The sequence below is a fragment of the Bacillus sp. 22-7 genome, assembly GCF_010628845.1.
GTDB lineage: Bacteria > Bacillota > Bacilli > Bacillales > Cytobacillaceae > Cytobacillus > Cytobacillus firmus_B.
In genome coordinates, this window is sequence record NZ_NJQY01000015.1 from 57,451 (window position 1) to 102,367 (window position 44,917).

The 44,917-nt window shown below is 41.1% G+C and carries 47 protein-coding genes, 1 pseudogene and 2 riboswitches (1 of these 50 cut by a window edge); of the genes and pseudogenes, 25 read left to right on the forward strand and 23 right to left on the reverse strand.

What is annotated here, in order from left to right; translation table 11 throughout:
• Positions 1-64: riboswitch (TPP riboswitch) on the forward strand (it extends 38 nt beyond the left edge of the window).
• 381 nt (positions 65-445) lie between these two features.
• The 5 genes from CE058_RS13395 to CE058_RS13415 all read left to right on the forward strand — a co-directional run bounded on the left by CE058_RS13395 (position 446) and on the right by CE058_RS13415 (position 4,549).
• Positions 446-1,051 carry a YkoF family thiamine/hydroxymethylpyrimidine-binding protein gene (locus CE058_RS13395; RefSeq protein ID WP_048010730.1) on the forward strand — a complete coding sequence of 202 codons (606 nt, stop codon included), beginning with the start codon at positions 446-448 and terminating at the stop codon, positions 1,049-1,051.
• A 1-nt stretch (position 1,052) separates the two neighbouring features.
• Positions 1,053-1,649, forward strand: coding sequence for an ECF transporter S component (locus tag CE058_RS13400; protein ID WP_048010731.1), 597 nt, complete (start codon positions 1,053-1,055; stop codon positions 1,647-1,649).
• Positions 1,633-3,333, forward strand: coding sequence for an ABC transporter ATP-binding protein (locus CE058_RS13405; protein WP_163143294.1), 1,701 nt, complete (start codon positions 1,633-1,635; stop codon positions 3,331-3,333). Before CE058_RS13400 ends, CE058_RS13405 begins: the two co-directional genes overlap by 17 nt.
• Positions 3,320-4,099, forward strand: a complete 780-nt coding sequence (locus CE058_RS13410; RefSeq protein WP_163143297.1) for an energy-coupling factor transporter transmembrane component T family protein — start codon at positions 3,320-3,322, stop codon at positions 4,097-4,099. The genes CE058_RS13405 and CE058_RS13410 overlap by 14 nt, the downstream gene beginning before the upstream one ends.
• 249 nt (positions 4,100-4,348) lie before the next feature.
• Positions 4,349-4,549 (forward strand): alpha/beta-type small acid-soluble spore protein, encoded by a 201-nt coding sequence (locus CE058_RS13415; protein WP_009331452.1) that lies wholly within the window; start codon positions 4,349-4,351, stop codon positions 4,547-4,549.
• Between the two features lie 66 nt (positions 4,550-4,615).
• On the opposite strand, the gene CE058_RS13420 is transcribed toward CE058_RS13415, so the two are convergent.
• From CE058_RS13420 to CE058_RS13430, 3 genes are all read right to left on the reverse strand, one after another.
• Positions 4,616-5,140, reverse strand: coding sequence for a D-glycero-alpha-D-manno-heptose-1,7-bisphosphate 7-phosphatase (locus CE058_RS13420; protein ID WP_048010734.1), 525 nt, complete (start codon positions 5,138-5,140; stop codon positions 4,616-4,618).
• 128 nt (positions 5,141-5,268) lie between these two features.
• Complete coding sequence (locus tag CE058_RS13425) at positions 5,269-5,619, reverse strand: YlbF/YmcA family competence regulator (RefSeq protein ID WP_048010735.1); 351 nt, start codon at positions 5,617-5,619, stop codon at positions 5,269-5,271.
• Between the two features lie 106 nt (positions 5,620-5,725).
• The gene (locus tag CE058_RS13430) at positions 5,726-6,865 is read right to left on the reverse strand and encodes a DUF445 domain-containing protein (protein ID WP_048010736.1); all 1,140 of its coding nucleotides are present in this window, start codon (positions 6,863-6,865) and stop codon (positions 5,726-5,728) included.
• A 225-nt stretch (positions 6,866-7,090) separates the two neighbouring features.
• On the opposite strand from CE058_RS13430, the gene CE058_RS13435 reads away from it, so the two are divergent.
• The 4 genes from CE058_RS13435 to CE058_RS13450 are packed head-to-tail and all read left to right on the forward strand — an operon-like array spanning position 7,091 to position 12,077.
• A complete protein-coding gene (locus CE058_RS13435; RefSeq protein ID WP_163143300.1) occupies positions 7,091-8,506 on the forward strand; it encodes a YheC/YheD family endospore coat-associated protein in 1,416 nt (471 codons plus the stop codon).
• A complete protein-coding gene (locus CE058_RS13440; protein WP_163143303.1) occupies positions 8,466-9,569 on the forward strand; it encodes a YheC/YheD family endospore coat-associated protein in 1,104 nt (367 codons plus the stop codon). Before CE058_RS13435 ends, CE058_RS13440 begins: the two co-directional genes overlap by 41 nt.
• Positions 9,547-10,911: a YheC/YheD family endospore coat-associated protein gene (locus CE058_RS13445; RefSeq protein ID WP_048010739.1), complete on the forward strand. Its 1,365-nt coding sequence runs from the start codon at positions 9,547-9,549 to the stop codon at positions 10,909-10,911. The genes CE058_RS13440 and CE058_RS13445 overlap by 23 nt, the downstream gene beginning before the upstream one ends.
• Entirely contained in the window at positions 10,908-12,077 is a 1,170-nt protein-coding gene (locus tag CE058_RS13450; RefSeq protein WP_163143306.1) for a YheC/YheD family endospore coat-associated protein, read from the forward strand. Before CE058_RS13445 ends, CE058_RS13450 begins: the two co-directional genes overlap by 4 nt.
• Positions 12,078-12,159: 82 nt before the next feature.
• Here CE058_RS13450 and CE058_RS24775 read toward each other — a convergent pair whose 3' ends face one another.
• Positions 12,160-12,330 carry a hypothetical protein gene (locus CE058_RS24775; protein WP_197087733.1) on the reverse strand — a complete coding sequence of 57 codons (171 nt, stop codon included), beginning with the start codon at positions 12,328-12,330 and terminating at the stop codon, positions 12,160-12,162.
• Positions 12,331-12,429: 99 nt separating this feature from the next.
• Here CE058_RS24775 and CE058_RS13455 point away from each other — a divergent pair, with 99 nt between their 5' ends.
• Together CE058_RS13455 and CE058_RS13460 are read left to right on the forward strand one after the other, a co-directional pair.
• Positions 12,430-12,636, forward strand: coding sequence for a YheE family protein (locus CE058_RS13455; protein WP_048010741.1), 207 nt, complete (start codon positions 12,430-12,432; stop codon positions 12,634-12,636).
• A gap of 376 nt (positions 12,637-13,012) precedes the next feature.
• Positions 13,013-13,198, forward strand: a complete 186-nt coding sequence (locus CE058_RS13460; protein ID WP_048012083.1) for a hypothetical protein — start codon at positions 13,013-13,015, stop codon at positions 13,196-13,198.
• A 116-nt stretch (positions 13,199-13,314) separates the two neighbouring features.
• Here the strand turns inward: CE058_RS13460 and CE058_RS13465 are convergent, their stop codons facing one another.
• Positions 13,315-13,575: a metal-sensitive transcriptional regulator gene (locus tag CE058_RS13465; protein WP_035326844.1), complete on the reverse strand. Its 261-nt coding sequence runs from the start codon at positions 13,573-13,575 to the stop codon at positions 13,315-13,317.
• 128 nt (positions 13,576-13,703) lie between these two features.
• On the opposite strand from CE058_RS13465, the gene CE058_RS13470 reads away from it, so the two are divergent.
• Both CE058_RS13470 and CE058_RS13475 read left to right on the forward strand, forming a co-directional pair.
• Positions 13,704-14,597, forward strand: a complete 894-nt coding sequence (locus tag CE058_RS13470; protein ID WP_048012070.1) for a PucR family transcriptional regulator — start codon at positions 13,704-13,706, stop codon at positions 14,595-14,597.
• A 114-nt stretch (positions 14,598-14,711) separates the two neighbouring features.
• Entirely contained in the window at positions 14,712-15,821 is a 1,110-nt protein-coding gene (locus CE058_RS13475) for an ABC transporter ATP-binding protein (RefSeq protein WP_076262477.1), read from the forward strand.
• A gap of 90 nt (positions 15,822-15,911) precedes the next feature.
• Here CE058_RS13475 and CE058_RS13480 read toward each other — a convergent pair whose 3' ends face one another.
• Positions 15,912-16,154: a hypothetical protein gene (locus tag CE058_RS13480; protein WP_048012079.1), complete on the reverse strand. Its 243-nt coding sequence runs from the start codon at positions 16,152-16,154 to the stop codon at positions 15,912-15,914.
• 296 nt (positions 16,155-16,450) lie between these two features.
• Here CE058_RS13480 and CE058_RS13485 point away from each other — a divergent pair, with 296 nt between their 5' ends.
• Complete coding sequence (locus CE058_RS13485; RefSeq protein WP_035326833.1) at positions 16,451-16,669, forward strand: alpha/beta-type small acid-soluble spore protein; 219 nt, start codon at positions 16,451-16,453, stop codon at positions 16,667-16,669.
• Between the two features lie 66 nt (positions 16,670-16,735).
• Here CE058_RS13485 and fumC read toward each other — a convergent pair whose 3' ends face one another.
• From fumC to CE058_RS13535, 10 genes are all read right to left on the reverse strand, one after another.
• Entirely contained in the window at positions 16,736-18,118 is a 1,383-nt protein-coding gene (gene fumC, locus CE058_RS13490; RefSeq protein ID WP_048012014.1) for a class II fumarate hydratase, read from the reverse strand.
• Positions 18,119-18,663: 545 nt separating this feature from the next.
• Complete coding sequence (locus CE058_RS13495) at positions 18,664-20,676, reverse strand: ABC transporter ATP-binding protein (RefSeq protein WP_163143309.1); 2,013 nt, start codon at positions 20,674-20,676, stop codon at positions 18,664-18,666.
• On the reverse strand, positions 20,673-22,430 hold the full coding sequence (locus tag CE058_RS13500) for an ABC transporter ATP-binding protein (protein ID WP_048009506.1): 1,758 nt from the start codon (positions 22,428-22,430) through the stop codon (positions 20,673-20,675). Before CE058_RS13500 ends, CE058_RS13495 begins: the two co-directional genes overlap by 4 nt.
• A 692-nt stretch (positions 22,431-23,122) precedes the next feature.
• Complete coding sequence (locus CE058_RS13505) at positions 23,123-23,911, reverse strand: alpha/beta fold hydrolase (RefSeq protein WP_163143312.1); 789 nt, start codon at positions 23,909-23,911, stop codon at positions 23,123-23,125.
• A 208-nt stretch (positions 23,912-24,119) separates the two neighbouring features.
• Positions 24,120-24,437 carry a YbjQ family protein gene (locus CE058_RS13510; RefSeq protein ID WP_048011864.1) on the reverse strand — a complete coding sequence of 106 codons (318 nt, stop codon included), beginning with the start codon at positions 24,435-24,437 and terminating at the stop codon, positions 24,120-24,122.
• Positions 24,418-24,621 (reverse strand): hypothetical protein, encoded by a 204-nt coding sequence (locus CE058_RS13515; RefSeq protein ID WP_163143315.1) that lies wholly within the window; start codon positions 24,619-24,621, stop codon positions 24,418-24,420. Before CE058_RS13515 ends, CE058_RS13510 begins: the two co-directional genes overlap by 20 nt.
• Positions 24,622-24,636: 15 nt before the next feature.
• On the reverse strand, positions 24,637-24,837 hold the full coding sequence (locus CE058_RS13520) for a sigma-Y antisigma factor component (RefSeq protein WP_163143318.1): 201 nt from the start codon (positions 24,835-24,837) through the stop codon (positions 24,637-24,639).
• Positions 24,834-25,184 carry a YxlC family protein gene (locus CE058_RS13525; protein WP_048011861.1) on the reverse strand — a complete coding sequence of 117 codons (351 nt, stop codon included), beginning with the start codon at positions 25,182-25,184 and terminating at the stop codon, positions 24,834-24,836. Before CE058_RS13525 ends, CE058_RS13520 begins: the two co-directional genes overlap by 4 nt.
• Positions 25,138-25,701 (reverse strand): RNA polymerase sigma factor SigY, encoded by a 564-nt coding sequence (sigY, locus tag CE058_RS13530; protein ID WP_048011860.1) that lies wholly within the window; start codon positions 25,699-25,701, stop codon positions 25,138-25,140. Before sigY ends, CE058_RS13525 begins: the two co-directional genes overlap by 47 nt.
• A gap of 149 nt (positions 25,702-25,850) precedes the next feature.
• The gene (locus tag CE058_RS13535; protein ID WP_163143321.1) at positions 25,851-27,137 is read right to left on the reverse strand and encodes an MFS transporter; all 1,287 of its coding nucleotides are present in this window, start codon (positions 27,135-27,137) and stop codon (positions 25,851-25,853) included.
• 259 nt (positions 27,138-27,396) lie between these two features.
• Between CE058_RS13535 and CE058_RS13540 the strand changes: the two genes are divergently transcribed.
• Entirely contained in the window at positions 27,397-27,720 is a 324-nt protein-coding gene (locus CE058_RS13540; protein ID WP_048012071.1) for a hypothetical protein, read from the forward strand.
• A gap of 429 nt (positions 27,721-28,149) precedes the next feature.
• Here the strand turns inward: CE058_RS13540 and CE058_RS13545 are convergent, their stop codons facing one another.
• Complete coding sequence (locus CE058_RS13545) at positions 28,150-28,896, reverse strand: class I SAM-dependent methyltransferase (protein WP_163143324.1); 747 nt, start codon at positions 28,894-28,896, stop codon at positions 28,150-28,152.
• 57 nt (positions 28,897-28,953) lie between these two features.
• Entirely contained in the window at positions 28,954-31,044 is a 2,091-nt protein-coding gene (locus CE058_RS13550; protein WP_163143327.1) for a transglycosylase domain-containing protein, read from the reverse strand.
• Positions 31,045-31,361: 317 nt separating this feature from the next.
• Here CE058_RS13550 and CE058_RS13555 point away from each other — a divergent pair, with 317 nt between their 5' ends.
• Complete coding sequence (locus tag CE058_RS13555; protein ID WP_048009312.1) at positions 31,362-31,898, forward strand: universal stress protein; 537 nt, start codon at positions 31,362-31,364, stop codon at positions 31,896-31,898.
• Positions 31,899-31,944: 46 nt separating this feature from the next.
• Here CE058_RS13555 and CE058_RS13560 read toward each other — a convergent pair whose 3' ends face one another.
• On the reverse strand, positions 31,945-32,415 hold the full coding sequence (locus CE058_RS13560; protein WP_048009313.1) for a helix-turn-helix transcriptional regulator: 471 nt from the start codon (positions 32,413-32,415) through the stop codon (positions 31,945-31,947).
• Positions 32,416-32,685: 270 nt separating this feature from the next.
• Here CE058_RS13560 and CE058_RS13565 point away from each other — a divergent pair, with 270 nt between their 5' ends.
• The 6 genes and pseudogenes from CE058_RS13565 (at position 32,686) to CE058_RS13585 (ending at position 38,089) form a co-directional block, all read left to right on the forward strand.
• Positions 32,686-33,825, forward strand: coding sequence for a histidine kinase N-terminal domain-containing protein (locus CE058_RS13565; protein ID WP_048009314.1), 1,140 nt, complete (start codon positions 32,686-32,688; stop codon positions 33,823-33,825).
• A gap of 103 nt (positions 33,826-33,928) precedes the next feature.
• Positions 33,929-34,471, forward strand: coding sequence for a GNAT family N-acetyltransferase (locus tag CE058_RS13570; RefSeq protein WP_048009315.1), 543 nt, complete (start codon positions 33,929-33,931; stop codon positions 34,469-34,471).
• Positions 34,472-34,676: 205 nt separating this feature from the next.
• Entirely contained in the window at positions 34,677-35,969 is a 1,293-nt protein-coding gene (locus CE058_RS13575) for a hemolysin family protein (RefSeq protein WP_163143330.1), read from the forward strand.
• Between the two features lie 298 nt (positions 35,970-36,267).
• A pseudogene (locus CE058_RS25100) lies at positions 36,268-36,453 on the forward strand (MerR family transcriptional regulator); the annotation flags it as partial.
• A gap of 9 nt (positions 36,454-36,462) precedes the next feature.
• Complete coding sequence (locus CE058_RS25105; protein ID WP_227886438.1) at positions 36,463-36,669, forward strand: MerR family transcriptional regulator; 207 nt, start codon at positions 36,463-36,465, stop codon at positions 36,667-36,669.
• A gap of 64 nt (positions 36,670-36,733) precedes the next feature.
• Positions 36,734-38,089, forward strand: a complete 1,356-nt coding sequence (locus CE058_RS13585; RefSeq protein ID WP_163143333.1) for a hemolysin family protein — start codon at positions 36,734-36,736, stop codon at positions 38,087-38,089.
• Positions 38,090-38,136: 47 nt separating this feature from the next.
• Here CE058_RS13585 and CE058_RS13590 read toward each other — a convergent pair whose 3' ends face one another.
• Positions 38,137-39,546 (reverse strand): sensor histidine kinase, encoded by a 1,410-nt coding sequence (locus CE058_RS13590; protein ID WP_163143342.1) that lies wholly within the window; start codon positions 39,544-39,546, stop codon positions 38,137-38,139.
• Positions 39,536-40,234, reverse strand: coding sequence for a response regulator transcription factor (locus tag CE058_RS13595; RefSeq protein WP_163143345.1), 699 nt, complete (start codon positions 40,232-40,234; stop codon positions 39,536-39,538). Before CE058_RS13595 ends, CE058_RS13590 begins: the two co-directional genes overlap by 11 nt.
• Positions 40,235-40,706: 472 nt before the next feature.
• On the opposite strand from CE058_RS13595, the gene CE058_RS13600 reads away from it, so the two are divergent.
• Entirely contained in the window at positions 40,707-41,345 is a 639-nt protein-coding gene (locus CE058_RS13600; RefSeq protein WP_163143336.1) for a hypothetical protein, read from the forward strand.
• A gap of 81 nt (positions 41,346-41,426) precedes the next feature.
• On the forward strand, positions 41,427-41,744 hold the full coding sequence (locus CE058_RS13605; protein ID WP_035326772.1) for an ArsR/SmtB family transcription factor: 318 nt from the start codon (positions 41,427-41,429) through the stop codon (positions 41,742-41,744).
• A 22-nt stretch (positions 41,745-41,766) separates the two neighbouring features.
• On the opposite strand, the gene CE058_RS13610 is transcribed toward CE058_RS13605, so the two are convergent.
• Entirely contained in the window at positions 41,767-42,690 is a 924-nt protein-coding gene (locus CE058_RS13610; protein WP_048009320.1) for a cation diffusion facilitator family transporter, read from the reverse strand.
• Between the two features lie 221 nt (positions 42,691-42,911).
• Positions 42,912-44,207, reverse strand: a complete 1,296-nt coding sequence (locus tag CE058_RS13615; protein ID WP_163143339.1) for an NCS2 family permease — start codon at positions 44,205-44,207, stop codon at positions 42,912-42,914.
• A gap of 89 nt (positions 44,208-44,296) precedes the next feature.
• A riboswitch (purine riboswitch) is annotated at positions 44,297-44,398 on the reverse strand.
• A 197-nt stretch (positions 44,399-44,595) separates the two neighbouring features.
• Between CE058_RS13615 and CE058_RS13620 the strand changes: the two genes are divergently transcribed.
• The gene (locus CE058_RS13620; protein WP_048009322.1) at positions 44,596-44,910 is read left to right on the forward strand and encodes a DUF948 domain-containing protein; all 315 of its coding nucleotides are present in this window, start codon (positions 44,596-44,598) and stop codon (positions 44,908-44,910) included.
• Positions 44,911-44,917: the final 7 nt, after the last annotated feature.

Consider the following 44,917-nt stretch of genomic DNA (forward strand, 5'->3'; position numbering starts at 1 on the left):
TCCGTTCTGACTCTTATCACCCGATCTGGATAATACCAGCGTGGGGAAGTGCAGGTGAACGGCTATCATTTCTAGTGTATTGATATCATTCAACTGCATTTCCTTATGGGAATGCAGTTTTTTATTTTCATTAGGCTCTTTTCGTATAAATTGTTGTTTTTGGCCTATTAATGCTGTCCGTTGATTTCCGCTCCAGGCTGCTCGCTTTCCGCGGGGCGAGCGGTGAGCCTCCTCGACGCTTCGCGTCTGCGGGGTCTCACCTGTCCAGCTACTCCCGCAGGACGTTGAATAAGCTTCCCTGAAAAAGCACCGCACGAAGAAAATGCGAGAGCATTTTCGAGGATCTCGCACCTTCCGCTCCAATCAACTCAGTAAATAAGATACAAAAAGCAACAAACTTTGCGAAAATAGCCTTTCATTAAAACTAAAATAGGAGGATGGCAAAATGCAGGAAAATTTTTTATGTGGAACTAGTGAAATTACAGGGTGCAGGTTTTCAATTTACCCAATGACTGACAGGTTTGCGGAGGTTATTTTGTCAGCTCTAAAAGAAGTGGACACGAGCAAGGTATGGATGGAAACAGATGATGTGAGCACCTGTGTGCGAGGCAGGTCCATTCATGTTTTCGATGTGGTTAAAGCTATTTATCTTGAAACAGTTAAGCATGGAGACCATGTAGTGTTTAACGGGACTTTTTCAAATGGATGTCCCGGTGATACTGCGGGCGATGCTTATCTTGCTGAAAATGAGGAACGGGCGAATGAAGAATCAGCAGCAGGAATCAGCCAGGAAGTCGCTGTCCAGTTCGCCCTTTATCCGATGGGTATTCCTGATTACATGAACGTCATTATGGACCAGGTCGAGCTCGCAAAGAATCGGGAAACTTTTACTAAAGGAGTGCATTATGCTTCAAGACTGGATGGAGATGCACACGCTGTGTTTAAAACACTTGAGGATGCTTTTGAAAACTGCAAGAAAAGCGATTCTACGCATATTGTTATGACGGTGAATATGTCAGCCAATAGTCCTTCCAAAAAGGGGGCTGAGTAATATGCTCGACAAGTGGAAGCTTCGTGAGGTCATTGTCCTGTCTGTACTCGCAGTTGTGTTTGCAGTTGTTTACCTGGTGTTCATGCACTTTGGCAACGTGCTGTATGGAATGTTCGGCTTAATTGGCTATGATTTGATTTTTGGTATTTGGTTTATTGTTTCAATCATCGCAGCGTACATAATCAGAAAGCCCGGAGCAGCCTTTTTATCGGAAACCATCGCTGCAGCCATTGAAGTCATGATCGGCAACGCAGTTGGTCCCCGCCTGATTCTGTCAGGCATGATTCAGGGGATTGGAGCGGAAGCTGTTTTTGCTGCCACGAAATGGAAGAATTACCGGACATGGGTGTTAATTGCTGCAGGCATGGGCTCTTCTGTTACTAGTTTTATTTGGGGCTATTTCATTTCCGGCTATGCGGCCCTCTCACCCGGTTATGTAACGGCAATGTTTTTTGTGAGGCTGATCAGCGGTGCTTTGCTAGCCGGATTGCTAGGGAAATGGCTGAGCGAGAGCCTTGCGAAAACCGGGGCATTGAACAGCTTTCCAATTGGAAAAGAGCTGAAAAGGGGAAAACCGGAAAATGGAATTACAGGATAACCGGCATATATTAATAACTGAACAGCTTTCCTTCAGGTATGAAGATGTGAAAAAACCTATTTTAAAAGATATGCAATTCAGCCTTTATCCAGGCGAAGCAGTTCTATTGCTGGGCCCAAGCGGCTCGGGAAAAAGCACACTTGCTTTCTGCTTAAATAAATTGTATCCGGAGGCCGTTGATGGCAAATTGGACGGGACCATTTCATTCAAGGGAAAGACGCTGGAGGAATTCGGTCCTGGTGAAATTAATCAGCACATTGGCATTGTTTTTCAGGACCCTGAAAGCCAATTTTGCATGACCACAGTCGAGGATGAGCTGGCATTTGGGCTTGAGAATTTGAAAACACCTCCTGAAGAAATAGAGAGTAAGATTGATGAAGCATTGGAGCTTGTTCATCTTTTGCCATATAAACATTCCTTAATCCACACCCTTTCCGGGGGCCAAAAGCAAAAGCTTGCACTGGCATGTGTTTTATCATTAAAACCGGATATCCTGATTTTGGACGAACCGACAGCAAATCTGGACCCTGCTTCAAGCTATGAACTTACCCGCATCATCAAAGAGCTTAAAGAGAACCAGGCATTTTCCCTTCTAATAATTGAGCACAGGCTGGATGATTGGATTGATTTGACCGACCGCTGTGTGGTGCTAAACCGGGATGGCGAAATTTTATTTAATGGAAGCACCGCAGAATGCTTTAATCAATATGCAGAAGAACTTCTGCATGAGGGCATCTGGCTGCCAAGCACGGTTAAAGCCGGACTATCAGGAAAAAAAGCTGGTATTTACAAAGGGGAAAAACTCCCATTAACTGATCGGGAATTAATCGCCGGATTTGCAAATCCCTTTAGCGCACTTCAGAATTTAGACAATCGGAAGAACAAACACCAAGCTGTTGAAGAGCAGATCATCCTATCAGCAGAGAACCTATCTTTTAATAAAGCTGGTAAGGACTTGCTAAGAAATATTAGTTTTTCAGTAAAAAAAGGCGAATTTGTGGCAATTGCCGGTTCAAACGGATCAGGAAAAACAACGCTTTCCAGACTGCTGGCTGGTCTATATACCCCTTCCAAAGGCAACATTCTTTTTTATGACCGCCCTCTTTCCCAATGGAAGGAGCAGGAGTTAAGACAGAAATCAGGTTACGTTTTTCAAAATCCCGAACACCAATTTATTGCTGATTCTGTCTTTGATGAAATTGCTTTTAGTCTAAAGATACAGCAGATTCCTGATGCCGATATTCAAAAAACAGTTCAGGCTGCTCTTCTTCAAGTGGACTTGCTCCAGTACGCTGACATGCATCCTTTTTCCTTAAGCCAGGGGCAAAAGCGGCGGCTTAGTGTCGCATCAATGCTTGTGAATGACCAGGAACTGCTCCTCCTTGATGAGCCAACCTTTGGACAGGATGCCAGGACGTCCGGGGAGCTTATGAAGCTATTGGAAACAAAAATTCAATGCGGAGGTTCCGTGGTGATGATCACCCATGACATGGAAATCCTCCATTCCTATGCGAACAAAGTGATTGTTCTTTCAGAAGGAGAGAAGATTTACGAGGGTTTGCCTGATGCATTATGGAAGAAAGATGAGATTATGAAGATTGCTTCGCTAAAGGTTCCTTACATAGAAAAACTCAGGAACGATATAGGGTCCATGGCAGGGAGGAAAAAGCTTGTTCTTACATGAATTTAACCCAAGCATTAAAGCATTCACTGTGATAGTCTGTGTGTTAATTCTATCGGTTTTCTTTGATCCCGTTACACCTTTTCTGACCTTAGTGATGACTGCAGCAGCCACCTTTATTTTTGGAAGAGTTTCATTCAAAAGATGGATTCTGCTTTTCTCGCCATTTATCTTCATGGCTGCAATATCTATTTGGTCAGCTTTAATTTTTTCTAAAACGATTGAAGGAGAAACCATATTATGGACATGGGGGATCTTCACATTGACTGAGGAGGGCTTTTTGCGCGCCCTCTCCCTTGGAATGAGGGTATTAAGCTTTACCTCTCTGTCCCTTCTGTTCATTTTAACTACAAAGCCGACAGAATTTCTGCTCAGTTTAATGCAGCAATGCCGGCTCCCTCCAAAGCTTGCATATGGAATTATGGCAGGCTACCGGTTTCTGCCATTAATGAAAGAAGAATTTGAGATTATACGAAGCGCCCACCGGATTAGGGGAGTACCCAAAGCCGGGACATTTCCGGAAAAAATGACTGAGCTTAAGAGATATACAGTTCCTCTCCTTGCCGGAGCGATCCGTAAAGCTGAGAGAACGGCCATGGCAATGGAATCAAAAGGGTTTACCGGAGATAAAAATCGGGATTTTTATCATAAAATCTCGGTTTCCTGGAAAGATTGGGCTTATTTTACCTTCTTTATAGGGGCAGTACTGGCTAGTGCCTATATTTCATGGCTTTTCGGGTTTTTAAAGCTTTATAATGGCGTACTTTAACAGGCTATTCTTGGTTTCTGTACGGATAGCACCTTTTTATGTCGGATGGAGCAATTTTATGTACGCATAAAATTTTTTCTGTAAGTACAGCTCCAATTCATGTGCGGAAAGCGGCTAAGAGCCATACCCGCCTTTTTCACACACGAAAAATACCATAAAATACCACAAGTAACTATGAATAAATCTTAATTACTCTCCTAAAGCTATAATTGTAACAATCAAGAAAACTACACCAAGGAGATGATTTACATGGCAAGAAACAGCAATTCTAATCAGCTTTTAGTATCAGGAGTCAGTCAGGCAATTGATCAAATGAAGTATGAAATTGCAACAGAATTCGGTGTGAACCTTGGCCCGGAAACATCTTCAAGAGCAAATGGATCAGTAGGCGGGGAAATTACGAAGCGCCTTGTGCAAATGGCTGAGCAGCAGCTTGGCGGAGCACGCTAGTCCAAAAACGAAATCATAGTAAAATAAAATGCCGCTTCCAGCTAATCCCGGAAGCGGTTTTTCACCCTATTTAAGCATATTCAATATATCATCCACTGCCTCAAAAAGAGATAACGCCTGAATATCTGCACTTGTTGGATCAGAGCCGATAAAAACAGTTTTACAGCCTGCCTTCTTACCCGCCTCAATGTCCCGTTCATGATCGCCTACCATAATGCTTTTAGTTAGATCAAGATTGTGCCTTCCAGCCAAATCCACCAGCATGCCTGCATTTGGCTTGCGGCATTCACAGCCTGCTTTCGGCTTATGAGGGCAATAGGCGACCTCTTTAATATGTCCCCCTTTTACTGAGACAAGCTCCTGCAGCCTTTCATGAATTCTCTTTAGCTCCCTTTCTTTCAAAAAACCGAGTCCCACGCCACCCTGATTGGTCACAACGAAAATTTCATAACCGGCTTTGGTCAGTTCTGCCACAGCTTCTGCTGCCCCTTCCAGTAAATATAACTGCTCAGGCTTGTTAACGAATTTTACCCTGTCTGATAGAACCTCGTTCAAAACGCCGTCCCGGTCCAAAAAAATGGCTTTTTTCAATGTGCTGCCCCTTTCATTAAATCGATATCTATCATAAAGGTACCCAAACCTTGTTCAGTTTAATATCGGAAGATGCTTTTTTCGTATAAAAAACTCCCGGATCAATTTCCGAGAGTTTTCTCATGGTATTATTCAGCTGCACCATAAAGGTCTTCAAGAGGCTTCATGATGATTTTGTTCATTTCTGCAATCATCATGCTCATGCGCTGTTCTGCTTCCATAAGCTTTGAAATCTGGGCGTGCTGCTGTACAAGCGCGACTGTCTTTTGAGCCTGTTCTACTTCTTCCTGTGTAATATCCTGGCCCATCATTTGTTTTTGCTGAAGTTCCATCTGGATTTTGCGGAAGTTATCAAACATTGCTTTTGAAGACGGATCTGCATTCACATCATCATATGCCTGCTTTAGAGCCTTATATTCATCGCTTTCCCGCACTGCTTTTTCTAATTCATAGGCTGAGTCATATAAATTTACTGCCATTAAAAACACTCCTTCCGATTCTTGTTCAAAATGGACAATTCACTCTCCGTTTCGAACATCCACTACACTATAACAAACTATGACAGTAAACGCGAGGCGATACCCTTTAATTAATCAATATAGCAATGATTCCCTGTACGAGACCAATAATACCCCCAAGCAGAAAACCTAAATTTGTAATCATGGCTAACTCGCTTTTGATGATGGAAAAGACCATATCTTCTAATCTTTCAACCGAAAAATTGCTGACCTGTTCACGAACAATTTCTGCCAGACGAAGCCGTTCCATAACCATTTCTGTCTTTCCTGAAAGCCAATCAGAAAGCATCTGAACACTTTTAGGAGCAAGCTCTTCTATCAGTACTGTTCTATAAGGGTTCATAAAAGATGAGATAGGCTTTTTAAATACATTTTCCAGATTAATGACTCTGTGTGCAATATTCTTTAATACTGAAAGAATCTGTTCCTTTTCGAGCTGCTCTTCAATAACTGCAGCTTCCATCTCAAGGATTTTACGCCACTCTTTTTGTAAAAGGGTTGTAATCAGGTCGGCCGTACCCTCATTACTTAAAAACCTAACAATTTCCGGCTGAATTTTATCCGCAAGATTAATGTTGCCCATGAACATCTGCAGCATATTGCTGAGCACGCCGCTGCGTTCACGAACAAAATCATCAGCCATTCTTTGTATCCTCATTTTGCCTTCAGTGCTGGAGAAATAATCAACCCCCTTTTGAAGGATCATTGAACTGATAGCCGGAATTTTTTCATCTGCTTTATCCAACAGGCCCTGAGGAATAACATTTTTAAGAGGCAGGCCTCGATATTCACTTATAATCTTTTCATATTTCTGCTCAATTAATAAGTTTATGCGGTACTCCGTTTTCGATTGGCCATCCGTGATTCCAAACGCTGCAAGAATGTCCTCTGCTGATTTTTCTGATTGCAGGATAGTTTCCATCTCTTTCTGAACAATCCCGGTCATATCATGCAAAAATTGATCATTGATGAACTTTTTCTTAATGCTTTCCGGTGTCAGAAGATGATTAACAACCAGCTTTCCCATCTGATCAGCCATTTCATCTCTTCGTTTAGGAATCAGCCCAGGGGTAAATGGAACCTTCCATTTACCTATGTACACGGCATTATAAGGTTTAAAGAGCATTTTAATAGCCAGGTAGTTAGTAAACCCGCCAATGAGAGCCCCAATTATCATCATTAATATTATTGTCATTGCAATTTCCATAGATATCTCTACCTTCCTTAAGTTACAGGCGCCTCTTGACGCACCATTTAATTGCCCAGAACATACGATATGGTATCAGCTTTTGCCTATTTTTTCATTATACAGTGAAAACTTCATCAATGGGAGTTTTGCACATTCTGCGGAATAAATTCAGCATTCAATTTGCAAACTGCATGAGGTTGTTCAAAATAGGCTCAAATAAAGATAAGCAAATGAGGAATGATCATGACAGTTTCTTTATTGCCTATTACGATTGTTCCGGTAAAAATGTTTCAGGAAAATCAATTTCGCATTCAACTTAGCCATTCTCTCGTACATTACTGGAATATTGATTTGCAAAAGCCCCATTTGCTGCGGATCGGCATGCATGCCATTCAGGTAACCATCGAAGGAGCAAACATTACAAAAGATGAAATTATGTTCTGTGAAGGGCTTTTTCAGGAATGCTGCCTGCCAATGGAAGATCTCCATTTTGTCGCCAGTTACTCCAGAAAGGACTTTACTATTACTGCCGGGCCGGTTATTGGACTGATGACGGATTTTAATGAAAGTGGCGAAGAGCCTGATTTCCGATCAATTCATTCTTTTTGCGAAGAATTGCATGAAGTTGTTTCCGGCCTGCGCGGATATTTCTATGTATTTCATTTTCGCGACTGCATTGAAGGAAAGCTGCAGGGTTATTGCCTGCGTGAGGGAAAATGGATAAAACGTCCCGTTCCTTTGCCTGGTGTGATTTATAACCGGATCCACTCCCGGATGCTTGAAGCAAGTTCTGCTTTTCAATCATTTAAAAATAACTTGATAAACTTTAACATCCCAATGTTTAATGACCGTTTCTTATCGAAAAAGGAAGTTCATAACCTCCTCTTTTCTGAGGACCATATGCATCCCTATCTGCCTGATACAGCCATTGCAGATGAACAAACCATCAAGGAAATGCTGGCCAGACACAGGTTAATATTCCTTAAGCCCATACATGGCAGCCAAGGACGGAATATTATCAGACTTAGTATACAGGACGAAGAAATCATGACAGAAGTATCGACCGGAAACGGCAGGGAAAATACGCTCACATTCAAAAATTATGACCGTTTTGCACAATGGTTCAAGCAGTACCAAAAGAAAACAATTTTTCTGGCACAGCAGGCCATACCTCTGCAAACTTATAAGAACAGGCAGCTTGATTTCCGCGTGCTCTGCCATAAAAACTTTCAGGATATCTGGAGGGCCACTTCTGCAGTGGCAAGGATTTCTGCCGAGCAGCAATTTGTTTCCAATATTGCAAGAGGCGGGGAAATTATGAAGCCCCTAAGAATCTTCACGATGCACTCTGATCAGAAAACAGCGGTTCAGCAGCTGGCGTTATTGAAGGAGCTTGCAGTTGAAACAGCAACCATCATCAGTCAGAAATGCGAAGGCCTTGTTGGAGAACTCGGAATTGATATTGGATTGGACTCTAATGGAAAACTCTGGATCATTGAAGTGAATTCTAAACCCTCCAAGAACTTTGAAGACAAAGAAAAAAGAATAAGACCCTCTGCCAAGGCACTGATCGAATATGCAACGGCTTTATCATTTATCCAAAAAGGAGGACTACAAAATGCTTTCATTCGGAATCATGACTTTAAACAAACGGAGTGAACAGCCATACTTTACGGAATTGGCGAAGAGAGCTAATGAATATAACATTAATTGCTTCAGGTTTGTGCCTACAGATATCAATCCTGTTTCAGAAAGGATTGCAGGTGATTCCTATAACCCTTCTTCAGGGGAGTGGGAGCCGGCAGAATTTCCAGTGCCGGAGATTCTTTATGATCGCTGTTTTTACAGAAATGACTCCCGCTCGAAACAATGTATATCCATCGTGAATTGGCTAAAGGCAAGAAATGACATCCAATTCCTTGGCTACGGATTGCCTAATAAGCTTGAATTATATGAAATTCTCTCCTGTTCAAACATATCACCTTATTTGCTGAAGACGGCTCCATTTACCGGAGCTGACAGTTTCATAAACAGCCTCATTACTAATCAGCCCTGCATTTTAAAACCGGCAAGCGGGTCACAGGGACATGGAATCTATTATATTGAGAAAACGGGCAAAGATATTCTGGTTAAAACAGATAAAAGGAATGCCCAGGTTTCACGCAGCTTTGAAACTGAAGAAAAGGCAGCTGGATGGCTGAATAAATTGACCGCAAAACAGCAATACCTCATCCAGCCATATGTGAATCTATCAAACAAGGACGGTCAGCCCTTTGATATAAGAATATTGCTTCAAAAGGACAGGAATGGTGCCTGGAAGGAGCTGGGCCGGGGCATTCGCACAGGCAGAAAAGGAGGCATCGTCTCCAACTTAAGCGCTGGCGGCAGCAATATTTCTTTTAAGGAGTGGGTCACTCAATACCCACCTTCATTAAAGAGTTTTCTTTCCGATGAGCTTTATGACATTATCGATACACTTCCTGCTGCACTTGAACGAAAGCTTCCCCCGCTATTTGAGATGGGAATCGATATCGGAGTGGAAACTAACGGCTCTATTTGGATTCTGGATATTAACTCAAAGCCAGGAAGGAAAACCATCCTGAACAGCCAGCCTGAGAAGGAGGAAGAGTTATATACCGCTCCCCTTCTCTATGCCAAATTCCTGGCAGCCAATAAGGAAATGGAAAGGAGAACGAATCATGAGAAAACAATATCAAATTGAAATTTCCGATTCCGCCTCCAAAACAGTTTATATTCCAAATGAGCTGAACCTTCATACTCATTTGACGAAACTGGCATTTGGCACTCATTCGGCAGATTCTTCTTTCTTACTCCAGAAGACAAAGAAGAACTCCATCATCATAAGTAAAGATGTTGCCGAAGCACTGTATTTCCCTGATCTCAAGATTCCTCTGCATGCATTTGCCAATAAGGGTACTCTGTACCTCGGCCCGCTCGTAGGTATCTTCACATCAGGATTCACCTCTTTTCCTTTAAGGCCGGTTGGGGATCGAACCCTATTTTTTGCCAAACTGCTTTCGGTCAAAAAAACGGTAGGTGCCATTCCGTTTTTATTCGGTGACCAGCAAATTAACTGGGAAAAAGAAACCATCCATGGGCTTTTTTATCATGAGGAAGGCTGGGAAACCTTTGAAGTCCCTTTTCCGAATGTTGTTTATGATCGGCTTCCCAACCGAAGAAGTGAAAGAAGGAATGAGCTGAAGGAAGTTCGCGCCCGCCTTCAGAAAGACTATTTAATTCCCTGGTATAATCCTGGATTCTTTAATAAATTAGATGTTTATGAAAGACTGCAGAACGATGATAATATTAGTCATTACCTGCCTGAAACCCACCCTTTTTCTTCTTTTTCTGTAATTGAAAGAATGCTGGCTGATTATGGCCATGTTTTCCTGAAGCCTATTAATGGAAGCCTTGGGCTTGGGATTCATCAAATTATTTATGATAAAAGGGATGGGAATTATTATTGCCGATATAGAGTTCGGGACGAAAATCGGCTGAGAAGGTTTAACACTTTGGAAAATTTAATGCGGAATGTTTTTGCAGGACGAAGTTTAAGCCGGATGCTTGTTCAGCAGGGAATTCATTTGCTCCGTCATGAACAGAGAGCGATTGATTTCAGGGTTCATACCAATAAAGATGAGAATGGGGAATGGAAAGTTACCGCCGCAGCGGCAAAAATGGCGGGACCCGGCAGTGTTACAACTCATGTGAAAAGCGGAGGTGAAATCAAAGTCCTTGAAGAAGTATTTGAATCGGATGCAGAAAAAAAAGAGGCAATGTCGAAGTTAAGTGAGGCGGCACTTAATATCAGCAAGGCACTGGAACGGAACATGGAAGGTATCATCGGTGAAATCGGCTTTGACTTTGGATTGGACCGAAATGGCCAGGTATGGCTGTTTGAAGCAAATTCAAAGCCCGGAAGATCCATATTCAAACACCCTCAGCTCAGGGAGTTCGACTTTCTTACCCGCAAGCTATCACTTTCATTCGCCGTTTTCCTTGCCGAAGCATCTATTATGAAGCCTCAGGAAATTGTGAGATGAAGGTTTATTATGACTGGGCCAGCAGGACCTGGTTCGGCAGCAGCAGTTGTACCCTTGGAAGCAGCCAACACCCTTTAAACATTATTAGCCCGCAGGCGGCACGAGATTCGCTTTCCTTTTCATTATCCTTGCGGAACGGTAATGCCGGACCGGTGATTGGCATTCTTGCCGGAAAAGGAAAGGATCAGGCTATTGCCGGCAATGGTCCTTTATTTAAGGCCCTCCAGAATAGCATATTGCAAAAGAGCGGGGTTTCCTATGTATTTACCCCAGAGAACCTGAAGGATAATTCCGTGAACGGCTATATTTATATTCCCAGTCAGGATAAGTGGATTGAAGCCATGTGTCCTCTTCCGCATCTTGTCTACAACAGGGTGCCATTCCGGAAACTTGAAAAAACAGAAGCCTTTCATAAAGCAAGCCGTTTTTTTAACGAGCAGGCTATTCCACTTTTCAATCCTGGCTTTCTTGATAAATTCGACATTTACCAGCTATTAAAAGACCATCCGCCATTAAAGGATTATATTCCTGAAACCATTCTTGTCACCGGACCAAAGCCTCTAAAGGAATTTATCCACAGATATAATAATATCTACTTAAAGCTGGCAAACGGTTCCAAAGGCAAAGGAATATACCAATTAATCCGGCTGGAAAAAAGCATCACATTAAACGGTCTGCACGATTCATTCAGTTACGCTGATTTTGAACATTTCTGGTGCCAATGGGAAACTCACCTGATGGATAAACCTTATTTAGCACAGAAAGCGATCAGCCCTGCCAAATTAGAAGGCAAGCGGTTTGATTTTAGAATCTTAGCCCATTTCAGCCGAGGCAGCTATTCGGTTACAGGGATTGGCATTAGGCAGTCTCAGGACCAGGACATTACAACCCACATCCCGAATGGCGGGGTGATGATTCCATATGAAAGTCTCCGCACAAAAGAACATGATGCGTTTATTCATACTGCAGCATCGGAGGCAGGAAAAATTCTTGAGAAAACGAAAGGTTTTCATGGAGAATACTCTATTGATGCTGGATTAACTGATCAGGGCAACTATGTGATTTATGAAATAAATTCAAAGCCGATGAGTTTTGATGAAACCTGGATAGAAGAAAAAAGAATTGAAGAACTGACCCGCTTATTTCTCTCATTGTCCGGGTTCTAGAATGCTACTAAAAATAGCCGTGCACCCACAGCGTGCACGGCTATTTTTATGCGATTTTTTTACAAGTGTCCCTGACAAAGAATTAATAAGTCGTTACAGGGCTTTTCGCTGTCTTAACCCGATTTTTTTTAGAGGCACTTCCGGCAAAAGATTTAAACTGGTCTTTAAGCTTTTGGCGTGAATCCGGGTTTCTCATTAAATAAGCTGCTCCAAGGGCCATGGCTGACATCATAAATTTATTGTTTCTTTTCATCCTTTTTGCCTCCTTTTAATGTTAAAATGTTTCTACATCTGTTCCATTCCCTTTTTCAGGAACGTTAAACGGGATATTACAACATCTGGAGGAATCCTAATGCTGACACACTTTCAATTCAAACCTTTATATGAAAACAAACAATTGCCGGGATGGACATTTTCTTTTTACTTCAAAAAGCAAAAAGTTACCGGCATCTATCATCCAGACGGAAAAATTGAATGGACATCCGGAGATCGTGCCGGACAGGAGGAGGACCTGAAATCCCAAATTCATGAATTGATGTTATTTCATGTGTATGAATAAGCATTTTTCACAAAGTTTGTTGCTTTTTGCAGATATAATGAGTTGATTGTAGCGGAAGGTGCGAGATCCTCGAAAATGCTCTCGCATTTTCTTCGTGCGGTGCTTTTTCAGGGAAGCTTATTCAACGTCCTGTGGGAGTAGCGGGACAGGTGAGACCCCGCAGACGCGCAGCGCCGAGGAGGCTCACCGCACGCCCCGCGGTTCGCTGAGCAGCCTGGAGCGGAAATCATCGGGCAGCATTAATAGGTCAAAAACAGCAATTTATACGAAAAAAAGCCAGGAATAAGAAAAAAATTAGAGAAATCATGCATGACGATAAAGCTCTTTTGGAAAAATAATCCCGCCAAGATATTACATCTAAAGGAGCGATTTACACATGGATAAAAAACGCAGGGGTTCAGAGGACGTCCATTATGAAGGCAGGGACAAAGCTTATATGGATATAGACAGGATCATAAACGAGGGTCTTTCCGGAGGCTCCGTCCATGGGCGCGGCGGTGATGTTAATATCGAACAAGCCAGGGAACTGCATGAGGAAGAACCTCCATATGAGGCTGAGTAAAAATAAGAGGCACCTGAATTCAGGTGCCTTTTATAGAGATTAAATTGAATTTATTGTGCTGTTAGATAACTATCTAGCTCCAGGCGCCGAAAAGTGGGCGCCTGGAGCTTTTCTGGTTATCTGCTTTTTACAATCATATTCACAGCTTCCTGGATTGCATCCTCCGCATTTTTGCCTTCATTGTTTGCTTCACGGATGCATGTCTCCAGGTTTTTAGCTACAATATATCCCATTGCACGGTCAACAGCAGAACGGACAGCAGATAATTGTGTAACAACATCCTTGCAGTGTTTTTCTTCTTCCATCATTCGGATCACACCCCGAACCTGGCCTTCCAGCCTTTTCAAGCGGTTTTTCATTTCAGGTGTATATTCCATGAGTCTCACTCCTCACACTCTCAATTCCCTTTATAGAAACATTCACAGATTAAGTTAATTTTTTCAATTAAATTATAACTGCTATAATATAAGAAACACAAAAAATTATCAAACCAAAGGGTAAAGATATGTTAAACAAATTACATGACCGGTATCCGGGCTCTCAACTTCAATTTAAAAAACCTGATTTTAGCTTTAATTCTGATTTGTACTGGTTTCATCATGAAGAGTCAGGCCAATGGCTTGGCATTCCAGTTCAAGAGGTATCTGCAGATAGTCTGATGGTATTGAAAACTTTGTTTGAATTCCATGACAGTTCCATTCACCTTGCCCCTGCTGCGCAAGCCTGGTTCCAATACTTATTTTTAAATGGGGATCACCCATCATACGCAAAAGATGTTCCATACAGGCTGGTTCAGTTCAAAATGTCTGAGGGCGAATGGATACGTGAGGATATGGAAGCTGCTTTTAGAGGTTTTTTCGAAAAGGACATAACGATTTTATGGAACGGGGAAGCCACAGGGGTCATCATTGAAGAGGGTAAAGACTCTCTTGCCGAAGAAGAATTCCTTGCTGTTTCCAATGCTTTAGAAAGTGATTTTTTTGTAAAAACAGCCTTTTACATTGGCATTCCGAATAAGGCGGGGACACAATTACACAAGCTTTTTAAAGAAGAACAGCTTCTATTCGCGCAGGCTTCCTCATTGCTTCCAGCTGAAAGAGTGCTGAATTTTGAAAAGCTCTTCCCCTCCCTTATCACTGGGCATCTGGATGTATTTTTAAAAAAGAGCCTGCTTTCACGCCTTTCTTTACTGGAAGAAGACCCTGAACTCCTGCACACCATAAAAGTGTTTTTACAGAACAGCTCCAACGTTTCATTAACGGCGAAAAAATTGTACATCCACCGGAATACTCTGCAGTACAGGCTTGATAAGTTCACAGAGAAGACCGGCATTCAGTTGAAGGACTTTAACAGCGCGCTGACTGTTTATTTAGCCTGTTTGCTGATTGAGCAAACCTGACTTGAGCACATTGCATAAAAACGCTTTCAGTTTTTTGTGCAGTTTGGCCATATGGGAAAACACTCGTATCCATTAAACTGTAATTAAGAAAAAGATTATTGGGAGGTTACCCTGATGGCAGAATTAAAACTCGATAATATTTATAAAATTTATGATAATAAAGTAACAGCTGTAGAAGATTTTAACCTTCATATTAAAGATAAGGAATTTATTGTTTTTGTCGGCCCTTCCGGCTGCGGTAAATCCACAACTCTCCGTATGATTGCAGGTCTTGAGGAAATTTCAAAAGGCGACTTCTATATCGATGAGAAGCGTGTCAACGATGTTCCTCCAAAAGATCGTGATATTGCAATGGTTTTCCAGAACTATGCACTTTATCCGCATATGTCCGTGTACGATAATATGGCTTTCGGCCTTAAGCTTCGCAAGTTTCCAAAAGATGAAATCGACCGCAGAGTAAAAGAAGCAGCAAAAATTCTGGGGCTGGAGCCTTACCTTGACCGCAAGCCAAAAGCATTGTCTGGCGGACAGCGCCAGCGTGTAGCTTTAGGCCGTGCGATTGTCCGTGATGCAAAGGTATTCCTCATGGACGAGCCTCTATCAAACCTTGATGCAAAGCTTCGTGTTCAAATGCGTGCAGAAATTGCCAAGCTTCACCAGCGTCTTCAAACAACTACTATCTATGTAACACATGACCAGACAGAGGCCATGACAATGGCTACCCGCCTTGTTGTTATGAAGGATGGAGTAATTCAGCAGGTTGGCGCACCAAAAGAAGTTTATGAAAAGCCTGAAAACGTTTTTGTAGGCGGATTTATCGGCTCACCTGCCATGAACTTCTTTAACGGTACGCTTGAAGACGGCAAATTTATTATTGGCAAAACTCAGATTGCAGTCCCTGAAGGTAAAATGAAGGTTCTTCGGGAACAGGGATATACAGGCAAAAACATTATCCTTGGCATTCGTCCGGAAGACATTCACGATGAGCCGGTATTTATTGATGCATCTGCCGGTTCAAAAATCAATACCCGCATTGACGTTTCCGAACTGACTGGTGCTGAAACAATGATTTACTCAAGCATAGAAGGCCAGGATTTCGTAGCACGCGTGGATTCCCGCACAGATATTAAGCCGGGCCAAAACCTTGAGCTTGCTTTCGATATGAACAAAGCGCACTTCTTTGATGCAGACCATGAAAGAAGAATCCGTTCTGAAAAAGAATAACATTGAAGCCCCGTCAAAGCTGACGGGGTTTTTTAATACTGTCAGCATCCGCCAAGCCGTCACCAGGTGCTGCCGCCATCTATTTTCTTTCTACTCTTTGATAAATTTCACCGAATCATGGCCGCATGATGGACACTTCAGCAAGTGGGGACATTCCTCCTGCTGATAATCCCGGGGATAGCCATCTTCCATTTTCATCTGGTCAATTGGCATATAGGCACTATAATCATCGTAAAAGTCCATTACTCTTCCACTGTCCTCCATCCTGCTTCCGCAGGAGCTGCAGGCTGATTCGATTTTCTCAAAGCCGTTGCAGACTGGGCAAATAGCCATTCCAATCCTCTCACTTTCGTTTTCTTTGCTGATATTTATTATGATTTGTCTGTTTAATCTTCGTTATGTAAAACTCTTAATCAGTGAATTTTATCAGGAAAAAATTCCCGATTTCTTGAAAGAATAAACTTTTATAAATCAAACATAATAGAGAGTAAACACAGCGGCATCAAGCATCCGCAGTAAAAACCGATGGGTTACGCCAGGCAGTGGAGCAGGATAAAATCCTTGCGCTGGTGCAATTCCAGCTAACCCAGCCAAAAACCAATACACTTATATTTCGAGGAGGAAATCACATGAACAACCAATCATCTAGCAGAAGCAATTCCTCAAACCAGTTACTAGTACCTGGAGTAGCTCAAGCACTTGATCAAATGAAGTACGAAATCGCTACTGAATTTGGTGTAAACCTTGGTGCAGAAACAACTTCCCGCGCTAACGGATCTGTTGGGGGAGAAATCACAAAACGCCTTGTTCAAATGGCTGAACAACAGCTTGGCGGCGGTTCTTTCTAATAAAGCAAGATAACAATTGAATAAATATGGCTTTGGCCCTCCTTCTTGAAAGGGGGGCCATTTTATTTAGACCATCTTTTCGGGCACAACCCAATTCTCATATTGTTCTTCCGTGATATACCCTGTTTTTAAGGCTGCTTCTTTCAAGGTTGTATTCTCTCTGAATGCGAGTTTGGCAATTTCCGCTGCCTTTTCATAACCTATATGCGGATTGAGTGCCGTTACAAGCATTAGTGATCTCTCAACATGGCCATTAATCACTTCTTTATTAGCCTCCAGTCCCATCATGCATTTTTCATTAAAAGAGGCCATTCCATCTGCAAGAATACTGATGCTTTGAAGAAGATTATAGATAATAACAGGCTTGAACACATTCAATTCAAAGTTCCCCTGACTTGCTGCGAATCCAATGGATGCATCATTTCCAAATACCTGGCAAACCACCATTGTAAGGGCTTCGCTTTGCGTCGGATTTACTTTGCCAGGCATGATTGAACTGCCTGGTTCATTTGCCGGGATCGATAATTCCCCAATTCCGCTGCGCGGCCCGCTTGCCAGCCAGCGGACATCGTTGGCTATTTTCATCAAATCTGCTGCCAGCCCCTTCAATGTCCCATGAACATGGACAATTTCATTATGGCTGGTCAAGGCCTGGAATTTATTGTCAGACGAACGGAATGAATAGCCTGTAAGTCTGGATATTTCGTTTGCCATTTCAGGTCCAAATGACTTCTCTGCATTAATGCCCGTTCCGACTGCTGTACCTCCAATGGCTAAGTCAAGCAGATACTGCATTGCGTCCATCAGCATCTTTTCATTCTTTTCAAGCATGGCACGCCAGCCGCTGATTTCCTGACCCAATGTAAGAGGTGTTGCATCCTGCAAATGAGTCCTGCCTATTTTGACGATTGATTTGAAGGCCTCTTCTTTCGATTTAACTGTCCTTATTAATTCCTTTAATGATGGAAGCAGCTTTTGCTCCGCCTCCGTATAAGCTGCGATATGCATGGCAGTCGGAAATGTATCATTAGAGCTTTGAGACATATTGACATCATCATTTGGATGCACTTTACTATCCCGTACCCCTTTCTCGTCCAGCAGTTCATTCGCCCTTTTGGCGACAACCTCGTTTACATTCATATTTGATTGTGTGCCGCTCCCTGTCTGCCATACAGCCAGAGGAAAGTGGCTGTCAAACTTATGGTTTAGAACTTCATCACAAGCTGCTGTAATAGCTTCCATCTTGTCATGGGAGAGCTTCCCAAGCCTGTTGTTGACTACTGCTGCAGAACGCTTTACCTTGGCAAAAGCATAAATTACTTCCATCGGCATCTTTTCAATGCCGATTTTAAAGTTATCCTTGCTCCGCTGTGTCTGGGCTCCCCAATATTTATCAGCTGGCACCTTCACTTCGCCTAGAGTATCTTTCTCAATTCTAAAATCAGCCAATTTCATACCTCCTTAAATGATTATTATGATTCCTTTATATTCTTTTCCCTTATTTTCAAAATTTAATGATAAAAATGAGCAAAACAAAAGCGGAAGCTCCTTGCTCACCCCCGACATGCACAAGACGAGCCGCTCGGGAAGGTGTTCTTTACCTTTCTGCGCGGCTCGTCTTGTGGCCTCGAGGGGGTAGGCGCTGGAGCTAGATGCAAACACTCTTCCACAGAGTTATTCTCACCGTTCAATCTTATAGTTTCCTCTACAATAAAAAAACTGCCTGGCTGGATCAGCCGGCAGCTATGCTTTTACAATTGTATACCCAATAAAGTATCCAAGCACCATAATACTTGCTATCACTAAGGTAATAGAAAATTCCTCCATAAAAATCTCCTCCAGATATGTGTGATAGCTTTAGATTATCATGAATACCGGATTACAATTTCTTTATACCAGTACTATTGTGTGTCTGAGTAATGAATTTTTTTTGAACAAAATTCCTAGTGGGATAAAACCATTAATAAAAAAGAAGCGCCATCCGGCGCTTCCCTCTATCCTGCAAGTGTTGACCCCTGCTGGAGCTGATACATTTGATAATATTTGCCCTTTTGCTCCATTAACTCATCATGGTTACCTTTTTCAACGATCCTGCCCCTATCCAGAACGAGGATTTGATCAGCATTTCGGATTGTCGAAAGCCGATGGGCGATGATAAAGGTGGTTCTTCCTTTTTTCAGCACGTCCATGGCTTCCTGGATAATTAATTCTGTCTCAGTGTCTATGCTTGATGTTGCTTCGTCCAGAATCAGGATGGCCGGATCAAAAGCAAGGGCACGAGCAAACGAAATGAGCTGCCTCTGCCCGCTGGAGAGTGTGCTCCCCTTCTCGATAACCGGCTCATCAAAACCTTTTTCAAGATGCTGAAATATCTTATCTGCTCCGACATCATTCAGGGCTTTTTCCACTTTCTCCCGCGATATTTCAGGATCATCAAGGCTGACATTGGAAGCAATGGTCCCGGTGAACAAAAATGGATCCTGGAGGACGATGCCCATATGCTTTCTGAGCTCCTGCCTTGGAATCTGTTTTATGTCCATTCCATCGATCCTAATTTTCCCTTCCTGGCAATCATAAAAACGGAAAAGAAGATTCATGATCGAACTTTTCCCTGAGCCGGTATGGCCAACCAGCGCAACTGTCTCCCCGTGCTTTGCTTCAAAATTAAGATCCTTCAGCACATATTCCTTCTCCTTATAGCCGAAGTGAACATGATCAAAAGTAACATTCGCTTTATAGCGGGATATTTTATTATCACTGATATCAATGCCTTCTTCATCAAGCAGTTTGAAGACTCGTTCACCGGCAACCAATGCCTGTTCGAGATTGGCCAATTGGTTGACAATGCCCTGCACAGGCTGAAACAGGCGGTTAATATAGTCTACAAAAGCATATAGCATCCCTAGTGAAATAACAGCTGCCGCATTGAGCGACTCTCCTCCGAAGTACCAGATAAATGCAACAAAAACCACATTTCTCAGCACACCCACTAAATTATGCGATGTAAGTGAATTCAGGCTCAGAAGTTTATTTTGGAAGGTAAAATGCTCTGTATTCAGCTTTTCAAAATCCTTCTGTGTATCTTTTTCGCGGCCAAACGCCTGGATAACATTCATTCCCTGAATCGATTCATTCACCATGCCATTTATATCACTAACCCTGGAACGGATTACATGATTGTATTTTGATGCATACTTACGGTACACAATCGCCCATACATATAAAATCGGGAGCAGGATTAAACATATCGCAGCAAGCCTGGCATTTAAAATAAACAAAGCGATATAAATACCTGAAATATATATGGCACTTGTAAAAAAGGTTGCCAATACGGTCACATAAAGCTCACGGATGGCTTCGGTATCATTGGTTATTCGAGCAACCACCTTGCCTGCCGGAAGATTATCAAAATAACTGATTGGAAGCCTTTGAATCTGCCCGAAGACATCCTCTCTCATTTGCTGGATAATCCTATTTGCTGACTTTTGCAGAAAAAAACGCTGGCCGTACTGAAAAAATGCAGCGATAACCAGTAATCCAAAGTAAAAGGCCAAAAGCTGAACAATCTTAGGAATCTCGGGTGAATAGAATAGCATTAATTCTTCACCAGTCAATGCCTTCCCTGCATAGGTTTCGGTTTGGCCGCTTTTTTCAATATAGAGTTTGCCCTCTTTGAAGGCTCGCTCTCCATCAAAAGCAATATCACCCCTGATAAAGACGAATTGGCTGCCAGCCTGCAAGATGCGGGCCTGATCAATTTTCCGCTCACCCTGTTCAATATTTTGCTCCTTTTTGTAAAACTGGCCATCATACTCCACAGCATCTTTTCCGCCTTCAGTCTGATACCAGACAGATTCTATGCCAAGGATATGGTCATCAATCATCTTCTTCGCGATGAAAGGCCCTGCCAGATCTGCTGCCACAGCGACTGTAAGCATCAGCAATGCCGCAATAATCGTTTTTTTATAATGAAGTGCATACTGGAATAACCGCTTTCCTGTGGTCATGAAAGCACCTCCTCTTCAGCAGATGTTTGAGCCTGCTGCCTCAAAAATTGTTCCTTGTACCATCCATCCATAGCCATCAAGTCATCATGAGTGCCTTCTTCTGCTATCATGCCTTCATCAAGGACGATAATATGATCGGCGTGCTGGACTGCTGACATTCTGTGTGTCGTAATGATTGTCGTTTTTCCTTTGCGCTCAGTCCGGATATTATCAATAATTTTCTTCTCTGTTTTAGCATCAACGGCTGATAAAGAGTCATCAAGGATCAGAATTTCCGGATCCTTCACAAGGGCACGTGCAATCGAAATCCGCTGTTTTTGCCCTCCTGATAAGGCCACTCCTTTTTCACCGACCATTGTTTCAAGCCCTTCCGGCAGAAGTTCAAGGTCTTTTCGAAAAGCTGCCAAATCAATCGCTTTTTGCATACCCTCTTCAGTTGCTTCCTCTTTTCCAAAAAGGATATTTTCTCTAACAGTCCTCGAGAAAAGAACATGATCCTGTGGAACATACCCGATCCATCCTCTCGTTCTTTCAAGCTCCTGTTCTTCAATCGGAACATCTGCAATCGCAAGCTTCCCTGTGCCTGACGGATATTCTCTTAATAGCTGCTTTATAAAAGTGGTCTTTCCGCTTCCTGTTTTTCCTACAATACCCAGCGTTTCCCCGCGTTCAATATGCAGCTTAATCCCTGTGAGATTAGCCGTTTTTGAGGAAGGATATTGGAAATGAACATCCTTGAAGATAACATTCTCAGGGACTTCAACGATAGACGGGTTTTCAGGATTCACAATATCCTGCTTAGCGGACAATGTTTCCTGTACACGGTCAAGGGATGCATTTCCCCTTTGCATGACATTAATTAATTCTCCAATAGCAAACATTGGCCAAATCAGCATGCCTAAATACACATTAAAGGACACGAGCTGGCCCAGGGTGATGGTTTGGTGGAAAACAAGATAAGCACCGTATCCAAGTCCTATCAGATAGCTTAAGCCCACAATCACCTTTATCGTCGGCTCAAATAGTGAATCAATTTTGGCCACTTCAATATTTTTGCTGTATACATCTTCAGTGAGTTCATGGAAACGCTGCTGATCCGCTCTTTCCTGAACATAAGCGCGCACCACCCGAACTCCCGAAACAGATTCAAGAACCCGGTCATTTAGTTCCCCGAAGGCATCCTGTGCGCTCATAAACCGCGTATGAATCTTCTTCCCGTAAATTTTTATTAGATAGGCCATGATAGGCAAAGGCAATATTGCTGCAAAAGTTAGTTTCCAGCTAACCAGAAACCCCATCGTAAACAATATTGTCAGCATGAAGACGCTGGAATCCACCAGTGTTAATATTCCGAAACCAGCCGTTACCGAAATAGCTTTTAAATCATTTGTTGCCCTGGCCATTAAATCACCGGTCCGGTTTTTCTCAAAAAATGTTGGAGTCATTTTCAATAGGTGACCCATAAACTGTGAACGCAGTTTTCTTTCTACCAGGAATGCCCCTCCAAAAAGCTGGTACATCCAGATATAAGTGATTGCATAGGACACGATTGTGATGATTGCCAATAAACCAAGGTACTCCATTATTTTAGCACTGCTCATTTGACCAAGATGAATATCATCAATTGCCATTCCTACAAGCCTTGGAGGCATAACATCAAGGATTCCGACAATTATCAGCAGAGAAATGGCAATTGTATACCTTTTCCAGTTTTCTTTAAAAAACCAGCTTAATTTTCCTAAAATCGAAAACAACGATCTCTCCCCTTTCCGGTATGAAGCTCACGTTTCTAAAGAGAGCTTTCATACAAAAACCAGCAGCAAATACATAACTAGCCTCCATCCAGATCCTCCGGCAAAATTGTTTTTCTTTTCATTCTTACTGCATTCATAAAATTTTCCTCCCTTTCTTACGGCTGCCGACAACAGCCGCTATTGAAATATATGGAAACAGGCAATGCCTGAATTTCCTATTGGTGATATTTGGGAATTAGACGAAAAAAAGACATACCGCGGCATGCGATATGTCTTAAGAGACAAAAGAGCCCACGTTACGAAATGTAACCTGTGCTCCTTCAAAATGTGCAGGCAGATCCTGTTTACATTTTAATATTGTTCTAAAGGAGAGGTTACAGATTTTAATTTTTGTGTTGTTGTTTGATGATGATGAATTAAGATCATTTTGTAGCCCTCCTTTTCATTTTTTTCCATATTGGTAAGATTATCACCGCTTACACTAAAAGTCAATCAGCTTTTTACCTACTTTTAAAAATTTTCTGTTATTTATTATAAAGGCTCTTTTCGTATAAAGTGCTGTTTTTCCTCTATCAATGTTGTCCGTTGATTTCCGCTCCAGGCTGCTCGCTCCAATCAACTCAGTAAATAAAATACAAAAAATCAATAAACCTTGTAAAACAGCATTTAAAAAAAGGATCCGCCGGGATCCTTTATGAAGCCAATCTTCTTTTTTGCCTGTTGATGAAGTCGATGGTTATCCTGTTAAAGGCATCAGGTTTGTCGATGTTGCATACATGTCCTGCATCTGTAATGATTTTGACTGTAGCTGTTTTAGCTTTTTGGGCAATGCTTTTTACAGACTTAATAAACAAGTGGTCTTCCTGTCCCATAATAAAAAGGGTAGGAATGTGAGAAATGCTGGATTGGATTCTTCCCAGGTACGGATTAACCGATTTTGTTAAGGACAGCCAGTTGATGAATTCTTTTTGGCACATTTTTGCTGCCTGCCTTACAAAGGCATGTCTTGATTCAAGGTGGTTTCTTTTTGGCATGATAATCCACGCAAAAAGCTTATAAAGCAGCATATATGGCAGGATATACTTAGTCAAATTCGCAATGGCTATCAAAAACCTTGTGCGCCAATTCAATTCAGTAATGGCACCGCCCAAAATCATGGAAGCTACTCTTTCCGGATGATTCTGCGCGATTGTCTGGATCACTATAGTCCCCAGCGAAATTCCGACAAAGTGGGAGTCTGTAATATAAAGATGATCGAGCACATCCACTATATCCTGAGAAACCTCTGTAAAATGATCTCCTTCTTCCCAGGTGCCCTTTCCTGATTGACCATGTCCCCGCAGATCTACCAGCAGAACATTGAAATGCTTTTTGTACTCTCTCATTTGTTTATACCAAATTGCAGAGCTGCCCCCTGCACCATGAACAAAGGTAACCCATGGCAGGGACTCATCTTTCACATACGTACGGTAATATAGCATATATACTCCAATCCACATTCTAGTGTCATTTTTCTTAGTTTTGTTTTTAAGAAGTTTCATTCTATTGTAAAGGATTTCAGCGAAAAATGCTTATAATATCACAAAAAATTCACTAGTTTCTTTTCAAGTATTTTCTGCCAAATATTCATCCTTTCCCTATTAAAGACATTAAAAAACCAGCTAACTATGTCAGCTGGTTCTTCTCCTGCTATTCTTCAATTATTGCTGCAGTCCCATAGGCTATGATTTCTGCAGCATTCTGCATAACCGCTGAGGTTTGCAGCCGCATTCCAATGATTGCGTTGGCCCCTTTTGCCTTTGCATCTTCAACCATTCTGCCAATTGCCTTCTGTCTGGCTTCATCCATCATTTCAGTATATTCGCCAATTTCTCCGCCTACAATTGTTTTTAATCCTGCCAGAATATCTTTTCCTATATGCTTTGTCTGGACGGTACTCCCCCTTACAAACCCTTTAATCTCTTTAATCTCTTTTCCGGATACCGTATCAGTAGTCACGATAATCATTTTGTTCTTCCTCCTCGTCTTCTCTTTTTCTCTCAGCTATAAGCACAATAAATAATGCAAAAATCATTAAAGCATATAAAATATAAAACATAATTGCAGCCTTCATATTAATAAACAGCATGACAATCCCGAGAAGCTGGCCGCCACCGGCTGCAAGAAGCAGCATCTGTTTTAATTTTTTCATCCTTCCATCCCTCAATTAATCTTTTTTCTGCCAGATCTTTCTGACGAAAATCAAGTAAAACAGCGTCGGCATTGGCGCCTGAATTAAACCGATAATTCCCCATAGCCAATAATTGTGGCCGTGCTTTCTTGCATCAAGAAATAGGAACGTACTCTGTGCTATTAAGATGGCTCCCACAATAATCAGCAACGGAAGAGATATTTCTTCGCTGTTCATGTGCCATTCACCTGTTTCACGAAGCTGACTGTGCTATAGGCCATAATAAAAACTGTGACAACTCCCTGCAGAATAAAAAATACAGACGGAACCTGATACAGCATGAATAATACAGAAGTTACAATGAGGAGTGCTGCAACAGTGAAGATAGCTAACTCCCTGATCAATTTCCTTTTCATTTCCTGTTTTTGCTCTGCAACTAAGTTTTCAAAAAATTGCAGATCAGGTGTATATACCGGGACGTTTTCTTCCAGCGTTTCCCATCCGTCTTCAATTTCCTTAACTGCAGCCAATAATTGCTCATCTTGATGATCTTGTTCCAGCTGCAGCACTTTCCTGTTCACCATGTAGCTTCAACTCCTCTCTTACAGACATGATTCCATTGTGCACTCTTGATTTGACAGTGCCTGAAGATATGTTCATCATTTTTCCTATTTCCTCATACGAGTAGCCATAATAATGTTTAAGAACAATAGGTATCCTAATCTCGTCTTTTAGTTTTCCCAAAGCAGATAAGGCATCATTCCATTCTTCATTTCGGCTTTCAAGATGCCATTTCAAGCGTCTGAAAACCTCTTCCTGTGCTTTCCAGCTCTTCTCTCTTTTCGACTTTCGCTTCTGATCAATATACAAATTTGTCGCAATGGTTATCAGCCAGGAGGAAAATTTTGATTTGCCATTAAACAGTCCGATTTTTTCAACACATTTGGCCATTGTTTCCTGAGCAAGCTCTTCAGCTGCATCGGGATTCATTGTAATTTTGATTAAGTATTTAACCAGAAAGGGATAGTTATTTTTAAAAAGCATGGCAAAAGCGAGCTGATCACCTCGTTTGGCACTTGCTATAAGGTCTTTCTCCTCCATCAGCTTCTTTCCTCTCTTCTTATCATCCCATTGTTTCCTGTTTATTTCACTCATAAGACGTTCAAGAGATGAAAAGGTTCATTATTCTTTAAATTATTTTTTATACATAAAAAGCCCCTGTTATAGGGGCTATTCTGCCTTTTATTACATTATACTGCACCAGTCTGTTCCAAAGAATGTGCTTCACCTGTTTTTTCTGATTTTTTCGTTAATCCCGGGAGAACGATGCTGTAAAAAACACCGACAAGTGCTAAACAGCCGCCTACCATCCAATAAAGCATTTCCACTCTGAGGAACCCCGGAAAGCTGACAGCAATAAATCCGAGTGTTATGGATTGTGAAAGCATCATCAGCGGACTTATCCATCCCTGTACTCTTCCCATCATCTTCGGATCAACAATACTTGGCATCCAGCCGCCAATTGCGATGTTCACTAAAGGGAGTCCGAAAGCTGCAGCAAATAATAAAGATAGGAAAATAAACGTGTTCTCTGCAAAAGAGGCAGCAATGATGAAGCTTCCGGATAACAGCAATCCGGCAATGATCAGCTGATAAAGTTTGAATTTTTGAGTAAGCAAAGAGGCCACAAAGCTGCCAATAAGAACGCCAACCCCAAATGTTATTCCGAGCAGGACTGAGTATTCCTCATAGGATTGCGGCTCGAGTTTGTATTTCAGCATAAAAATAGGCATGACTGAAAATCCGCCGTTTACCACTCCGAAAACGAAGAAGCCAACAAGTAAAGCAGATAATAATTTGTGCTGGAGAATATATTTTATCCCCAGATTAAAGTCCTTGAAAACAAGCGGGATATTCAAGTCTTTAAGTCCATGAGCGCCATTTGGCAGACGGACCTCTTCAGGTATACGGCAGGATTTTATTAATAATGCACTGATGATAAAGGTAAGTGCATCAGCCACAATCGCACCGTATACTCCCACTGTCCAGTAGGCAAAAATGCCAAGGCCATTTCCGAACAGCATGAAAAGACTCATCACGACCTGATTAAGGCCTGCAGCAGTTGTATAATCTTCACTTTTCAATATGCCTTGAATCATTGCATGTTCAGCTGGAAAGAAGAATTTCTGAATGGCACTCCTCAGGAACAATACTGCAAATACCAGCGGCATCCAGCCAATAATAATAGTCAGTAAAAGCACAATGGATAATAACGCGCTGATCCAATCACAATGATAAGCTATTTTCTGGCGATCCATCCTATCCGCAAACACTCCAACTAAAAAAAACACCGCCAGGGTCGGAACAGAGAACATCAATTCAGTTAATGTGGCATAAAAAGGCTGTTCCGAGAAACGATCCAGCAAATAAAACATAAATGCTGTTAATCCAATCGTGCTGCCCATCTGAGAAGTAAAGTTGGCGAAAAAAAATTTCACATAATTGGCATTTTTAAAAATTCCTTTGAATTTCTTCATCCCTTTTACCTCAGTTTCCCTGTTTATATCTCTACTATAGATTGCCACAAGCAGTTGATAAAGCGGCTTTTGATGGTTTTTATCTCCTTCTGCAGACTGATGGTGCCTCAACCCCTAAATACGTATGAATTAAAAAGGTAATTATTCACTCTTGAAACCCGGGTGGTTTACGGTTGTGATTACCGGGGTAATTCCATAGTACAACCACATCATTAATCCATTAATATATAAAATACTTTTTTAAAAGGAGATTTTTAAAATGAAAGAAATTATTTCTAGTAATGTATTAGTTCAAAACAAGTTCACTATGAAGAAAATGCTTGAAATTTACCAGGCGTCAAAACAATTTGAAGGCACCACTTATCTCTACAGCAAACACAAAGCGGTGGATGCCTCAAACCTTTCTAAATTAGTGTCTTTCCTTTTAACAGTGAAACCGCAAACGAGTCTGAAAATCATTGTGGAAGGAACTGAAGTCCAGAACCATCTGGAGCATATCAAAGACATGTGCAGCAACCATGTTTCTGTACTTCGCATGTCAGAAAAACGTTTAATCAATACAGCTGAAACAATTCAGCTATAATTGACTATTTTATTGCAGAGTGAATGGAGTGAAAATAGATGATACGTACAATTTTTATGGTAGTCGGAGCGATTGTGGTAATTGGAGCACTAATCAGCTGGTTATTCTAAATTATTTCTTTTAAAAAAGGCCGATTGGCCTTTTTTTTGGCTCTTTTCGTATATATTACTGTTTTTCAGCAATCAATGTTGTCCGTTGATTTCCGATCCAGGCTGCTCAGCGAACCGCGGGGCAGGAGGTAAGCCTCCTCGATGCTCCGCATCTGCGGGGTCTTACCTGTCCTGCTACTCCCACAGGACTTTGAATAAGCTTCCTTGAGTAAACACCGCACGAAGAAAATGCGAATGCATTTTCGAGGATCTCGCACCTTCCGCTCCAATCAACTCAGTAAATAAGAGGAAAAAGCAACAAACCTTGCGAAAACAAACTTTATTTATATGCAATGGCAATTGGCTGATAAAATCCAGACTCTTCAGGGAGGAGCCATTTGACCTTCCGAAAACCAGCTCTATGCAGAAAATTATTTAACTCTTCTCTTCGATATGCCCTATACTGAGAAAGTCTTTCTGACACAGACCAGGTCCCGTCTTTTTCAATCATTGTAAAATGCCTCAAATTATATATATCAGAATTCTGATGCCAATCCCAAAGCTGAAAGGTTATAGTGTGATCCCTTTTTGCAGGCAATGTGGATGTTGGCCTTTCTTTATGTATTTCATCATAATTCCTGATAGAAAAGAGAAAAATGCCTTTCTCGCTGAGTATACTGTAAACCTCTTTAAGTGCCTTGATGCATTCTTTTTCGGTGATAAGGTGCGGCAAAGCGTTATCCATCGAGATAATGGCCTGAAAAGATTCACTGTGCACAGATGACAATGCCCTCATGTCTGCCTGAAAAAATTGGATGTTCAGCTGTCTCAGCTCTGCTTCTCTTTTTGCCCTTAAGATAGACTTTCCGCTAATGTCTGATGCAGTTATTTTGTACCCCTTTTTGGCGAGAGCTAATGCCTGAGTCCCTATTCCGCAAGAACAATCCAATAAAGATGATGTTTTTTTTATGCCTTCTGCCGATAAAAGATGATCCAGTACATCACCCTGTCTGGCAATGGAACGATCCCAATTCTCAAATATTAAGTGATACTCTTCCGCTAATTCATCATAAAATTGTTCTTCCATGATAGATGACCTCCTTAAAAAAAAGAGTACAGCTTTTCACTGTACTCGTAAAATGTATTAATCATGCTTCTTTTCTTTATCTTTCTTATTATCTTTATCTTTTCCTTTACTTTTTTCTTTCCCTTTTTCCCATTTCTCTTTCCATTTCTCTTTTTCTTTTTCAATTTTTTCTTTTATCTTCTCTGTTTCTTTTTTTATGTTGTCTTCCCATGCTTTTCTTTGCTGCTCCCTTTGCCTCTGTTCCATCAGGCCGGCAATATGAGGGACATTAAATGACTCTGCTTCCTGATTTTTCAGGGCTTCTGACATGATTGCCCGGAATATCGGAGCCGTGCCTTCACTGCTGGAGGTAGTAAGATAATTATTCGCATCTGTCTTATCATGGCCTACCCACACAGCACCAACCAGCTGTGGGGTGTAGCCGACAAACCATTGATCCTTAACTCCGTCAATGCCTTCGATGGTCATTTGTGTACTGCCTGTTTTCCCTGCAACTTCTCTGCCTGGAATTTGGGCAGCCTTCCCTGTACCATGCTGAACTACCCCGAGAAGCATGGTTGTCATTTTATCTGCAACATCCTTGGAAATGACTCTTGTATTCTCACCTTTCCACTCTGCTACTGTGACTCCATTTTTATCAACTATTTTTGTAATGGAGTGTGCTTCCGGCCTCTCGCCGCCATTTGCAAATACAGCATAGGCCTGTGCCATGGTCAGAGGTGAAACTCCAACACTTGTGCCCCCAAGAGCAAGTGCAAGATTTTGATTGATGGCTTCTTCAGGTATGCCAAACCTCTTCGCCGCATCTACCCCTTTGTCCACACCAATCTCATCCAAAAGCCATACAGCAGGCACATTCAAGGAGTCCTTGACTGCTTCATACATTGGCACATTTCCCCGGAACTGGCCATTATAGTTATTCGGCTCATAATCTTTCCCGAATGTCATTCTTTCATCTTTAAGTTCATCGGTGATCTTCCAGCCCGATTCAAGTGCTGCTGTGTATGGCACAATCGGCTTCATTGTCGATCCCGGCTGGCCTACTTTATGAACGGCACGGTTATGTCCAAGAAGGGTATGTTCACCTCTTCCGCCTGCAAGGGCACGGATTCCGCCATTCTTTGGATCCAGAAGTACGGCCCCGCTTTGAACCTGCTGATCTCCAGTACCTTTAGGAAATAATTGATCATTTGTGTAGGTTTCTTCTACACTGCTCTGCATATCCTGATCAAGCTCAGTATATATTTGATACCCTTCACTTAAAAGCTCATCAAGCGAAAAATTATATTTATTAATCGCCTCTTCCAGAACCACGTCTACATAATATGGGTATTTCCCTTTAAAGGGATCACCGCCGCTGTCTTCAAAAACAAGCTTTTCATCTTTTGCCTTTTCCCATTCCTTTTCAGTAATAAAGTTGTGTTCCTTCATACGGTCAAGGACGGTATTCCTTCTCTCAATTGCCTTTTCTTCATTTTGGTAAGGATTGATGGCTGATGGGGCTTTAACCAGCCCTGCCAGCAATGCTGCTTCACTAATGGAGAGATCCTCAACATCTTTTCCATAGTACTTCATCGCCGCACGTTTGATCCCCCATGCGCCTTCCCCGAAATAAACCTGGTTTAAATACATTTGAAGAATTTCGTCTTTGCTGTATTCCTTTTCAATTTCAAGGGCCAGGAAGAATTCTTCCAGTTTTCTTTTGTATGTTTTTTCTGCAGACAGCAGCGCATTTTTGGTCAGCTGCTGGGTAAGTGTACTGCCGCCCTCGACTATTCCGCCTGCTTTCACGTTTGTAAAGAAGGCCCTGCCTATTCCTTTTAAATCGATGCCCCCGTGTTCATAAAAACGGTGGTCTTCAATGGCAATAACTGCATTTTTCATATGATCAGGAATTTGATCTATGGAAATGCCTTCATTTTTATTTGCTGAGATCTTGCTGGCTACTTCCCCATCAGCGTCATAAATGACTGTGGATTGTGCAAGCCCTGCTTCGAGTGCACTGATATCCGCATCCTTATATGAAAAATAGACGAAGCTTAAGAAAGCCAGGACCACAGTAGATGCAAGCAATATGGATACCTGTGTCAAGTGAAGCTTATTCCAAGTTGACTGAAACTTTTTAATAACTGAAGTTTTCTTTCTCATATTTCCTCCAAATTCTTGCTGATGATTAATTTGCATTTGTGCGGAAGTCTTCAGATTACACCGATATCAGCATAACTTCAAAGAATATGTTTTTATATAGTATTTGTTACCATGCAAATTTCTGAAGTTCATATAAAAATACCCTGAAATTCCCAATGTTACTCTTCACTATGCTGAAAATGTGCATTAGAATTTACGGAGTCCGGTCATTTTTTATGGGGGTATTGTGTTTTCAAGCTGTATTTTTATGATTTACTCTTCTCAGCAGAGGGTATAGAATCAATAAGTTTCCTTACCATAAGAAGGAGTGAACACTGATGAATTTTAACAAAATTGTATTGGGCTATGATGATACAGACGGAAGCAGACAGGCTTTGAATATGGCAATCGGATTAGTTAAACAAAACCCTGATGCTCAGCTGCTGGTTGTTCAGGTCTTTGAAGAAACAGTTGAAAATATTCCCATAAACAATGAAAAAGCGGTAGAGCCTGTAAGAACGAATGGCTATCTGCTTGAAGGAATTCAGATCCCTCCTCTTCCTGTTTATCATGATGAATCCTCTTCCAATACACACGCAAGAGTAAAGCATAGCGTAGACAATACTTTTTACAATGCAAGGGAAATTCTTGAGCCTTACAGCATTAATGCGAAGTTCGATGTTATTGAGGGAAATTCTGCAGAAAGCATTTGTGAATATGCAGCGGCCGAAAACGCAGATTTAATTATTGTGGGAAGCTCAGGCAAGGGCGGAATTAAAAAGATGTTCCTGGGCAGCACCAGTACAAAAATTGCCAGGAATGCTCCTTGCCCCGTGCTTATAGCTAAGGATAAGGAAAGTCCGCAAATCCCTTAAAATAGAAAAGCAGCCCGGAGGCTGCTTTTTTATGTGAATTCAGCTATTATTGGTGAAGGTCTTTATTCTCTGCTGCCAGCTCCTCAAATCGTTCTTTAGAAGACAATTCATCGAAACTGCTGTAAATTCTGAAATGGTCCTGATCAATAATCCGGTAGTGCTGGCTGATGATATTCTGCTGAAGGATCAGACCGTTGCTTCTCTTCAATTCCCTCCACCAGAGTTTTCCGCCAAGAGTCTTTTCCTTCCTGTAATCAATTCCTTCTCTTGCAATAGTCTCCAGAACTTCTAATGGTTCATTTCCAAACAAAAACCGGACCGTTTCTGTTTCTCTGAATAAAGCACAAACGGCTACCACTGTCGACCAGCCTGCCTCTGCCCGCCCTTTCTCAATTTGAACAAGCGTCTTTTTTGAAACACCAATAATTTCCGCCATTTTATCCTGTGTGTATCCTGCCTCTGTACGTATAAGACGGATCTTATCTGAAACTTTCAGTATAATTTCATCTCTAGTCAATGCAGCTTCATTCCCTTTTTGTTGTTGGTGTAAATTTACACCTGCCTCTATATTATAAAAGAAATAATAACCATTTTACAAATAAAAAACTGCCTTTTTCTTTAACTATACCAATTATCACAAAATAATGACTGTGCTTTTAGTCACAAGTTGGCCTTATTCATCAGGGTAAAAATTACTGATATTTTCCATTAAATTAACAGAGGATTTTGCCGGATTCTATCGAAATCTATTGGTTAACTGTTATTATGCAAAAAAGTGGAGGATAAAATGACGATTGAAACAAATAATGCCATATTGGAACTTCTGCTGACGGAAAAAGAAAACCTTTTAAGTGAATGGAATGAGAAAATACTCATAAATAAGGATGACCCTTTTAAAGATAAAATTAAGGATAATGGCGATGCCATGTTCCAATTAATTATTCAAATCTTAATAAAAGACGGGCAAGAACTGGAAAACTATATTCAGAAACTGGCCTACACTGTCGCTGAACAGCGAGTAAAAGCAGATATTAATATTGGAGACTTTGTTTATAATGTCAACTTGGGAAGAACAATCGTCCTCAATATATTTAATCGTTCCGAAATACATTTTCATGAACTCCAGAGACAGTACGAAAGAATCGGTTATTGCTTCGATAAATTCTTATATCATGCTGTGTCCAGATATACGGATGCCAAAGATCAGATTATTAAGGAAAAAACACAATTTATTGATTCCACCCATAAAGATAGATTAACTCTTCTGGGCCAAATGACTTCAAGCTTTATTCATGAGTTCAGAAATCCGCTTACCTCTGTACAAGGGTTTATTCAGCTTTTAAAATCCGAAAATCCCTCCATGAAGTATTTGGATATCATTTCAAATGAACTTGAGCAGCTGAATTTTAGAATTTCACAATTCCTTCTCCTCTCTAAAAAGGAACTGATCGGAAAAGAAAAAATTACATTCTCTCTAAATGAATTAATAGATGAAGTCCTGATATTCTTATATCCCAGTATTCTGGATGGAAAGGTTACAATCCTTCAGGATATAAAAGATGATATCTTTTTGGTTGGCTATGCGGATGAAATCCGCCAAGTCTTCATTAATATTATCTTCAATGCCATTGATGTGCTTACACAGTACCGCAGCGACCCTGTCATCCATATTAAAAGCAAATGGACTTCAGATGGGCACATAAGATTGGATATTTCGAATAATGGGCCAAGAATTCCTGATCATCTTATCAATTCCATTTTTGAGCCATTTGTTACAACAAAAACACTCGGAACAGGGCTGGGTCTATTTGTCTGCAGAGAGATAATTGAAAAACATCAAGGGACTCTGACATGTGATACCGAATCAGACTGGACCGTTTTCAGCATAACTTTGCCAACTGAAAAGCTGACTGAAGATATGAGCTGACCCCGAATCCTGGGAACAGCTTTTTCGTCTTCCATACTAAAAATGCTACATGATTTAAACAATAAATTATTATATTTATAGTTTGCCGGAGGGGGTTTGGCACTTGTTTTCTTTAAAGGTAGATGAGGATATAGAATTGCAATTGTTCCAGCTTCATCATTCAGAAGAGCTTTTCAGCTTGGTGGACCGGAACCGCAGCCACTTAAGAGAATGGCTTCCATGGGTAGATAATATGGCTTCACCTGTTCAGTATCATTCGATCATTCCTATATGGCTGAAACAGTTTGCCGATAATAACGGATTTAATGCCGGAATCCGTTATCAGGGAAAACTTGCAGGCTCTATTGGTTTTCACCATATAGACTGGAACAACAGACAAACCAGCATTGGATACTACCTTGCTGAAAATTTTGAAGGCAGAGGAATTATGACACGAAGTGTGCAAGCCATGGTCAATCATGCTTTTTTTGATTTAAAACTGAACCGCATCGAAATACGCTGCGGAATCAGAAATGGAAAAAGCCGTGCGATCCCTGAACGGCTTGGCTTTCGGCAGGAAGGAATCATCCGGGATGGCGAGTATCTTTATAATCGATATCACGATCTTGCCGTATATGGACTTCTGGCAAGAGAATGGAATGTTTAAACAAAAAGCCTGCACAGGCTTTTTTATTTTTCCCTGCATACAAGATCTTGGATTAATTATTTCTCCTGATTACATCTCTTAAATAAGGGTAATTTCAATTAAAGTAAATCCTTTATTCATGGTTTATTTGTAAAATTCATGAATAAGGGAAAAGTACTTATTATAAAGGAGGTGCCGGCCCCTTACATATCGTGTAAGGGATAATATGATCACCCTTAACCTTTTCTTATTATTTTTATTAATCGCATTAACTGCTTTTTTTGTTGCATCTGAATTTGCCATTGTTAAAGTGAGGACTTCACGAATTGACCAGCTTATGCTGGAGGGAAATCCTAAAGCCGGTTCTGCAAAACAAGTTATAAGCAGTCTGGATGAATATTTATCTGCCTGTCAGCTTGGAATTACAATCACCGCACTGGGTCTCGGGTGGCTCGGTGAACCGACTATTGAGAGACTGCTTCATCCTGTATTTGAAAGTCTTAACTTGCAGGCTTCCGTAACTCATTTCCTATCCTTTGTCATTGCTTTTGCTGTTGTGACATTTCTCCATGTGGTCATTGGAGAGCTTGCGCCAAAGACCTTTGCGATTCAAAAGGCAGAAGCTATTACTTTAACTTTTTCAAAGCCATTAATATTATTTTACAGGGTTATGTATCCGTTTATCTGGGTTTTAAATGGTTCAGCCAGAGTTGTTACAGGATTATTCGGACTGAAACCAGTTTCAGAGAGTGAAATGGCCCATACAGAGGAAGAACTGCGGATTATCCTATCTGAAAGCTTAAAGAGCGGTGAAATTAATCCCTCTGAATACCAGTATGTGGACCGGATATTTGAATTTGACAATAGAATCGCCAAAGAGATTATGGTTCCCCGGACCGAAATTGTTACCATTCCAGAAAATTCATCACTGGAAGAAACCCTCGATCTCATATTAAATGAGCGTTATACCCGCTACCCGGTTACGGCGGGCGATAAGGATAATATTCTCGGAATCATTAATGTTAAGGAAATTTTAACTGACTGTGTAAGAAAAAAATGTGAAGGCAAACACCCCTTACTGCAATATATTAAACCTGTCATCAGGGTGATTGAAACCATTCCCATTCACGATTTGCTCCTTAGAATGCAAAAGGAGCGTTCACATATGGCGATTCTTCTTGATGAGTACGGCGGAACAGCTGGAGTGGTCACAGCAGAAGATATCCTGGAAGAAATCGTAGGTGAAATCAGGGACGAATTTGATGCCGATGAGCTTCCGCTTGTTCAAAAGACAGGGGAAAACCATTATATCCTTGATGCAAAACTGCTGATTTCAGAAGCAAATGATCTTCTGGGAACAACATTATCTGATGATGATGTTGACACTATCGGCGGTTGGATTATGACGCAGAAGTATGATGCTGTTCAGGGAGACTTTGTTGAAGAAGAAGGATACAGATTTATGATTAAAGAAATGGATGGACACCATATTTCTTATATAGAAGTTGTGAAAATATAAACTGCATTTTCTTAAAAACCGGGAGCGCACTTTTTGCTCCTGGTTTTTACTGCCTAAGGCGTGCTTTTGCTGAAACTTTTCTGCCTCTATAAAAATTTTTATTTTTCCGAATCTTTTTACTTCATATTTAATGAATAATTTCATAAAATAAATGTAATCCTTTTTTCCAAACTGCTACGTTTGACTGTACGGTTTCCGCTAACGTATAATTGATTCTAACTATATCTCTTGTTGTAAAGCATTATTATGGAGATATAAGTATTCAAAACAGAGGTGATATGATGGGGCTTACTATCGTATCGGCGAATTAGCCAATATTGCTAACGTTTCTAAAAGAACGATTGACTACTACACTAGCATTGGCCTAATAAAAGCGAAACGCTCAAAATCAAATTATCGCATATATTCAGAAGAAGTTTTGTCTGATCTAAGATTTATTGAAGAATGCAAAATACTGCATCTTCCACTTGAAGAGATTAAGAGAAAACTAGAAATGAAAACGAAAAGGGAGATTCAGACAGGGGAAGTTGAAAAGCATATTAACGCAGTCACATTACAGATGAAACAGCTGCAGCAGGAAATAGCTGTGCTCATGCCGCTCATCAATACAATGAATGAGGAGCAGAAAGATGGCTTCTCCAGAAAGCTGACTGCCGAAAGTACTGCATTGCTCCGTTCCCTTTCCGGCTTAACAAGCTAATCCCATTTTTCACAAAATCAGGAGGTGACACCCTGCCCGTTTAGGCGGGATAAGGGGAACTTATTTGGACATATTAAACTTGGTTTTTATAGCCATTTTAATTGCTTTAACGGCTTTTTTCGTTACTTCGGAATTTGCCATTGTTAAAATACGAAGTTCCAGAATTGATCAGCTAATTGAAGAAGGCAATAAAAATGCAATTGCTGCGAAGAAAGTGATTTCCAATTTGGATGAATACCTTTCAGCCTGCCAGCTGGGAATTACCATTACAGCACTCGGTCTTGGCTGGCTGGGTGAGCCGACAATTGAACACCTGCTGCGTCCGGTGATAAATAGTTTCGGTCTGCCGTCATCCATTTCGCATGTTATCTCATTCAGCATTGCTTTTGCTTTTATCACCTTCCTGCATGTAGTTGTGGGAGAATTGGCCCCAAAGACTCTGGCGATACAAAAAGCAGAAGCGGTAACACTTTTAACAACACGTCCTTTAATCTGGTTTTACCGGGTTATGTATCCGATCATTTGGGCGTTGAATGGTTCTGCCCGCCTATTGACCAGCATGTTTGGATTAAAGCCTGCTTCTGAACACGAATTAGCACATTCTGAAGAAGAACTTCGCATTATTTTATCAGAAAGCTATGAAAGCGGCGAAATTAACCAATCTGAGTTTAAGTATGTAAATAAAATCTTTGAGTTTGATAATCGGATCGCGAAAGAAATCATGGTTCCGCGTACTGAAATTGTTTCTCTCTCAAAAGATGATACACTTGAAGATTTTCTGCAAATCGTTCAGGAAGAGAAATTTACTCGATATCCCATTATAGATGGAGATAAGGATCATATCATTGGCATGGTCAATATTAAAGAAGTCATGACAGATCTCATTATGAACCGGGAATTATCATCAAGCACTCTTGAATCATACATTCGTCCCATTATCCGGGTCATTGACAGCATACCTATCCATGAGCTGCTGCTTAAAATGCAAAAAGAACGCATCCACATGGCCATCTTAATGGATGAATACGGCGGTACCTCGGGGTTAGTGACTGTTGAGGATATCATTGAAGAGATTGTTGGCGAGATCCGTGATGAGTTCGACATGGATGAAGTACCGATGGTCAGAAAGACGCAAGAAGGCCAATATATCATTGATTCAAAAGTTCTTGTCAGCGAAGTCAACGACTTGCTGGGTACCGATATTAATGATGAAGATGTTGATACCATTGGCGGATGGATATTGACTGAGAATTACGAAGCCAAACAAGGTGATATTATCGAGTACGAAAAATATCGATTTAAAATTCTGGATATGGAAGAACACCATATTAAGTATGTTGAAGTGACAGCAGTACCTGAAACAGAAGAGCCGGCACCTGCAAAAGAAGTGCCCTTTACTGAATCAGAAGTATTGTCTTAAATAATAAAAGGAACAGCCTTCTTGAGTGCTGTTCCTTTTATTTGTCCTTATTGCTCCCGCGGAAATCTAATCGTGAATTTGGTCCCTTCCCCCTTTTCACTGCTGACAGTAATTTCTCCGCTGTGCAGCTGAACAAGTTGTTTGACAATGGAAAGACCAATGCCAAACTCACCAAATGAATGATTGGTCCTGGATAGATCCGCTTTATAAAATCGCAGCCAAATTGACTCAATTTCTTTCGGGTCGATGCCTATACCCGTGTCTTCTATTAAGATCAATGTCTGATCAGGATCTTCTTTGCCCCTTAAAAATATGGAGCCCTGCTCGGTGAATTGAATGCTGTTCTTCACAATATTCACCAGAATCTGAATCAGCCGGTCATAATCCGCATACACCGAAACCCCTTCTTCAGCCTCTATATAAATCCTGTTACCTTTTTCCTCTGCCTGAATTTCCAGCTGTTCCTTAACAATTTCAAAGGCTTCCATGAGATCAATATCCATTTTATTCAGCTGCAGCTGGTTGGAACGAATCTTTTCATAATCCAGATTTTCATTCACCAGCCGAATAAGCCTCTTTGCCTCCCTGTCTATCAGGATCATCCCTTTTTCTGTATCCGCCTCCGGGATCAGACCTCCCTTAATACCTTCAGCCAAACCGCTTATGGTGGTCAAAGGAGTCCGAAGCTCGTGCGAGACATCAGCGATGAATTTCCTTCTTCTATTTTCCAGTCTTCTGATTTCTTCATTAGATTCCCTCAATCTTGCTGCCATATCATTAAAGTCTTTGGCCAATTCCCCAATTTCGTCCATATAGGTGTAAGGCACATTGATATCATAGTTCCCGGATGAAATCATAGAGGCAGCATTCCTAAGCTCAGTTATCCTCTTGATCAGATTTTTAGAAAGAACCAGACTTAAAAGGATGGTCGCAGAGAGTGAAATAAAAATGGTATATAATAAAAATCGATTTAATTCGCTGACAACCTCCATAGCCCCTGTTATTGGGGACAGAAGCAAAACTCCGCCAACAAGATTGCCCCCCTGCATATATGGCATGGCAACTAATGTTACCTCCTGGCCGAAACGTTCTATATCATGCTTTACAGTTACTTTTTTTCCTTTCGAAATTCCAGCCCATTCGGATTTGGTCAGCTGAATCATCGGATCCGATTTAAGTTCAGGATACAAGACCCTTCCTTTATGATCGAAGAGAATGTATTTGATGTTTCTGGCATCGAGCAGCTGGCTGTATTCTGTTAGAAATTGTTCATCCCCCTCTATCCTGACTGTTATGTCTGTCAGGATCTGCTCTCCATAGGAATCGAGCTCTTCCACTTTATTTTCAAAAATATAATTCTCCACAAACTGGGAGAATAGAAGGCTTAATAACAGGAAGGCCAGTATTAGGATGCTGACATGACTGATCAGGAGCTGATAAAAATACTTAACCTTCATTTTCCGCTGCCGTTTCATCGAATTTATAACCTACACCCCATACAGTATGAATAAAGGGCTGCTCATCCGTGCCTATTTTTTTCCGGAGCCTTTTTATATGTACATCTACGGTTCTTTCATCTCCATAAAACTGATAACCCCATACACTATCGAGCAGCTGCTCTCTAGTAAAAACCTGTTTGGGATGTTTTACAAGGTAATACAGCAAGTCAAATTCTTTTGGGGTCAAATTCTTTAAAAGCTGTCCATTATAATATGCCTCTCTGGATTCTTTGCTGATTTTGAAATATTCACTGGCAACAAAGTGATGTTCATCTGTTCCTGCTTCAGCCTGAAATCTGCGTGTCACGGCTTTTATCCTGGCCATCAGCGTCAGCGGGCTGAATGGCTTGGTCACATAATCATCGGCACCCATTTCAAGTCCAAGAACCTGATCGGATTCGCTGTCTTTTGCCGTCAGCATAATAATCGGAACCTTGCTCAGTTCCCTTATTTTCAGGCAGAGCGTCACTCCATCCATGACCGGAAGCATCCAATCAACGATAATTAAGTCCCATTTTTCTTTATTAAAATGCTCAAACCCCCGCTGGCCATCGTGAACAAACACACCCTGATACCCTTCTTTCATAAAGAACATCTCCAGCATTGAACAGACACTTTCATTATCTTCCACAACCAGTATTTTCAATTTCCCTTCACCGCCCATGAACAGTCTTTTATTCTTAATGTAATCGATATGAGTGTTTTTTTTCAATGAATATCTCTAACAATAATGTTTTTCTAAAATCTTTCTTCAAAGAATATTGTGTTTTGCTTATAAATTCAGCCCGTTGATTTCCACTGCAGGCACGCAGCGAACCCGCGGGGAGGAATGCGAGCCTCCTCGGCTTCGCCTGCGGGGTCTCACACTTCCCTCTCCTCCCGCAGGACATTAAATAAGCTTCCTCGAAGGAACACCGCATGAAGGAAATGCGTCAGCATTTTCGAGGATCAAGTGCCCACAGCGAAGATCAACTCAGTAATTCAAACTAAGTTATGTACTATCAACAATACTTTACGAAAGCAGCCTTTTCTATAAAGTCAGCCAAATTCTTTATTGTTATCAATATCTTGGGAAATGCTAATTACGACTTATCATTTTGAAAGGAGTGCAGTATAAGATGAATAAAAAATTTCTTTTATTTGTATCTTTTTGCTTTATTTTAATAGGGGCCGCGATTTCGGTTAATGCTGAATCTGCGCCAAGGGGGAAGTCACCGGCACAGGAGCAAATACATGAACACCATCACAGAATGATCGATGAATCTTTAATGAAATCTCTTCTGGAACAAGGATTCACTAAAAGAGAAATCTTCATAGCTGCCCACATTGCGAAGTTTTCAAATAAACAGGTTGCAGAGGTATTGACTTTTTATAAAAAAAATAACTCCTCCTGGGAAAAAACAGCTCAGCAGTATGGAGTGGATTTAGACAAAATAAAGAAGCACCATCATCACCTGGATAAGTTCCTTGAAGCGAACAAGGGGGTTGTTCTGCAAAAGGTCTCCGAGTACTCCGGCAAATCGGCTCAAGTGCTGCAGGGGTATCTTGACAAAGGAGTTCCGCTTCGTTTCCTTGTTTCAGGTGCAGCCATGGCAAAGGCGGCAAATAAGGATTTGGGTGAAATCATCCAATTGAGGGAACAGGGAAAATCATTACACGAAATAAAAACAGAATTAAATGTTGATAAAGAACAAATCCATGCAGAAATGAAAAAACTGGTTGATGAAATTCACAAGGAAATCAGTAAGGCAAAATAATAAGATAAAACCGCAGAGTCAACTTCTGCGGTTTTGTTTTATATAAAACAGACTTATAATGAAAGAAAGAGGTGAAACAAAATGACAGATGAAAACCCGGTGTACCCTGCCGACCTGGATGAAGAAACTTTATTCATGGTTTCCCAGACTTTTAAAGCTTTATCCGATCCAACAAGGCTTAGAATTCTTCACTTATTATTTCACGGAGAGTATTCTGTTAATGAAATTGCCGAAAATCTCTCCCTGCTCCAGTCTACCGTTTCTCACCAGCTTCGCTTTTTGAAAAACCTGCGCCTGGTAAAATTCCGCCGTGAAGGAACAACTCTCTTTTACAGCCATGATGATGAACATGTTATTAGTTTATTGAACCAGGCTATTGAACATAGCCAGCATTCATGAATAAGCTGTCCTTAAGGCTTTATTAATTGCAGCTTTCATTATGGCCCGGACAGCCTTTTCTTTCTCCCTCCACTTGTATCGTGCTATGTTCAATCCCATATTCATCATGCAGCACAGATTGAGCCGCATGAAGGACTGCATCGTGTCCGCCCTCATTTTCAATTACAAGATGGCAGCTAAGAGAAGGAAAACCGGAAGTAATCGTCCAAATATGAAGATCGTGAACGTCTTTTACATGTGCAAGTCCGAGGAGCGCACTTTTAATGTCCTCTGGATTCAGGTGGGAAGGTGTCCCCTCCATTAAAATGTGGAAAGACTCTTTTGCCACTCTCCATCCGCTTACAAGAATGAGAACTGCTACTATTACACTTGCAATTGGGTCGGCAATGCCCCACCCGAAGAAATAAATTAAAAGTGCAGCGGCAATTGCTCCAACAGAACCAAGCAGGTCACCTAGAACATGCAGAAAAGCACTCCTGACATTTAAATTATGCTCCTTATCCCCGCTCATTAATATGAATGCTGCTGCAATATTGACGAGAAGACCAATCGATGAAATCACGAGCATTCCCATACTTTGAACAGCCGGCGGTTCAAGAATGCGGTGATAGGCCTCATAGAAAATATAGAGAGAAATTAGGAGCAGTGTAATGCCATTTATTGAAGCAGCAATAATTTCAAATCGTTTATAGCCGAATGTTTTTGAATTTGTCGCCTTTTTTTCGCCTATTTTGATAGCCAGAAAACTCAAGCCAAGCGCAGCTGCATCACTCAGCATGTGTCCGGCGTCCGATAGCAGCGCAAGGCTATTAGTCCATATTCCGCCAATCACTTCTACAATCATAAATGAAGCAATTAAAATAAATGCCCACATCAAAGCCTTTTTATTGCCAGTGTGATGGTGATCATGTGAATGTCCATGCCCGTGCCCATGACTGTGTCCCATATAATGCACCCCTTTTATATGAATATATGCTCATATATATTATGTATGACATTGGCTTATTGTTCAATGATTTTTATTATTCCCTTTTAAATTAGACTAAATGAATAGGCTCAAACATCTGCAGACGATTTCAACAGGAACAGCAGAAAATTGAAAGAATTATTCCAGGCAACTATAGAATTCACAAAAGGGCTGCCTGACTATACAGGCAGCCCTTTCCCTTATGCAAGATAAACAAAATAACCCATAAATGCAATACATAGTCCATACATGATGGGATGGATCTCTTGTGGCCTTTTAAGTGCCAGCATTGTAATTGGGTATAAAATAAAACCGAGTGCAATCCCTGTTGCTACACTGAAGGTCAATGGCATCATTAAGATGGTCACGAACGCAGGAATTGCGATTTCCAGTTTACCCCAATCAATATGTTTTACCTCCATGGCCATCAGTGCTCCAACAATGATCAGTGCCGGCGATGTTACTTCGGCCGTTATCACACTGAGCAATGGAGAAAAGAATAATGCAACCGCGAAGCATGCAGAGATGATTACTGATGTAAAACCTGTTCTTCCTCCAGCCGCAATCCCTGAACTGGACTCAATCATGGAAGCAGTTGTAGAAGTTCCAAGTACAGAGCCTACTACAGTTGCACTGGAGTCTGCCAGAAGCGCTTTGCCGGCATTAGGAATTTCATTATTTTTCATCAGGCCAGCCTGACTTGCGATAGCTATTAAAGCTCCTGCTGTATCAAAAAAAGCAACAAATAAGAATGTAAATATTACTGCCAGCATTTCCGGAGTAAAGACTTGATCAATATGCAGAAAAACCTCACCAAATGTCGGTTCAAGGCTCGGAATAGCACCGACGATTTTTTCCGGCTTATCAATAAGGCCAATTAACATTCCGGCAGCAGCTGAGATGACCATCCCATAAAAAATGGCCCCTTTAATACCCCTTACCATCAATACAATTGTTAATATAAAACAGAAAACAGCCAGCAGCGTGACTGGGGATTTAATATTGCCAATCGCCACAAATGTCGCATCATTTCCGACAACAAGTCCAGCATTTTTCAATCCTATGAAAGCAATAAAGAATCCGATTCCGCCTGCAATTGCATGCTTTAAATCCTTCGGTATAATGTTAATAATTTTTTCGCGTATTTTTAATAAACTTAAAATCACAAATAAGACCCCTGAAATAAATACACCTGTTAACGCTGTTTGCCACGGAATATCCATTCCGATGCAGACAGAAAAAGTGAAGAAAGAATTGAGGCCCATGCTTGGGGCAATCCCAATCGGATAATTGGACAGCAGGCCAATTAATAAAGAGCCAATAATAGCCGAGAGTGCCGTAGCAGTAAAAACAGCCCCTTTATCCATTCCGGCCTGGCTAAGGATAATTGGATTTACAATTAGAATATATGCCATTGATAAAAACGTGGTTAAACCTGCAATTGTTTCCTGTTTGTATGATGTTTCTCTTTCATGAAACCGGAAAAAAGATGACATGCCAATCCCTCCTTTTTTTAGGAAAATAAAAAAGCTCCGCAAGATGCGAAGCTGCCATAAAGAAAAACAGAAGAAATAGCATGCCTATTCAAACAAGCTATATCCCCTGTAGTCAAGCTATTTACGGCAGCCCGGTAGAAACGCTCAGACCCTATCTCTGAACATATACAGGTAAAATGCAAAACGCAGCACATCAATCAGTGTACTGCCCAAACATTATATATTGATATAATGAAACCAATTCTAGCAAACTCAAATTTGGACGTCAATTCTTTAATTTATTCTGAGAATTCTCTTTTATCTTGAAGCTGGTTAATAAGATTTAACGTTAAATTTTTGAGTTTATGGGTAAATAATAAGAAAAACCAGCATGAGGAGGAAGGTCGTAATGTTCATTGTATATGCAAGCTTGATTCTTATAGCAGCATCTCTGATTTTTCTGGGCATCTATGCTTTTAAAACTTATAAGGATGCCAAACCCGCAATTAAGAAGCTGACAGCAATAAGCACTGTCATGCAGCTAAAGGCAGATCAAGTGAAAAATGGGGTTGACGAATTGACAGCAACCCAGAAAGAAATCCAAAGGGATATCAATTTTAAGAAACAAACATTTAATAATACAGTGGCTGCTGTTAAAGAAACACCGAAAAAAATTAAAAAGTGGTGGAACATTAAAATACCTTTTATCCATCAGATAAAGTGAAACTTCA

Excerpts from the sequence above, each read along its gene's own strand:
- CE058_RS13445 (WP_048010739.1), top strand. The coding sequence starts at position 9,547 with ATGAGAAAACAATATCAAATTGAAATTTCCGATTCCGCCTCCAAAACA.
- CE058_RS13475 (WP_076262477.1), top strand. The coding sequence starts at position 14,712 with ATGGCAGAATTAAAACTCGATAATATTTATAAAATTTATGATAATAAA.
- CE058_RS13565 (WP_048009314.1), top strand. The coding sequence starts at position 32,686 with ATGACGATTGAAACAAATAATGCCATATTGGAACTTCTGCTGACGGAA.
- CE058_RS13425 (WP_048010735.1), bottom strand. The coding sequence starts at position 5,619 with ATGGCAGTAAATTTATATGACTCAGCCTATGAATTAGAAAAAGCAGTG.
- CE058_RS13505 (WP_163143312.1), bottom strand. The coding sequence starts at position 23,911 with ATGCTATATTACCGTACGTATGTGAAAGATGAGTCCCTGCCATGGGTT.
- CE058_RS13435 (WP_163143300.1), top strand. The coding sequence starts at position 7,091 with ATGACAGTTTCTTTATTGCCTATTACGATTGTTCCGGTAAAAATGTTT.
- CE058_RS13515 (WP_163143315.1), bottom strand. The coding sequence starts at position 24,621 with ATGAAAAAATTAAAACAGATGCTGCTTCTTGCAGCCGGTGGCGGCCAG.
- CE058_RS13480 (WP_048012079.1), bottom strand. The coding sequence starts at position 16,154 with ATGGCTATTTGCCCAGTCTGCAACGGCTTTGAGAAAATCGAATCAGCC.
- CE058_RS13455 (WP_048010741.1), top strand. The coding sequence starts at position 12,430 with ATGCTGACACACTTTCAATTCAAACCTTTATATGAAAACAAACAATTG.
- CE058_RS13510 (WP_048011864.1), bottom strand. The coding sequence starts at position 24,437 with ATGATTATCGTGACTACTGATACGGTATCCGGAAAAGAGATTAAAGAG.
- CE058_RS13550 (WP_163143327.1), bottom strand. The coding sequence starts at position 31,044 with ATGAGAAAGAAAACTTCAGTTATTAAAAAGTTTCAGTCAACTTGGAAT.
- CE058_RS13430 (WP_048010736.1), bottom strand. The coding sequence starts at position 6,865 with ATGGAAATTGCAATGACAATAATATTAATGATGATAATTGGGGCTCTC.
- CE058_RS13535 (WP_163143321.1), bottom strand. The coding sequence starts at position 27,137 with ATGAAGAAATTCAAAGGAATTTTTAAAAATGCCAATTATGTGAAATTT.
- CE058_RS13495 (WP_163143309.1), bottom strand. The coding sequence starts at position 20,676 with ATGACCACAGGAAAGCGGTTATTCCAGTATGCACTTCATTATAAAAAA.
- CE058_RS13400 (WP_048010731.1), top strand. The coding sequence starts at position 1,053 with ATGCTCGACAAGTGGAAGCTTCGTGAGGTCATTGTCCTGTCTGTACTC.
- CE058_RS13620 (WP_048009322.1), top strand. The coding sequence starts at position 44,596 with ATGTTCATTGTATATGCAAGCTTGATTCTTATAGCAGCATCTCTGATT.
- CE058_RS13545 (WP_163143324.1), bottom strand. The coding sequence starts at position 28,896 with ATGGAAGAACAATTTTATGATGAATTAGCGGAAGAGTATCACTTAATA.
- CE058_RS13590 (WP_163143342.1), bottom strand. The coding sequence starts at position 39,546 with ATGAAGGTTAAGTATTTTTATCAGCTCCTGATCAGTCATGTCAGCATC.
- CE058_RS13415 (WP_009331452.1), top strand. The coding sequence starts at position 4,349 with ATGGCAAGAAACAGCAATTCTAATCAGCTTTTAGTATCAGGAGTCAGT.
- CE058_RS13405 (WP_163143294.1), top strand. The coding sequence starts at position 1,633 with ATGGAATTACAGGATAACCGGCATATATTAATAACTGAACAGCTTTCC.
- sigY (WP_048011860.1), bottom strand. The coding sequence starts at position 25,701 with ATGGAGGAGAAAGACCTTATAGCAAGTGCCAAACGAGGTGATCAGCTC.
- CE058_RS13520 (WP_163143318.1), bottom strand. The coding sequence starts at position 24,837 with ATGAACAGCGAAGAAATATCTCTTCCGTTGCTGATTATTGTGGGAGCC.
- CE058_RS13465 (WP_035326844.1), bottom strand. The coding sequence starts at position 13,575 with ATGGAATATACACCTGAAATGAAAAACCGCTTGAAAAGGCTGGAAGGC.
- CE058_RS24775 (WP_197087733.1), bottom strand. The coding sequence starts at position 12,330 with ATGAAAAGAAACAATAAATTTATGATGTCAGCCATGGCCCTTGGAGCA.
- CE058_RS13555 (WP_048009312.1), top strand. The coding sequence starts at position 31,362 with ATGAATTTTAACAAAATTGTATTGGGCTATGATGATACAGACGGAAGC.
- CE058_RS13485 (WP_035326833.1), top strand. The coding sequence starts at position 16,451 with ATGAACAACCAATCATCTAGCAGAAGCAATTCCTCAAACCAGTTACTA.
- CE058_RS13460 (WP_048012083.1), top strand. The coding sequence starts at position 13,013 with ATGGATAAAAAACGCAGGGGTTCAGAGGACGTCCATTATGAAGGCAGG.
- CE058_RS13540 (WP_048012071.1), top strand. The coding sequence starts at position 27,397 with ATGAAAGAAATTATTTCTAGTAATGTATTAGTTCAAAACAAGTTCACT.
- CE058_RS13440 (WP_163143303.1), top strand. The coding sequence starts at position 8,466 with ATGCTTTCATTCGGAATCATGACTTTAAACAAACGGAGTGAACAGCCA.
- CE058_RS25105 (WP_227886438.1), top strand. The coding sequence starts at position 36,463 with ATGAAAACGAAAAGGGAGATTCAGACAGGGGAAGTTGAAAAGCATATT.
- CE058_RS13605 (WP_035326772.1), top strand. The coding sequence starts at position 41,427 with ATGACAGATGAAAACCCGGTGTACCCTGCCGACCTGGATGAAGAAACT.
- CE058_RS13470 (WP_048012070.1), top strand. The coding sequence starts at position 13,704 with ATGTTAAACAAATTACATGACCGGTATCCGGGCTCTCAACTTCAATTT.
- CE058_RS13600 (WP_163143336.1), top strand. The coding sequence starts at position 40,707 with ATGAATAAAAAATTTCTTTTATTTGTATCTTTTTGCTTTATTTTAATA.
- CE058_RS13615 (WP_163143339.1), bottom strand. The coding sequence starts at position 44,207 with ATGTCATCTTTTTTCCGGTTTCATGAAAGAGAAACATCATACAAACAG.
- CE058_RS13395 (WP_048010730.1), top strand. The coding sequence starts at position 446 with ATGCAGGAAAATTTTTTATGTGGAACTAGTGAAATTACAGGGTGCAGG.
- CE058_RS13450 (WP_163143306.1), top strand. The coding sequence starts at position 10,908 with ATGAAGGTTTATTATGACTGGGCCAGCAGGACCTGGTTCGGCAGCAGC.
- CE058_RS13525 (WP_048011861.1), bottom strand. The coding sequence starts at position 25,184 with ATGGTGAACAGGAAAGTGCTGCAGCTGGAACAAGATCATCAAGATGAG.
- CE058_RS13575 (WP_163143330.1), top strand. The coding sequence starts at position 34,677 with ATGATCACCCTTAACCTTTTCTTATTATTTTTATTAATCGCATTAACT.
- CE058_RS13610 (WP_048009320.1), bottom strand. The coding sequence starts at position 42,690 with ATGGGACACAGTCATGGGCACGGGCATGGACATTCACATGATCACCAT.